The sequence below is a fragment of the Kutzneria sp. NPDC052558 genome (assembly GCF_044547355.1).
Taxonomy (GTDB): domain Bacteria; phylum Actinomycetota; class Actinomycetes; order Mycobacteriales; family Pseudonocardiaceae; genus Kutzneria.
This window is the reverse complement of record NZ_JBIUAG010000003.1, coordinates 404,088-460,995: the sequence shown is the minus strand read 5'-3', so window position 1 is coordinate 460,995 and position 56,908 is coordinate 404,088. Positions and strand designations below refer to the sequence as shown.

Annotated in this window: 60 protein-coding genes (1 of these 60 running past the window's edge); 10 read left to right on the top strand and 50 right to left on the bottom strand. The window is 69.0% G+C overall.

The genetic code is table 11. From position 1 onward, the window contains the following. The 7 genes in view from ACIG5F_RS08715 to ftsH are tightly spaced (at most 58 nt apart) and all read right to left on the bottom strand, a layout consistent with a single transcriptional unit that may run on beyond the window. A protein-coding gene (locus ACIG5F_RS08715; RefSeq protein ID WP_396516826.1) for a DUF6779 domain-containing protein crosses the window boundary here: on the bottom strand, positions 1-690 show its beginning. It extends 876 nt beyond the left edge of the window; the window shows 690 of its 1,566 coding nt (coding positions 1-690); it begins with the start codon at positions 688-690; the stop codon falls past the left edge of the window. Between the two features lie 58 nt (positions 691-748). Then, positions 749-1,216 (bottom strand): DUF3180 domain-containing protein, encoded by a 468-nt coding sequence (locus ACIG5F_RS08710; protein WP_396516825.1) that lies wholly within the window; start codon positions 1,214-1,216, stop codon positions 749-751. Further along, a complete protein-coding gene (gene folK / locus ACIG5F_RS08705) occupies positions 1,216-1,704 on the bottom strand; it encodes a 2-amino-4-hydroxy-6-hydroxymethyldihydropteridine diphosphokinase (protein ID WP_396516824.1) in 489 nt (162 codons plus the stop codon). Before folK ends, ACIG5F_RS08710 begins: the two co-directional genes overlap by 1 nt. Continuing rightward, complete coding sequence (gene folB, locus ACIG5F_RS08700) at positions 1,701-2,117, bottom strand: dihydroneopterin aldolase (RefSeq protein ID WP_396516823.1); 417 nt, start codon at positions 2,115-2,117, stop codon at positions 1,701-1,703. Before folB ends, folK begins: the two co-directional genes overlap by 4 nt. After that, positions 2,114-2,917, bottom strand: a complete 804-nt coding sequence (gene folP / locus ACIG5F_RS08695; protein ID WP_396516895.1) for a dihydropteroate synthase — start codon at positions 2,915-2,917, stop codon at positions 2,114-2,116. Before folP ends, folB begins: the two co-directional genes overlap by 4 nt. Positions 2,918-2,956: 39 nt before the next feature. Further along, positions 2,957-3,583, bottom strand: coding sequence for a GTP cyclohydrolase I FolE (gene folE / locus ACIG5F_RS08690; protein WP_396516822.1), 627 nt, complete (start codon positions 3,581-3,583; stop codon positions 2,957-2,959). 28 nt (positions 3,584-3,611) lie between these two features. Next, complete coding sequence (ftsH, locus tag ACIG5F_RS08685) at positions 3,612-5,831, bottom strand: ATP-dependent zinc metalloprotease FtsH (protein ID WP_396516821.1); 2,220 nt, start codon at positions 5,829-5,831, stop codon at positions 3,612-3,614. Between the two features lie 562 nt (positions 5,832-6,393). On the opposite strand from ftsH, the gene ACIG5F_RS08680 reads away from it, so the two are divergent. Together ACIG5F_RS08680 and ACIG5F_RS08675 are read left to right on the top strand one after the other, a co-directional pair. After that, positions 6,394-8,043: a substrate-binding domain-containing protein gene (locus ACIG5F_RS08680; protein WP_396516820.1), complete on the top strand. Its 1,650-nt coding sequence runs from the start codon at positions 6,394-6,396 to the stop codon at positions 8,041-8,043. 503 nt (positions 8,044-8,546) lie between these two features. Continuing rightward, positions 8,547-10,304, top strand: a complete 1,758-nt coding sequence (locus tag ACIG5F_RS08675; RefSeq protein ID WP_396516819.1) for a recombinase family protein — start codon at positions 8,547-8,549, stop codon at positions 10,302-10,304. A 91-nt stretch (positions 10,305-10,395) separates the two neighbouring features. On the opposite strand, the gene ACIG5F_RS08670 is transcribed toward ACIG5F_RS08675, so the two are convergent. The 19 genes from ACIG5F_RS08670 to ACIG5F_RS08580 all read right to left on the bottom strand — a co-directional run bounded on the left by ACIG5F_RS08670 (position 10,396) and on the right by ACIG5F_RS08580 (position 25,807). Next, positions 10,396-10,560, bottom strand: coding sequence for a hypothetical protein (locus ACIG5F_RS08670; RefSeq protein ID WP_396516818.1), 165 nt, complete (start codon positions 10,558-10,560; stop codon positions 10,396-10,398). Beyond that, complete coding sequence (locus tag ACIG5F_RS08665; RefSeq protein ID WP_396516817.1) at positions 10,557-10,898, bottom strand: hypothetical protein; 342 nt, start codon at positions 10,896-10,898, stop codon at positions 10,557-10,559. The genes ACIG5F_RS08670 and ACIG5F_RS08665 overlap by 4 nt, the downstream gene beginning before the upstream one ends. A gap of 158 nt (positions 10,899-11,056) precedes the next feature. Then, positions 11,057-12,034 carry a GH25 family lysozyme gene (locus tag ACIG5F_RS08660; protein ID WP_396516816.1) on the bottom strand — a complete coding sequence of 326 codons (978 nt, stop codon included), beginning with the start codon at positions 12,032-12,034 and terminating at the stop codon, positions 11,057-11,059. 66 nt (positions 12,035-12,100) lie between these two features. Continuing rightward, positions 12,101-12,430, bottom strand: coding sequence for a hypothetical protein (locus ACIG5F_RS08655; RefSeq protein ID WP_396516815.1), 330 nt, complete (start codon positions 12,428-12,430; stop codon positions 12,101-12,103). Positions 12,431-12,436: 6 nt separating this feature from the next. Next, a complete protein-coding gene (locus tag ACIG5F_RS08650; protein ID WP_396516814.1) occupies positions 12,437-14,704 on the bottom strand; it encodes a hypothetical protein in 2,268 nt (755 codons plus the stop codon). 4 nt (positions 14,705-14,708) lie between these two features. Continuing rightward, positions 14,709-15,542, bottom strand: a complete 834-nt coding sequence (locus tag ACIG5F_RS08645) for a hypothetical protein (protein ID WP_396516813.1) — start codon at positions 15,540-15,542, stop codon at positions 14,709-14,711. 9 nt (positions 15,543-15,551) lie between these two features. Next, the gene (locus tag ACIG5F_RS08640; RefSeq protein WP_396516811.1) at positions 15,552-18,548 is read right to left on the bottom strand and encodes a hypothetical protein; all 2,997 of its coding nucleotides are present in this window, start codon (positions 18,546-18,548) and stop codon (positions 15,552-15,554) included. 3 nt (positions 18,549-18,551) lie between these two features. Next, the gene (locus ACIG5F_RS08635) at positions 18,552-18,881 is read right to left on the bottom strand and encodes a hypothetical protein (protein WP_396516810.1); all 330 of its coding nucleotides are present in this window, start codon (positions 18,879-18,881) and stop codon (positions 18,552-18,554) included. A gap of 71 nt (positions 18,882-18,952) precedes the next feature. Continuing rightward, positions 18,953-19,234 (bottom strand): hypothetical protein, encoded by a 282-nt coding sequence (locus ACIG5F_RS08630; protein ID WP_396516809.1) that lies wholly within the window; start codon positions 19,232-19,234, stop codon positions 18,953-18,955. 1 nt (position 19,235) lies between these two features. Then, positions 19,236-19,472, bottom strand: coding sequence for a hypothetical protein (locus ACIG5F_RS08625; protein ID WP_396516808.1), 237 nt, complete (start codon positions 19,470-19,472; stop codon positions 19,236-19,238). Beyond that, on the bottom strand, positions 19,469-20,107 hold the full coding sequence (locus tag ACIG5F_RS08620; RefSeq protein ID WP_396516807.1) for a hypothetical protein: 639 nt from the start codon (positions 20,105-20,107) through the stop codon (positions 19,469-19,471). The genes ACIG5F_RS08625 and ACIG5F_RS08620 overlap by 4 nt, the downstream gene beginning before the upstream one ends. An 87-nt stretch (positions 20,108-20,194) precedes the next feature. Continuing rightward, entirely contained in the window at positions 20,195-20,623 is a 429-nt protein-coding gene (locus ACIG5F_RS08615; protein ID WP_396516806.1) for a hypothetical protein, read from the bottom strand. Further along, entirely contained in the window at positions 20,620-20,997 is a 378-nt protein-coding gene (locus tag ACIG5F_RS08610; protein WP_396516805.1) for a hypothetical protein, read from the bottom strand. Before ACIG5F_RS08610 ends, ACIG5F_RS08615 begins: the two co-directional genes overlap by 4 nt. A 2-nt stretch (positions 20,998-20,999) precedes the next feature. Next, complete coding sequence (locus ACIG5F_RS08605) at positions 21,000-21,338, bottom strand: hypothetical protein (RefSeq protein WP_396516804.1); 339 nt, start codon at positions 21,336-21,338, stop codon at positions 21,000-21,002. Beyond that, positions 21,335-21,814, bottom strand: a complete 480-nt coding sequence (locus ACIG5F_RS08600; protein WP_396516803.1) for a hypothetical protein — start codon at positions 21,812-21,814, stop codon at positions 21,335-21,337. Before ACIG5F_RS08600 ends, ACIG5F_RS08605 begins: the two co-directional genes overlap by 4 nt. Beyond that, entirely contained in the window at positions 21,811-22,704 is an 894-nt protein-coding gene (locus ACIG5F_RS08595; protein ID WP_396516802.1) for a P22 phage major capsid protein family protein, read from the bottom strand. The genes ACIG5F_RS08600 and ACIG5F_RS08595 overlap by 4 nt, the downstream gene beginning before the upstream one ends. Before the next feature lie 418 nt (positions 22,705-23,122). Then, positions 23,123-23,497, bottom strand: coding sequence for a hypothetical protein (locus ACIG5F_RS08590; RefSeq protein ID WP_396516801.1), 375 nt, complete (start codon positions 23,495-23,497; stop codon positions 23,123-23,125). Between the two features lie 185 nt (positions 23,498-23,682). Beyond that, a complete protein-coding gene (locus ACIG5F_RS08585) occupies positions 23,683-24,474 on the bottom strand; it encodes a hypothetical protein (RefSeq protein ID WP_396516800.1) in 792 nt (263 codons plus the stop codon). A gap of 7 nt (positions 24,475-24,481) precedes the next feature. Then, a complete protein-coding gene (locus ACIG5F_RS08580; protein WP_396516799.1) occupies positions 24,482-25,807 on the bottom strand; it encodes a phage portal protein in 1,326 nt (441 codons plus the stop codon). Between the two features lie 147 nt (positions 25,808-25,954). Between ACIG5F_RS08580 and ACIG5F_RS08575 the strand changes: the two genes are divergently transcribed. Further along, the gene (locus ACIG5F_RS08575) at positions 25,955-27,382 is read left to right on the top strand and encodes a hypothetical protein (protein ID WP_396516798.1); all 1,428 of its coding nucleotides are present in this window, start codon (positions 25,955-25,957) and stop codon (positions 27,380-27,382) included. Between the two features lie 33 nt (positions 27,383-27,415). Here ACIG5F_RS08575 and ACIG5F_RS08570 read toward each other — a convergent pair whose 3' ends face one another. The 12 genes from ACIG5F_RS08570 to ACIG5F_RS08515 form a co-directional block, all read right to left on the bottom strand. Beyond that, a complete protein-coding gene (locus tag ACIG5F_RS08570) occupies positions 27,416-29,092 on the bottom strand; it encodes a Terminase (RefSeq protein ID WP_396516797.1) in 1,677 nt (558 codons plus the stop codon). A gap of 1 nt (position 29,093) precedes the next feature. Then, positions 29,094-29,459 (bottom strand): hypothetical protein, encoded by a 366-nt coding sequence (locus ACIG5F_RS08565; RefSeq protein WP_396516796.1) that lies wholly within the window; start codon positions 29,457-29,459, stop codon positions 29,094-29,096. Between the two features lie 123 nt (positions 29,460-29,582). Next, the gene (locus ACIG5F_RS08560; RefSeq protein WP_396516795.1) at positions 29,583-30,917 is read right to left on the bottom strand and encodes a HEPN domain-containing protein; all 1,335 of its coding nucleotides are present in this window, start codon (positions 30,915-30,917) and stop codon (positions 29,583-29,585) included. Positions 30,918-31,076: 159 nt separating this feature from the next. Next, on the bottom strand, positions 31,077-31,295 hold the full coding sequence (locus ACIG5F_RS08555; protein WP_396516794.1) for a hypothetical protein: 219 nt from the start codon (positions 31,293-31,295) through the stop codon (positions 31,077-31,079). Positions 31,296-31,350: 55 nt separating this feature from the next. Then, on the bottom strand, positions 31,351-31,635 hold the full coding sequence (locus ACIG5F_RS08550) for an HNH endonuclease (protein WP_396516793.1): 285 nt from the start codon (positions 31,633-31,635) through the stop codon (positions 31,351-31,353). Positions 31,636-32,440: 805 nt separating this feature from the next. Next, a complete protein-coding gene (locus ACIG5F_RS08545; RefSeq protein ID WP_396516792.1) occupies positions 32,441-33,421 on the bottom strand; it encodes a hypothetical protein in 981 nt (326 codons plus the stop codon). After that, positions 33,418-33,810 (bottom strand): hypothetical protein, encoded by a 393-nt coding sequence (locus ACIG5F_RS08540; RefSeq protein ID WP_396516791.1) that lies wholly within the window; start codon positions 33,808-33,810, stop codon positions 33,418-33,420. The genes ACIG5F_RS08545 and ACIG5F_RS08540 overlap by 4 nt, the downstream gene beginning before the upstream one ends. Further along, on the bottom strand, positions 33,807-34,340 hold the full coding sequence (locus tag ACIG5F_RS08535) for a hypothetical protein (protein ID WP_396516790.1): 534 nt from the start codon (positions 34,338-34,340) through the stop codon (positions 33,807-33,809). Before ACIG5F_RS08535 ends, ACIG5F_RS08540 begins: the two co-directional genes overlap by 4 nt. Beyond that, positions 34,337-34,648: a hypothetical protein gene (locus tag ACIG5F_RS08530; protein WP_396516789.1), complete on the bottom strand. Its 312-nt coding sequence runs from the start codon at positions 34,646-34,648 to the stop codon at positions 34,337-34,339. The genes ACIG5F_RS08535 and ACIG5F_RS08530 overlap by 4 nt, the downstream gene beginning before the upstream one ends. Before the next feature lie 650 nt (positions 34,649-35,298). Beyond that, on the bottom strand, positions 35,299-35,940 hold the full coding sequence (locus ACIG5F_RS08525; protein ID WP_396516788.1) for a hypothetical protein: 642 nt from the start codon (positions 35,938-35,940) through the stop codon (positions 35,299-35,301). A 237-nt stretch (positions 35,941-36,177) separates the two neighbouring features. After that, the gene (locus ACIG5F_RS08520) at positions 36,178-36,777 is read right to left on the bottom strand and encodes a hypothetical protein (RefSeq protein ID WP_396516787.1); all 600 of its coding nucleotides are present in this window, start codon (positions 36,775-36,777) and stop codon (positions 36,178-36,180) included. After that, positions 36,717-37,013, bottom strand: coding sequence for a hypothetical protein (locus ACIG5F_RS08515; RefSeq protein ID WP_396516786.1), 297 nt, complete (start codon positions 37,011-37,013; stop codon positions 36,717-36,719). Before ACIG5F_RS08515 ends, ACIG5F_RS08520 begins: the two co-directional genes overlap by 61 nt. 548 nt (positions 37,014-37,561) lie before the next feature. Here ACIG5F_RS08515 and ACIG5F_RS08510 point away from each other — a divergent pair. Together ACIG5F_RS08510 and ACIG5F_RS08505 are read left to right on the top strand one after the other, a co-directional pair. Then, a complete protein-coding gene (locus tag ACIG5F_RS08510) occupies positions 37,562-37,948 on the top strand; it encodes a helix-turn-helix domain-containing protein (RefSeq protein ID WP_396516785.1) in 387 nt (128 codons plus the stop codon). A gap of 335 nt (positions 37,949-38,283) precedes the next feature. Then, a complete protein-coding gene (locus ACIG5F_RS08505; protein ID WP_396516784.1) occupies positions 38,284-38,943 on the top strand; it encodes a hypothetical protein in 660 nt (219 codons plus the stop codon). 235 nt (positions 38,944-39,178) lie between these two features. On the opposite strand, the gene ACIG5F_RS08500 is transcribed toward ACIG5F_RS08505, so the two are convergent. The 3 genes from ACIG5F_RS08500 to ACIG5F_RS08490 form a co-directional block, all read right to left on the bottom strand. Beyond that, a complete protein-coding gene (locus ACIG5F_RS08500) occupies positions 39,179-39,478 on the bottom strand; it encodes a hypothetical protein (RefSeq protein WP_396516783.1) in 300 nt (99 codons plus the stop codon). A 1-nt stretch (position 39,479) separates the two neighbouring features. Beyond that, on the bottom strand, positions 39,480-39,707 hold the full coding sequence (locus tag ACIG5F_RS08495) for a hypothetical protein (protein ID WP_396516782.1): 228 nt from the start codon (positions 39,705-39,707) through the stop codon (positions 39,480-39,482). Positions 39,708-39,886: 179 nt separating this feature from the next. After that, positions 39,887-40,246 carry a hypothetical protein gene (locus tag ACIG5F_RS08490; protein ID WP_396516781.1) on the bottom strand — a complete coding sequence of 120 codons (360 nt, stop codon included), beginning with the start codon at positions 40,244-40,246 and terminating at the stop codon, positions 39,887-39,889. 743 nt (positions 40,247-40,989) lie between these two features. On the opposite strand from ACIG5F_RS08490, the gene ACIG5F_RS08485 reads away from it, so the two are divergent. After that, positions 40,990-42,171 carry a multiprotein-bridging factor 1 family protein gene (locus ACIG5F_RS08485; RefSeq protein WP_396516780.1) on the top strand — a complete coding sequence of 394 codons (1,182 nt, stop codon included), beginning with the start codon at positions 40,990-40,992 and terminating at the stop codon, positions 42,169-42,171. 158 nt (positions 42,172-42,329) lie between these two features. Here the strand turns inward: ACIG5F_RS08485 and hpt are convergent, their stop codons facing one another. The 4 genes from hpt to dacB are packed head-to-tail and all read right to left on the bottom strand — an operon-like array spanning position 42,330 to position 46,709. Then, entirely contained in the window at positions 42,330-42,884 is a 555-nt protein-coding gene (gene hpt, locus ACIG5F_RS08480) for a hypoxanthine phosphoribosyltransferase (protein WP_396516779.1), read from the bottom strand. A gap of 40 nt (positions 42,885-42,924) precedes the next feature. Next, positions 42,925-43,881 (bottom strand): tRNA lysidine(34) synthetase TilS, encoded by a 957-nt coding sequence (tilS, locus tag ACIG5F_RS08475; RefSeq protein ID WP_396516778.1) that lies wholly within the window; start codon positions 43,879-43,881, stop codon positions 42,925-42,927. 20 nt (positions 43,882-43,901) lie between these two features. Beyond that, the gene (locus ACIG5F_RS08470; RefSeq protein ID WP_396516777.1) at positions 43,902-44,981 is read right to left on the bottom strand and encodes a zinc-dependent metalloprotease; all 1,080 of its coding nucleotides are present in this window, start codon (positions 44,979-44,981) and stop codon (positions 43,902-43,904) included. Positions 44,982-45,026: 45 nt separating this feature from the next. Beyond that, positions 45,027-46,709 carry a D-alanyl-D-alanine carboxypeptidase/D-alanyl-D-alanine-endopeptidase gene (gene dacB, locus ACIG5F_RS08465; RefSeq protein ID WP_396516776.1) on the bottom strand — a complete coding sequence of 561 codons (1,683 nt, stop codon included), beginning with the start codon at positions 46,707-46,709 and terminating at the stop codon, positions 45,027-45,029. Between the two features lie 553 nt (positions 46,710-47,262). Here dacB and ACIG5F_RS08460 point away from each other — a divergent pair. Continuing rightward, positions 47,263-47,436 carry a hypothetical protein gene (locus ACIG5F_RS08460; protein WP_396516775.1) on the top strand — a complete coding sequence of 58 codons (174 nt, stop codon included), beginning with the start codon at positions 47,263-47,265 and terminating at the stop codon, positions 47,434-47,436. A gap of 1,597 nt (positions 47,437-49,033) precedes the next feature. Beyond that, complete coding sequence (locus ACIG5F_RS08455) at positions 49,034-49,552, top strand: inorganic diphosphatase (RefSeq protein ID WP_396516774.1); 519 nt, start codon at positions 49,034-49,036, stop codon at positions 49,550-49,552. 60 nt (positions 49,553-49,612) lie between these two features. Here the strand turns inward: ACIG5F_RS08455 and ACIG5F_RS08450 are convergent, their stop codons facing one another. Both ACIG5F_RS08450 and ACIG5F_RS08445 read right to left on the bottom strand, forming a co-directional pair. After that, a complete protein-coding gene (locus tag ACIG5F_RS08450) occupies positions 49,613-51,310 on the bottom strand; it encodes an MDR family MFS transporter (protein ID WP_396516773.1) in 1,698 nt (565 codons plus the stop codon). Beyond that, on the bottom strand, positions 51,310-51,819 hold the full coding sequence (locus tag ACIG5F_RS08445; protein WP_396516772.1) for a MarR family winged helix-turn-helix transcriptional regulator: 510 nt from the start codon (positions 51,817-51,819) through the stop codon (positions 51,310-51,312). Before ACIG5F_RS08445 ends, ACIG5F_RS08450 begins: the two co-directional genes overlap by 1 nt. A gap of 142 nt (positions 51,820-51,961) precedes the next feature. Between ACIG5F_RS08445 and ACIG5F_RS08440 the strand changes: the two genes are divergently transcribed. Both ACIG5F_RS08440 and ACIG5F_RS08435 read left to right on the top strand, forming a co-directional pair. Beyond that, entirely contained in the window at positions 51,962-52,417 is a 456-nt protein-coding gene (locus tag ACIG5F_RS08440; protein WP_396516771.1) for a DUF4442 domain-containing protein, read from the top strand. 69 nt (positions 52,418-52,486) lie between these two features. Next, a complete protein-coding gene (locus ACIG5F_RS08435; RefSeq protein ID WP_396516770.1) occupies positions 52,487-53,170 on the top strand; it encodes a VC0807 family protein in 684 nt (227 codons plus the stop codon). 58 nt (positions 53,171-53,228) lie between these two features. Here ACIG5F_RS08435 and ACIG5F_RS08430 read toward each other — a convergent pair whose 3' ends face one another. The 3 genes from ACIG5F_RS08430 to ACIG5F_RS08420 all read right to left on the bottom strand — a co-directional run bounded on the left by ACIG5F_RS08430 (position 53,229) and on the right by ACIG5F_RS08420 (position 56,752). Continuing rightward, on the bottom strand, positions 53,229-54,038 hold the full coding sequence (locus ACIG5F_RS08430) for a C1 family peptidase (protein WP_396516769.1): 810 nt from the start codon (positions 54,036-54,038) through the stop codon (positions 53,229-53,231). A gap of 193 nt (positions 54,039-54,231) precedes the next feature. Then, positions 54,232-54,411, bottom strand: coding sequence for a hypothetical protein (locus tag ACIG5F_RS08425; protein ID WP_396516768.1), 180 nt, complete (start codon positions 54,409-54,411; stop codon positions 54,232-54,234). Positions 54,412-55,879: 1,468 nt separating this feature from the next. Continuing rightward, positions 55,880-56,752, bottom strand: coding sequence for a hypothetical protein (locus ACIG5F_RS08420; RefSeq protein ID WP_396516767.1), 873 nt, complete (start codon positions 56,750-56,752; stop codon positions 55,880-55,882). Between the last annotated feature and the right edge of the window lie 156 nt (positions 56,753-56,908).

The following is a 56,908-nucleotide window of genomic DNA, read 5'->3' as shown; positions in this document are numbered from 1 at the left end:
GCGGCTCGGTTCGGGCCGGCGCGGCGCCTGATCCTTGCGCTGCACCTCGTGGGCGATCCGCTCGATCATCTCGGTCGGCAGCGCCGTCTTGTCGGCCGGCGCCGGCACGGCCGCCGCCTCCTTGCGGACCGTGCCCACGGTGATCGGCTTGCGTTCTTCCTTGGCGCTGGCGATCAACCGGTCCTCGCCCACGGCCAGCAGCCGCGACTGGTCGGACAGGGACCGCATCCGCGTCGACTCCGCCCGCAGCGCCACCCGCTCGACCAGCACCTCGCCGCCGAGCAGGGCCTCCAGGTTCTCGCGCAGCGCCCGCAGTTCCCCGCGCAGCGCCTCCAGGTCCTCCCGGGACTCCTCCTCGACGCGGCGGCGCGTGTCGGCCTCGATCTCCAACTCGTACTCGCGCCGGGCGGCGACCTCACGCTCCAGCTCGAGCTCGTAGACGGCCTGGAGGTCAGCCACCTCGTCCTCGCTGGCGGCGGCCTCCCTGCGGTACTTGACGGCCAGGAACGCGCCCACGAGGGCAGCCCACAGCGCCGAGAGGACGCCGAGGCGCAAGAACCTCGCGTCGTTGCTCAGGACGAGGACGGCGGTCGCGGCGATGGCCAGGACGAGAACCGCTACCAGGAGTAGCCGACCGTATCCACGACTGTCACCGCGCTCGCCTTCGGTCAAGCCGCTGCGGCCGGTCATGGGCTCTACGGTACCGGTCAGTTACCCGAACGAGACCTACCCTCAGGCGAATGGCCCCTCAACGGAGGCCGACGTTGTCATTCGGCTGCGGGGGATCCGGCGTCTTGCAGCAGTGCTCCAACCACAACGCGGCCGCCACCAGGCCCACCGAGCCGACCAGTCCGATCAGACCGGTCGTGCGGTCCTCCGCCGCGGCCGGGGAGGTGGCGGCCAACGGGACCACGGTCAGCAGCACCCCGGCCCACACCCCGGCCATGAGCGCACCCACCAGCGAGGACGCCTTGGCCAACGCGACCGAGCGGGCCGCCGTCAGCGGCTGCACCGGCCGGGCGCCCGGCTTGCCGGCGATGCGGTTGCGCAGCTGCCAGGCCAACACCGCCTCGATCACGGCCAGCACGCCGAAGGTCACGCCGGCCAGCCGGGGCAGCGTCGGCAGCTCCGAGTAGGCGAATCGCAGCAGGATCGCGGTGACCAGACCGGCCACCAGCGCAACGCCGATGAGATCCCGGATTTTCGTGAACTTCATCACCACTCCAGCCGCAGATCGTCCCGGCGGCGCACCCCGTCGGCGCTCAGGCCGGCCAGCACCTCGGCGATCCGGCCGTGCCCGGGCAGCACCGCGTCCGGCTCGACGTCCAGCCACGGAATCAGCACCGTGGCGCGCTCCGGCGTGCCCGGATGCGGCAGCAGCAGATCAGGATGCTCAGACGTCACACCGTCCACAGTGACCACATCGACATCAAGCGTGCGCGGGCCCCAGTGTTTCGTTCGGACCCGGCCGGCCTCGTTCTCCAGCCGCTGCCCCTTGTCCAGCCAGCCCCACTCGTCGACCTCGTCGTCGGCGACGATCAGGACGGCGTTCAGGAAGTCGGGCTGATCCTCCACGCCCCAGGCCGCCGTCTCGTAGACCGGCGACACGGCGACCAGCTGGCCCTTGAAGCCCGTCACCGCGCCCTGGAGGAAGCCGAGACGGTCTCCGAGGTTGGACCCGAGCGACAGCACCGCCCGCGTCACGGGCGCACCCGGTGGACCGTCACGGCCACGTCCTGAAAGGACAGTGGAATCGGCGCCGACGGCTTGTGCACCGTGACCTCCACCTCGCGCACCCGGTCGTCGGTCAGCACCTCGTCGGCGATGTCGCCGGCCACCGTCTCGATGAGATCCCGGGGATCCCCGGCCACGATCGCCGCCACCCGCTCGGCCAGCTCGCCGTAGTGCACGGTCTGGGTCAGGTCGTCACTCGCCGCCGCGGCCGTCAGGTCCAGCCACACCGTCACGTCGATCAGGAAGTCCTGGCCGTCGCGCTTCTCGTGCTCGAAGACGCCGTGATAGCCGAACACCCGCAGCCCAGTCAGCGTGATCCGGTCACTCGGTTTCCGCGTTCGCGGACGCCCCGCGCTGAATGATTCGCCAGCAAGCTCGCTCATTCGTCGCCTCCCCGCTGCCAGGCCCGCACCACCAGCGCCGCGTCCAGCGACCGGCCAACGTCGTGCACCCGCACCCCCCATGCGCCCTTGGCCGCCGCCAGTGTGGTGACCGCCGCCGTCGCGTCCTCACGGCCGACCGGCGGCCTCGGGTTGCCGTCGGGGTCGGCCAGCAACGCGCCCAGGAAACGTTTGCGGGACGCCCCGACCAGCAGTGGGAAACCCAGGCCCAGCAACCGGTCCAGGCCGTGCAGCAGCGCCCAGTCGTGCTCGCGCCGCTTGGCGAAGCCCAAGCCCGGATCCAGCACCAGGGCGTCGGCCGCCACCCCCGCCTTGAGCGCCGCGTCGGCCCGGGCCGACAGCTCGTCGCACACCTCGGCCACCACGTCCCGATAGGTCGCCAGGTCGTTCATGTTCTTGCTGTGGCCGCGCCAGTGCATCAGGATCCACGGCACGCCGGCCGCCGCCACCACCTTGGCCATCTGCGGATCGGCCAGGCCGCCCGAGACGTCGTTGACCACCGCCGCGCCCGCGCCCAGCGCCGCGTCCGCCACCACCGCACGGGTCGTGTCCACGCTCACCCGGACGCCCTGGGCCGCCAGCCGCTCGATCACCGGCGCCACCCGGGCGATCTCCACGTCCGCGTCCACCCGGTCCGCACCCGGCCGCGTCGACTCGCCGCCCACGTCCACCAGGTCCGCGCCGCGCTCCCACAACTGGAGGCCGTGCCGGACCGCGTCCTCGGTGCGCAGGTATCGCCCGCCGTCGGAGAACGAATCGGCGGTCACGTTGAGAACGCCCATCACGACGCAGCGGTCGGGATTCGGCAGCCGGCTGTGCACCTAACGTCCCTTGATCAGTTCGATCGCCTCGGCCCTGGAAGTCGCCGAAGTCTTGAAAATCCCCCGCACGGCCGAGGTCGTCGTCCGCGCCCCCGGCTTGCGCACCCCGCGCATCGCCATGCACAAATGCTCAGCCTCGATCACCACGATCGCCCCGCGCGGCTCCAGTTTCGCCATCAACGAGTCCGCGACCTGGGAGGTGAGCCGCTCCTGCACCTGCGGCCTTCTCGCGTACAGATCGACCAGCCGGGCCAGTTTCGACAATCCAGTGACCCGCCCGTTGGCGTTCGGGATGTACCCGACGTGCGCCACCCCGTGAAATGGGACCAAATGATGTTCACAGGTCGAGTACATTGGAATGTCGGTGACGAGGACCAATTCTTCGTGGCTTTCGTCGAACGTCTTTTCCAGCACGGATTCCGGATCCGTGTAGAGGCCGGCGAACAGCTCGCGGTAGGAGCGGGCGACCCGGGCCGGGGTGTCGCGCAGGCCCTCGCGGTCCGGGTCCTCGCCGCAGGCGATCAGCAGTTCGCGGACCGCGGCCTCGGCGCGGGCGCGGTCGAACCGGCCGTGATCGGCCGAAGCGGCCCCACTCGGGGGGCCGCTTCGGTCAACAGTGCTGGTCATGCCCACCTCCGCGAGATCGCGGACCGTCTCAACGGCCGCTGTCCCGCTCAGTGTCACCTGAATTGCCGGACGGCGTGTTCCCGTCCTGCCCGGCGGGACGGCCGCCCTCCCAGTTCGGCGTCCAGGAGCCGTTGGGCTGGGTGGCCGGGGTCCATCCGGGCGGGGCGCCGTAGTTGGGCGGACCGCCGGCGCTGCCGCCGGGCCGGGCCGGCGGGTAGGCCGAGGAGCCGTTGGTGCCGGGCAGCTCGCCGCCGCCGGGCACGGTGGCCACCGGGGTGGGCTCGGGCTCCGGCTGCTCGTCGGTGACCGGGGGCCACGGCTCGCCGCGCTCCTTGGCCAGCTCGCCGGGGGTCTTGACCGGCGGCTTGTCCGACGGGGTGCGGTTGCCGAAGTTGTTGAACTCGGTGATCCGCGGCCGCTTCTGCACCCGGGCGAAGACCCGCTCCAGGTCCTTCTGGTGCAGCGTCTCCTTGTCCACCAGCTCCAGGACCAGGTCGTCGAGCACGTCGCGGTAGGTGTTGAGCACCTGCCACGCCTCATCGTGCGCGGCCTCGATGAGCTTGCGCACCTCTTCGTCGATCTCGTGCGCGACCTCGAGCGAGTAGTTCGGGGCGTGCGACATCTGCCGGCCGAGGAACGGCTCGCCGTCCTGCTCGCCGTACTTGACCGCGCCGAGGCGGGCGCTCATGCCGTAGTCGGCGACCATCGCGCGGGCGATCTTGGTGGCCTGCTCGATGTCGTTGGAGGCGCCGGTGGTGGGCTCGTGGAAGACCAGCTCCTCGGCGGCGCGGCCGCCGAGCGCGAACACCAGCCGGGCGATCATCTCGGACCTGGTCATCAGGTCCTTGTCCTCCTCGGGCACCGACAGCGTGTGGCCGCCGGTGCGGCCGCGGGCCAGGATGGTGACCTTGTAGACCGGGTCGATGTCCGGCATGGCCCACGCGGCCAGGGCGTGCCCGGCCTCGTGGTACGCGGTGATCTTCTTCTCCTTCTCGGAGATGATCTTGCTCTTGCGCGCGGGGCCGCCGATCACGCGGTCCACCGACTCCTCCAGCGCGGCGCCGGTGATGATGGTGCCGTTGTGCCGGGCGGTGAGCAGCGCGGCCTCGTTGATCACGTTGGCCAGGTCGGCGCCGGAGAAGCCGACGGTGCGCTTGGCCAGGCCGTCCAGGTCGGCGTCCTGGGCCAACGGCTTGCCCTTGGCGTGCACCCGCAGGATGGCCTTGCGGCCGCGCAGGTCGGGCGCGCCGACGGGGATCTGCCGGTCGAAGCGGCCGGGCCGCAGCAGCGCCGGGTCCAGGATGTCGGGCCGGTTGGTGGCCGCGATGAGGATGATGCCGCCGCGCGAGTCGAAGCCGTCCATCTCGACCAGCAGCTGGTTGAGGGTCTGCTCGCGCTCGTCGTGGCCGCCGCCCAGGCCGGCGCCGCGGTGCCGGCCGACGGCGTCGATCTCGTCGACGAAGATGATGCACGGGGCGTTCTGCTTGGCCTGCTCGAACAGGTCACGCACGCGGGAGGCGCCGACACCGACGAACATCTCCACGAAGTCCGAGCCGGAGATCGAGTAGAACGGCACGCCGGCTTCGCCGGCCACGGCCCGGGCCAGCAGGGTCTTGCCGGTGCCCGGCGGGCCGTAGAGCAGCACGCCCTTGGGGATCTTGGCGCCCAGCGCCTGGTAGCGGCCGGGGTTCTGGAGGAAGTCCTTGATCTCGTGGAGCTCCTCGACCGCCTCGTCCGCGCCGGCGACGTCGCCGAACGTGGTCTTGGGCATGTCCTTGGACAGCTGCTTGGCCCGGGACTTGCCGAAGTTGAGCACCCGGTTGCCGCCGCCCTGGACGTTGTTCATCATCCACATCAGCACCAGCAGCAACAGGCCGATGGGCACCAGGATGATGAGCATGTTGGTCAGCGGACTGTCACTGGTGACCTTGACGTCGTAGGTCCCGACCTTGTTGGCCGGATCCTGGAGCATCCTGAAGATCGCGTCCTCCGAGCCGTTGGCCGGAATGGAGGTGACGATCTGGGTGTGCCCCTCGTACGCCGTTTTCAGGTCGAGCAGGAGCCGCTGCTCCTTGTCCTGGAGCGTGGCCGTCTTGACATTGCCCGTCTGCACCTGACTAATAGCAGCCGAGGTCGTCACGGGGGAGTACCCGCGAGTGTCATCGGTCAGCGTGCTGATGGCAAACCAGACAACAACCGCTGCCACGATCCAGATCAGCGGGTTGCGGAGAACGCGCTTGCGGTCCATTCACCTACGGCCGTCACGCGGCCTCGACCCTCCCTGCGTTACGTCAAGCCCTGCCTCGCGACACTGCTCAACACGTCGTGCAGTGGCGTCACCGCACCGTGCGGGACAGCCCCGTCCAGCTAGCTTACCGCCCGCCGTGGACGGACCGCGGGCGGAAGTTCGGCGCTCGGCGAACGCCGGCTCCATGACGCTCCCAACGCACGGACCTGGGCCCTGAGTTCCCGACATGACCGCCGCCACTCCCACGCCGTCCGGGTTGAACCGGGACGGGAGCCCTCACGTACCACCCGGAGCCGCTCTGCACCGGAAGAGGGAGGGTCACGGGTGCCAATGTCATCGCCGGACTGACCCGTAGGACCCAGACGAATGCGCCGTTCGGCCCAATCCGTTCGGACCGGGCCTTCGGCGGCTACCAGCCGGGGCCGCCCCGTCGACGATCCGAGGAGAACACCGCGCCCACTGTGGACGCCGACCAGGAGGTTCGCGCACCACCATGTCTACGCCAGCAGGAGCCCACCGGCCGCCGTCCCAGCCCGAGCGGGGTCGAAAGTGGCACTTCTTCTTGCCCATTCTGGTCGCCGTGCTGGCCGTGGGCGGGGTGGTCGTGGCCAACGCGGCCAACTCGGTGCGGTGCGCGGGGCAGGTGCCGCTGCGGGTGGCGGTGACGCCGGCCGCGGCGCCGGCGGTGCAGTCGGTGGCCGACGCCTTCGAGCACGACCAGAGCTCGGTCAACGGGCAGTGTGTGAAGGTGTCGGTGGTCAGCGAGGGCTCCGCCGACGTGGTGCAGTCGCTGCCGACCAGACCCATCGACCCGCCGGCGCTGTGGATCCCCGACTCGTCGCTGTGGGTGTCGACGGCGCAGGGGCTGACCGGCAAGGACCCGGTGAACAGCCCCAAGCTGGCCGAACACCCGTCGCTGGCCTCGTCGCCGCTGGTGGTGGCGGCCAGCACTGCCCAGGCCAACAAGCTGGGCTGGCCCAAGCAGCCGGTGAGCTGGCAGCGGCTGGTCAACGGGCAGATCCCGATCGCCATCGCCGACCCGGTGACCAGCACCGAGGGCGTGGCGACGCTGGGCCTGGCCCAGGGCCTGCTGCCGGCCCAGGCCAACGGCGTGCCGCCGCAGGAGCTGATCGCCGTGCTGCTGCGGCTGCGCGGCACCACGCTGAACTCGGTGACCGACGGCTTCGACAACGTCCGCCAGGACCCCGGCAGCGCGCTGCTGTTCACCACCACCGAGCAGTCCGTGGTGTCGTACAACGTGGCGTCGGCGGCCCCGTCCAAGGCGGTGGCGATCTATCCGGCCGAGGGCACCGTGCTGTTCGACTACCCGGTGGTGCGGGTCACCACCAAGAACGAGGTCACCGGCACCGACCAGGCGGCCGCCGCGTTCGAGCAGGAGCTGCGGTCGGCGCGGTCCTCGGGCATCTTCAGCGCCGCCGGCTTCCGGGACCCTCGGGGCACCGCCTCGCCGGCCTGGGGCGGCAAGGACGGCGTGCAGGCCGCGACCCCGCCGCTGCTGCCCGCGCCGTCGGCGACGCAGGTCAACACCGTGCTGCGGGCGTGGAACGTGGTGCACCTGGACGGCCGGACGCTGGCGGTGATCGACGTGTCCGGGTCGATGGTGGAGAAGATGCCCGACGGGCAGAGCCGGGTCGAGGTGGCCCGGGACGGGGCGCTGGCGGCGATGGCGCTGATGCCCGACAGCACCTACGTCGGGCTGTGGGCGTTCTCGCAGCAGCAGGGGCCGCCCAACGACTGGAAGGAGCTGGTGCCGCTCGGGCCGCTCGGCGGGCAGATCAACGGCATCAGCCAGCGGTTCGCGCTCCAGCAGGCCGCGGTGACGCTGCCGGCGCGGGTGCGGGGCGGCACCGCCCTCTACGACACGGCGTTCGCCGCGTACGAGACGCTGCGTGACGACTTCGACCCGACCAAGGTCAACGCGGTCGTGCTGATCACCGACGGCAAGAACGACAAGACCGGCGGGCTGGACCTCAACGGGCTGTTGCAGATGCTGCGGGCGCAGGCCGACCCGTCCAAGCAGGTCGAGGTGATCGGCATCGGACTGGGGCCGGACGCCGACATGAACGCGCTGCAGCAGATCGCCGCCGTCACCGGCGGCAAGGCCTACCAGGCCATGGACGCCAACTCGTTCCGCGGCGTCCTGTTCGACGCCCTGAGCCGCCGCCCCTGCACCACCACCAGCTCCTGCTGAGATGTCATGAAGGGCCCCTTACTGACGTTGAACGTCAGTAATGCGGTCTTCGTTCTTAGGTTCTTAAGGCGTGACACCTCAGGAACCCGCAGGTAGCAGCCCTGCCAGCGTCCGTGAGGCGGCCCCAGACCAGGCCGCCTCACGGCCCGCAGGCGGCGGAGCGGTCCCGGTCGCCGGCACCATCGCCGGCCGCCTGACGACCCCGCCCGACACCACAGCAATTCGGGTCGTTTCTGATTCCACATCGCCTATTATGGAATACATGGAAACGACGTCTCAGCTTCCGGCCCACACCTTCCGTGTCATCGCGCGCATTGGTGGCGACGCGCCATCGCCCGCACACGGTGCAATCACCTATCGACGGTCAAAGGACAGTCCCGACGGACGAAGTATCGAGCGGCAGCAACTCGCCATTGAACAGTGGTTGCGCTCTACCGGAATGACATGCACTGGTGCCGTTTACGCGCGGGTCACCCCGCGCCACCTCGGGGGGAGATAGTCCAATGACCGCCATGCTCGAAAAGGTTGTCGACAAGACCGCGCGGCCGTCGCTCGCATCTCGCCGACCCCGCAGCAACGCCACCACTAAGCAGTGGGTGGGGGTGAAGTACCTCCGCGCGTCGCAGGATGCGCAGGGATACAGCATCTCCGTTCAGTCGCAGCTTGACGAAGGTGAGGAGTTTTTCGAGGAACACGGCATCGGTGATGGTGGCGTGTTCTGTGACAACGACATCAGCGCCAGCGTCTACGCGACCGAAGAGCGGCCCGACTACGAAGCGGCCCTGAATGAGATTCGGTCCGGCCGCGCGAACCTGCTGTGGTTCTTTGACGCGAGTCGCGGGCAGCGTGATCTTGAAGTCTTCGGGCGGGTGCGGCGCATCCTGATCGAGGTCGGCGGCGCGCTGGCGTACAACGGCCGCGTGTTCGACATGAACGACCCGAACGACCGTAAATCCACCTCTCGGGACGCGGTCGAGGCGGAGAACTTCATTGACACACTGGTTATCAACGTCCGGCGAGGTGTCCGCAAGCGCGCGAAGTCTGGCCAGCACGCGGGGCCGCTGGCCTACGGGTACACCAGGGTCTACAGCCCGGAGACGGGCAAGTCCCTGGGGTGGGTGATCAATTGGGAGCAGGCGAAGACCATCCGTCGGATCGTCCGCTGGTGTCTTGAGTTGAAGGCGCTTGGGTGGATCGCCCGCCGGTTGAATGAGGAGGGTGTGCCGTGCGCCCGGGACGGAAAGTGGACCAGGGCTACTGTGCACAAGCTGGCCGAGCTGTACCAGCACCCCAAGCAATGGCGGGCGTTCCTCGCCACGTTGGAGCCGGAAGCGCGGCCGGTCGCTCAACGGGCGGTGGCGTTGGTGGAAAGCGGCGAGAGTTTCAAGGGCGCGGCGAAGCTTCTCAACGCCGATGGTGTGCCGTATGTGGTGCCGAGCAAGTGGGACACGACGAAGGTGCGCAATATCGCGCTGAGCAAGGCGGCCGCCGGCATCCGCATTCACCACGGGCAAGAGCACATGGTCAAGGTGCCGGACGGCAACGGCGGCCTGAAGATGGTTGCGGTGAAAGCGGCGTGGTCGCCGATCATCCGCCGGTCCGAGCATGTCCAGTTGTCCGCGATTCTTCGTGCGCCGGAACGGCAGCGCAACGCCAACACCGAGCGGTTGGAACACCTGTGGTCGGGAAACGCCACGTGCGGCACGTGCGGGCGCGGTCTCGGCCGGGGTAGCTCAAAGGACGGGCCTCGGTATCGGTGCCCCAAGGGCCACGTGAGTCGCCAGTACGACGCGTTGCACGCCTACTTGTTGGAATTCGCGCTGCGCACGTTGGAGCGCCCCGACGCGGCGGAGATCTTCCGGTTGAAGACCAGCAAGGATGAGGCCGCCCAAGCGGAGAAGTACGCGGAGAAACTTCGGGCGGAACTGGCGATGTGGCAGGCGGACGCGGCGGCCGGCGAGGTGTCGCGGGAGTCCTTCCGCGCGATTGAGCCGGGCTTGTTGGAGCGGATCCGGCAGGCCGAGGCGGCGGCGCGGCGGGTCCGGGTGCCGGCCGTGTTGGAGAACATGACCGGCGTCAACGCCCGGGAGGCGTTCGCCCGGCTGGATATCGAGGGGCAGCGCGCCGTGGTCCGCACGATCATGCGGCCGGTGATCGGCCCCTCAGCGACCCGGGGCAAGAACGCGAAGGTGATGGACACCAGCACGATTGACCCGGGCCTGTTGTACGACCTGCCCGAGGACACGCCGGTAGCGGCGTGAGCAGACCGCCCGCCCCGGGACAAGGGGCGGGCGGAGAACGGCCCCTCAGCGGCCCCGCCCGGTTCGGGCGGGGCCGCTGGCATGTCCGGGGCTAGTCGCCGGCCGAGGCCGCCAGCTCGGCCACCGTGCGGCGGAACACCGCCCGCAGGCGGTCACGCTGGCGGGCGGTCAGTGGGGGTGCCGCGTCAACACGGGCGTGGATGGCGGCGCACTGTTGCGGGGTGAGGTGCCGGCGGTGGTCGGTGTGGGCGGTCACGGGGCCACGCTCCCGCCGGCCGCCGAGGTGTCGGCCGGGTCGCCGGCCTCGGCCGGCGGGGTCGCCTCGGCCGGCACCAGCGGGCGGCCGGCCTGGTCGACCGGATCCCGGACCGGCGTCACCTTGGATTCGGATGCGATGACGAAGCCGAACGCGGCCAGCACGGACACGGCGGCGGAGATCAGGCCGGCGACCGCGCCGCCCTGCCCGGAGGTGAGCAGGCCGGCACCGACCAGTCCGGACACCAGCGCCGAGAGGCCGCCGACGACCGAGGCGGCCACCCGCAGCGGGCGGGGACGGCCGGCGGACGCGGCGGTGACGGTCGTGGTGGTGGTCATGAGGGTGTTCCCTTCGTTCGAGGTTGCCCGCCGAGGTGCCCTCGGCGGGAGACTGTCCAAAAAGGCATAGGCGCGGACGAACGCGCGCCCGCCGAACCACGCGGCCCAGACGATCAGCACCAACACGGCAAGCTGACCGGCGGCCTGGTCGTCGCCGGCTACGGCCGCCGGATCCACGCGCCCGCCTGAATCCGGTTGGGATCGGCGATGCCGTTGGCCGAGGCGATGGCCGCGACCGTGGTCCCCCACCGCAGGGCCAGCGCCGAGAGGGTGTCCCCCGGCTGAATCTGGTACATCGCCCTGTTGCCGCTCCCGCCGTCGTTGCCGGGAACCTCGATGGTCTGCCCGGCGTAGATCACGTTCGGGTTGCTGATTCCGTTGTGGGAAGCCAGTTCCGCGACGCTGCTGCCGAACCTGGCGGCGATGCCGGACAGCGTGTCGCCGGCCCGGATGGTGTAGGGCACCCATGCCGGGCCAGCCGGCGGAGGCGTAGGGTTGTTGGGAGGCGAGGGAATCGTTCCGCCAATGACCACTGTGGACGCTTGGGCGCCAGGCACGGTTGCGTCCCGGTCGACCGGTCCGCCGAACCCGGGCACGGTGCCCTTGTCGGTGTGCTGGTGCACAACCAGCTTGGGATGGCTGAACCCGGTGACGTTGCCGGGGTCGCCGTTCCACTGTGCACACCACAAGGCCACGCCGTCGCCGGCCCAGCGGTCAGGGGTGAGGCGGTGCTGATACCAGTCAAGGTTGGCATACACCAGCACCCCGACCGCGCCGACGCGCGCCCGCAACGCGTCGATGAACCCGTCAATGAGCGAGTTGGCGTCGCCGATGCCCGGGTCTTCCATGTCCAGCATGGGCCACAGCGACCCCGGCGAGAGCAGCCCTCGGGCGGACAGCTGGTCGGCGAAGTGATTGGCCTGCGCCACGATGTCGCCGGGGCGGGCGAAGTGGTAGCCACCGACAGCGATGCCCTGCGCCCGCGCCCCGTCCACCTGCGACGGTGCCGCCGGGTTGACGTAGTCGCTGCCCTCGGTCAGCTTGACCGAGACGAACGAGATGTTGTTGGCCCGGGTGGCGGCCCAGTCAATGGCTGTGCCCTGGTAGGACGAGATGTCAATGCCGTAGTCAGTCAACGGTTCTCCCTGGTGCTCATGAAAAGCCCGCTCCGGCGCGGGGCGGGCGGTGGGGTGAGAGGTGGGCTAGGGACGGCGGCGGCGCGCGGCGGCGGCCTGGTCCTCGGCGGCGCGGCGGCGCTCTCGCTCGGCGTCCAGCGCGGACTCAAGCTCGGCGATGCGGGTTTCCAGCTCGGCCAGTCGCACCCGCAGCGGGGCTAGCTCGGCGTCGTGGTTGGCGCGGGTGGCGGCCAGCTCCGCCGAATAGGCCCTGTCCCGCGTGGACAGCGCGGCGAGGTAGTCGGCGCGGTCGTTTCTGTTGACCTCCAACAGCTTGCTCAGCGCGGTCAGCAGGTAGGCGACGACCAGCACGAGAGCGCCGGCGATGCCGAGGCCGCCGACGTCGGCGGGGTCCACGATGGATCACCCCCTGGTCGGTGGCTCCGCCCGCAGCGTGAGCGTGTCGGACAGTCCGTCGGTGTCGGACAGTGAGCGGCGGATGCCGATGACGTGCGCGCGGATCGGGCCGCCGAGGCCGTCCGGGTCGGACAGGGTGACGACGTCGGCCAGCTGTAGCCGGGGGTCGCCGACCACCGGCACGTCCGCCAGCACCGGCACCGGGGCGGCAAGGTCGGTCAGCAGTGAGCCGGCGATTGCCGCCGCCGAGTCGCCTTGCTGGCGGTAGTCGTTGCTGGGCAGGGAAAGCACGCGCTGCCCGTAGGTGTTGGCGGAGGTGGTGTTGGTCCAGGCTTGTTTGGTGGTGCTGCCGGAGGTGAACCCTGGGCCCCAGATCACCAGGGCGGGTGTGGAACTGTCCTTGGCGAACCGAACCCAGAACGAGTTGGGGTTGCTGATGGTCAGCGTGATGGTGGCGTCGCTGAACTGGTAGCGGGACACGGTGACGTTGGAGACGCGCGCCCCGGTGTCGCGGTTGAGCGAGACGAACGCGTCCGTGTCCGAGGTGCTCGGCCAACTCGTCGGGGGAAGGCTGGTCAACTGGTAGCGCGTGAGCGGCGTCCGGAACGGCAACGTGATTGTGATCGTGCTCGTGCCGGGCGGTGAGTCCAAGGCGGACACGGCCGGCGACTCCCAGACCTTGACCGGGTCACGGGTTTGCAGCCGGGGCGTGTAGTCGGAGGTGATCACGTTGCGGACGCTGTCGACCGCCGTGGACACGGACAGGTCCGACAGCGACACCGCCGAGGTGAGCGAGCGAACCGGGACCGCTGTGGCGCGGGCGCGGGCGGTGTCGCGGTTGACGAACGAGAACCGGCCCGACTCATCGAATCCCACGATGCCGTACTCGGCCGCGACCGCGTCGCGGATGACTTGCCAGCCGTCGCCGTTGGCGACGTCGGGTAGTCCGGCAAGCCAGTTCAGGCCGGTGTCCACATCGGCCTGTGACACGTGCGGGGTCTTCCCCCAGTTCGCCGGCGGCGCGGCGGCGAGGCTGACTTGCATGCATTGCACGGGAAGTGTGCTGGCCGCCCACACGACGCCGTTGCCGCCGCCGGTGTAGAGGCTGAACGAGGTGAGCGGCACGGTCACGGGCGGGGTGACGACGCCATCGGCCATCCATTGGTGTGTCAGGGTTCCCGCATGCACGTCGTATTTAACCCAGCAGCCGACCGAGTGCCACGCGGCCGCGCCGGAGAACTTGGGGCCGTTGACGGTCAGGGTCGCGGTCGACCCGTTGTAGGCGGTGAGGGTGAGTTGACCGGCGGTAGTGATGTCGATCTCGAACGTGCCGCCGTTGAACTGGCGTTGGTAGGTCGCTGCCGCGATCACCAACCCGTCGGCGTAGGGGTGGAAGGTGTTGCTGCCGCCCGCTTTGATGAGGAACTCGAACAGGTGCGCCGTGTCGCTGGTTTGGCCGGGGACGAACGGCGTGGTCATGCTGCTGTTCACGATGCCCACGACCGTCGGGCCGCCGTTGGCGGCCAGACCGTAGACGCCGGGAATGTAGTACTTGTCGGTGGCGATGTTGGTTCCCGCGCCGTTCCAATACTGGTGGTTGTACCCGACGTCGGGGATCAAGCCGCCGTGGCAGGTCATGGCCCACAGGCAGTTCGGACGGGGCGGTGGTGAGAAGTAGATTCCGTTGCGCCGCAACACGTAGTCCACGATCCACTGTGTGTTGATCAGCCAGCGATAGCCCCAGTACGCAGGGTCGGCATTGGTCGCGTCGGGTTCCGCGATCGGCGGGAGGGTGATCGGTGCGCGGAGCCTGCCGGCCTGGTCGAGAGCTTCCATGCTCACCGTGCGGTCCGCAGAGGACACCGCAAGCGAGCGGGTGGAACCGGTGAACTGGCGCAGCATCGCCGGCCCGGCGTCGGTGGCGAAACCGAGGTCGCATGTGATCGGCACGTCCACCTCCGGCAGGCCGTAGAGGGGGCTGTCCGATCGGAACGGTGAGAGCATCCGTGCGATGTCGCGCGGGTCGCTGGGCCGCTCCCCGCCGAGGCCGGCCGTGAGTTTGGCGGTGGCGTAGCCCTCCACCAACGTGCACTCCGGCGGCAGGTCCCCGGTCAGCGAGCGTTCCACCGTCACCTCCCGGGTGACGTCGGACAGGTCGGACAGGGCGTGGCTGTAGGTGCCGTCGCGGCCCCAGTCGGCCCTCAGCGACACCAGCGGGTGACGGGCCGGGGAGTCGACGGCGGCGGCCAGGGTGGGATCGTCGGGGCGTTGCATGGTGCTAGACCTCCAACAGGGTGAGCGCCACCTCGGCGGCGGTGGGGATCGGGTAGGTGGTGGACAGGGAGTCGACGACCACCACGGCCGCGCCGCCGCCGGCCTGCCACCCGCCCGGGAGTAGGCCGGCCTCGGCCTGCCAGCCGGACACCGTCAGCGGCCCGCCGGCCGAGCTGGCGGCGGCGGACACGCCAACCCGGATGTAGGCGGCCGTGGCGGGCAGGGTGGTGGTGAGGGCGGCGCGGGTGCCGGCGGTGCCGGGCGGTCCGGTGGTGCCCTGGTCGACCCGCAGCGCCGCCCCGGCGGCGGTGAACGAGGAGACGGACAGCGCCGCCGGCACGGTGCCGGCCAGCGTCGCCGAGGCGGTCACCGTCTCCCCGCCGGCCACGGGCACCACCGCATCGGCGGTGAGCGCGCCGCCGGAGGCCGGCACCGACCAGGACAGGCCGCCGGCCAACGGCACCTCGGCCACGGTGGGCACCCCGGCCGCCCACGCCACGGTGCCGGCGGTGACGGTGAACCCGGTCGTGGTGCGGGAGGCCGAGCCCGTGGCCGCGACGTGTCCCGGGAGGCGGTTGACCCGCATGGGGTCGACCAGCCACAGCGGGCCGGCGACCACGCCGAGGTACAGCGCGTCCAGATAGGCGCGGGTGGCGTCGTCCAGGTAGGGCCACGCCAGTGTCCACGTGCGACGCACCGCCAGGCGGTCGACGGTGACCCGTCCGGTCAGGGACCGGTGGACACCGCCGAGCCTGGCGGCCGACGCCACGGGCGCTGTGCCCAGCGTCGGGGACGGCAAGGCGCGCAGCGCGCCCAGCGGTCCGAGCAGGAACGGCACCAGCTCACCTCACCTTCGGGCGTTGCGGGCGTTGACGTCGTTGACCAGCCGGGCGACCCCCGCCCCGTCCACGCGCATCCGCGCGCCGTCCAGCGCGGCCAGCACTCCGGCGGTCACTGCCCCGGCTATGGCGCCCGAACCATCCACAGTGGATGACGTACCGAATCCCGTTGTGGCGGAAGGGGTTGAGGTAACCGCGGGGCGTCCTCTCTGCCCGGTCGTGACGTCAACCGGGATGGTCGCGGTCAGGTCCTGGAGGTAGTCCCGAACCTCGGGCAACCCCCTGTCGAACCCGTCCACCAGGCCGCGCATGATGAGTCTTCCATTGGCCTGCAACAGGATCGCGTCACGAGCGGGCGGCCCCTTCCACTGCGCTATCCAGTCGGTCAGTTGCTTCAGCTTGTCCTTGACCCACTGGAAACCGGCCTCGATTCCCTTCACGAGACCGTTGATGATGTCGCGTCCCGGTTGGACCAGCACGCCGAGGAAACCACTGGCCGCGTTGAGGATCAGCGGCCCGAGTCCCTTGATGATGTTGAGCACGATGTCCAGGCCGGCGGAGATGACGCCGGTCAATTGGCTGACGATGCCGTGCACGATCTCGCCGAGGGCCCGCCAGGCTCCCGACCAGTCGCCAGTCACCAGCGCGAGGAACAGGTGAATGACACCCTTGATGATCTCCAGCGCTCCGGAGATGATCGCGGACATGGCGCTGAACACGTCGGCCACGATCCGGCCCAGCGCCTCAAGGGTGGGGCTGAGCTCATCCGCGAGCACAGCGACGAACGGCGTGGCGGCCTGCACGAGCGCGGTCAGCACGCCGGCCGCCTGGACCACCACGGGGGCCAGGGCGGCGACCAGTTGGACGGCCCCGGGCAGCAGCGCGGACACCAGCTGTAGCAAGGGCGGCAGCAGGCCGAGCGTGGCGGTTACCAAGCCCAGCAAGGCATCCGCCAGTTGCGGCACGAGCGGCAGCAGCCCGGACAGGATGACCCCGGCCGCCGCTGCGAGCTGCTGTCCGACCTGGACCAGCGTCGGTGTGGCGGCGGCCAACGCGCCGCCGATCACGCCGGCCAACTGGCCCACGGCCGTGGTGATCACGGGCAGGGTGGGTTGCAGTGCCTGAAGAGTCGCCAGCAGCACGGTCCCCACCGCGCCGCCCAGCGCCGAGAACGCTTGCAGCGCCGAGGACAGCACCGACAGCAACGCGCCGCCGAAGGCCGGCAGCAGCCCGGCCACCTGACCCGCCAGCTGACCGAACCATTGCGCGGCAAGGGACAGCGCGTTGACCAGGATCGTCCCGAACTGGCCGATCAGCGGCGCGGCCGCCTGCGCCAACGCCAGCAGCCCGGGGCCGAGGCTGCCGGCGATGGCGTTGGCCAGCGTCGCGCCCAACAGCTCGGCGACCGCCTGAAGCGGCGGCACCAGCGCCGCCACAACAGGTTGCACAGCCGACAGGGCCGGCACCAGCACCGAGGCGGTAGCCTGCGCCGCCGTGCCCAACAGCGGCGCGACGGCCGCCAGGATCCCGCCCAACGGCGCGAAACCATTGGCCGCCAACGTCAGCGCGTCACGGATCTGCGGGCCGAGCGCGGAGATGGCCGGGGCGATGGTGGTCACCACCGTGCGGCCCAACGCGTCCAGGACCGGGCCGAGGCCGGCCGCCGCCGCGTTCAGGCCGCCGAAGATCTGCAACAGCGCGGTGTTGCCGGCGGCCGAGTCCAGGAACGCCCGCACGTTCCCCGTCAACGACACCAGCACGCCCAGCGACGTCGTGCCCGCCTGTTGCAGGGCGGAGAAGACGCTCCCGAGGATCCCGGCCAGATTCCGCACCAGGTCGATCAACTGTCCGATCACGCCCAGCGCGTTCCCGATCCACGTCGACAGCTGGCCGCTTTGCCTTGCCTGGTCGACGAAAGCGCCGAACCGTGTAGCCAGGTTCGTCGCCAGCTGCGCCAACTGCGGAAGGAACGTCGCGCCCACGGCCGCGACATCGCGCAGCGCGGTTCCGATCGGGACCACCGCGCCGCCGAGGATCCGCACCGCTGCGGCGGTGTTGGTGAACACCGTGGACAGGTCCCCGCTGGTGCGGGCCGAGGCCAGGAACCCGGCCAGCCCGGTCGCGGTGGTGTTGAGCGAGCCGGCGACACCGTCCAAACCGGAGCGCAGGACCGGCACGTACTGCCGGCCGAGGCTGGCGACCTCCGTGGACAGTCCCCGGAACAGAGTCTGTTGCACGTCAAGGCGAAGACCGACGAACGCCGGTTGCAGCTCTCGGACCGCGACCACTGTGGACCGTGCCGCAGGGGCCAGCGCGGCCAGGTCCGCGGCCAGCTTCGTTGGGTCGGATTCCGTTACGGCATCGGCAAAACCCTGCAATCCGACCTTGAGCGTGACGACCGCCGAGGCCGCCGCCAGGCCGGCGGCCGGCACCAGCAGCAGCGCGCCCGACGCGGTGCCGGCCGCCGCGCCAAGCCCGCCCAGAACCTGGATGGCCTGACCCACGGCGGCGACCATCGCCCCGTAGCGCAGCACTGACGCGCCAACGGACAACGTCATGGTGGCAAAGGAAATCCCCGTGCGGTCAGCGGCCCCGCTGACCTCCGAGAGCGCCCGCACGGCGGCAGCCAGGCCGCCGGCCACCGTGACGTCCAGCCGGACGGACTTCCCGTCCTCTTCTCGCCGCGTCCGTTCGATGTCCTCTTTGGCCTTGAGCGTGTCCGCCTCGACCGTGAGCGGCACCTCCAGGCCGCCGTTCTCCTTGGCGGCCTCGGCGACGCTGCGCCGCAGTTGGGCGGCGGACACCTTGGTGCCCACCGTGATGGGCGGCGCGCTGTCCTGCGCCTCGCGCAACGCGTTGTGGATCTCGGCGATGTCGACCCGGGCCGGCACGATCAGCGTCGGGGACTGGTCCTGTGCCTGCCGGATCTTGTTCCGCAGATCCTCCAGCAGCCCCTCAACCGAGGGCATCAGCTTGAGGTAGGCGTGTCCGACGGTGGCGGCCACGGATCACACCCCCTCACGCATCATGCGCGCGATGTCGCGCAACGGGGTGGTTGCCTGCTCTGTCTCACCTCCCGAAGGTGAGTCCGGTGTGGACGAATGCCACGGTGGGGCCAGTTGGGCGGGGTCGACGGTGCCGCCGAGGGCGGCGGTGACCGTGGCCCACAACGCGGTGACGCGGCGCTCTACTGCGGCGGTCAGCGCCTCGGCGCGGGACCAGCCGGCGGCCTCCGGGTTGAGCACCCGCCACACGGCCGCGTCGGGCGGCAGGTGCCGCACCAGCAGACAGACCCGCCGCAGGGTCAGGCCGCCACGGTAGAAGTCCAACAGGTCCACCCGGTACAGGCGAAGGAAGTCCGCTTCCAACGCCTCGGCGGTGCCCTGGTCGGACAGCAGCGCGGCGACCGCTAGCGGTTTCCCGGACCCAGCTCCCGCATGATCGTCTCGGAGAACTCCTCGACGTCACCGGCGGTCTTGACGTGCTTGCGCCACTCCGCGTACTGAGCCTGGCCGAGGATCAGCTTCAACGCTGTGATGGTTCTGCCTTCCTCGGAGGCTTCCATTGCCTCGAAAGGGAAATCGTCGGCGGTGGGCAGAGTGTAGGTGGTGTCGCGCCAGGTCACCGTCACTGCGGCGGTCTTCGTGGCGGGCGTGGTCTTCGTGGCTTCGGCGCGCTGACGGGCAGTCATGTCAGTAGTCCTTCGTCGGGTTGGCGTCGGTGTCGGGGTAGTCGTGGGCCAGCAGGTGACGTAGGCCCTTGGACGCGAATTCCAGGCGCACGGTCAACGGCGAGGGTTTGACCGGGCCGAGCGCCCGCGTGGCGGCCACGGTGTCGGCGGCGCGGTGGTGCTCCCACGCGGCCTCGATCGCCTCGGCGACGCGGAGAAGTTCCCGCCTCACGTCGGGGTTGGGGATGGCGGCGCTCACGACCGACCCCCACCGCTTGAGTTGCCGGTGGCGGCCAGCGACGCGGCGGCACTAGCGATCACGGCCGGGTCATCGGTCAGCCAGACAGCGAGCACAGTGGACGAACCGGCGGGCGCCAGAGCACTAAAAGTGAGGCCCCATTGGGCTTCCTGGGTTCGGCTCCATTGTGCATCCTCGGTCTCGGAGACCTCGGCGCGGGCGATGAACAGGCGGTGGTGGTAGGTCTCGGCGGCGCTGATCTGGTCGGTCCAGTCCACGCACAGCGCGCGAATGTCGCCCTTGGGCAGTGCGCTGATCTCCGCCCGGTACTTCTTGGACCCCGTGGTCGTCTCTGTGAAAGCCATGCCGCCGAAATACACCGACAGCACCTCGCCCTTGGTCTCCTGAAGCGTGGACTTCACTGTCAGCTCAAGGCTTTTGTAGACGAATCGGGCTGGGGTGAGGGTCTGCCAGGACGAGGTTCCCTCCCGCTCGACCTTGCGGGAGATGGTCACCCCGTCGTCAGTGGACAGTCCCAGCCCGACCCACGGCGCGGCCAGCGCGGTCGCGGGGTCGGTCGGTTCCGGGGTGCCCGGTGGGGCAACGGAGATCTCCCCGGTGCCGGGCACCCGGACCAGGGTTGAGTTGATCGTCATGACGGTGGGCCTCTCGCGTGAGTGGGCGAGGCGGCCCCGCGCGTCAACCTCCGGATGTCGGGGGCCGCGCGTCGCGGTGAAGGGTGGTCAGGAACTGGTGGGGGTGCGGATGGTCACCACGGCGGTGGCGAACGCCAGCGGCTCCCCGGTGTAGGGGTCCACATCGGACAAGGGGGCCGAGTCCGGTTCGGCCAGCAGCAGCCCCGGCGTGGCGGCGGCGGTGGCCCGGTCGCACAGCAGGCCCAACGCCAGGCCGGCCACGTGCTTGGCGTCGTGCTCGCTGCGGTGCCAGGCGGTCAGTCGGATGGTGGCTGACTGCACGGCCGGCCACCGCCAGGCGTGCGCGTCCTCGGCGACCAGCAGCCACGGCCGCGACGGTGGACCGCCGTCCCGGCCTCGGCCAACCTGGGTGGAGATCTTCAGGCCGGCGGCCACCGGATCGGCGATGCCGGCGGCGGCGGCCCGCAGCGCGCGGGCCACCAGCTCGGCCGCGTCGACCGGCACGGGGCCGGTCACCGCCGGCCCCGCTTGCGGCCCCTGCGGCTGCTGCGCCGCCGTGTGGTGTTGGCCTTCGTCTTGGCCTTGGCGTCCAGGCCGATCACCTCCAGGCCGGCGGCCTCGGCCGCGCGGCGCAGCACGCCGTGTCGGGCTTCCATGCCGACCCCGGCGGGGTGGGTGATCGCGACCGTGGCGGCGGCCCGGTCGGTCGGTGCCTCGGTGATCACCTCGACCGGCAGGGGCCGGCCGTCACGGACCCGGTAGCCCCGGGCCCGGACCAGGTTCGCCACCTCGCCGGCCTTGCCCGTGATCAGGGTCTGTATCTCCGGGCTGCGCAGCACCTCGGCCAGCGCCCCGGAGTCCAGCACCACACGAACGTCATTGCGTGCCACGGTCAGCCTTCCACGTGGGTGAGGGTGGTTTCGTAGTGGACGTGACCGGGCCGAGGTGCCCACCGCTGCGGAATGCCCTGCACGGCGTACACGCGCCCGTCGTACTCGATCCGGTCGCGGGGGCTGATCGGCTCGGTGGTGTAGAGCCACCACAGCCCCTCTACCGCGTGGCGGCCCGGTTCCGGGGTGTCGGTGCTGCGGGGGTCGCCCCGAGGCTGCAACGCCCCGTACAGCGCCCGCCTGGTGGCCGCCGGCCCGTAGTCGAGTACCGGGGTGGGGTTGTCGTAGGCGTCGGGGACCTCGGCCGGGGTGACGACGGTCAGCAGCTGCGGCAGCCTCACGGACCGGCCCCGCCCTCGGGCCACCAGGGGAACGGGTAGCCGGCCGTCCCGTCGCTGTAGACCACGGGCACCCGGTCCGGTCCGGGGTGGTCCCCTGCGCTGTAGGGGGTGCGGGTGCTCTGGAGTCCGCCACGGCCGGCGAAGTCGCGCAGTAGCTTGACCTCGGCGGCGGTGAGGTAGACCCCGCCGCCCCCGTCTGTGTCGTACCGGTAGGAGTACTCCCCGACCGATTCCGAGGCGTAGCCCTCGGGGTTGCGGACCACGCGGGCGGCGGCCTGGCAGACCACGGCGACCACCAGCGGCGGGACCGGCGGGCCGAGCGACGCGGCCGGCACCTTGGCGCGCACCAGCGCCGAGGCGTCGGCCAGCGCCGCCCACGCCCGCCCCTCATCCGGCGTCCCGGCAAGCGGGCGGGTGCGGGACTCCAGTTCGGACAGTTGCACCAGCGTCCCGCCGCCGCTGGGCGGGGTGGTCACGTGGTGGCCGTGGTCAGCCGCAGCGCGCGGGACACCACCCCGGCGTCCAACGTGGTGGACACACCGGCCAACGTGCTGACCACCGAGCGGTCCTGCTGGAACGCCGCGTCGTAGTCGCGGACCAGCCGCAGCGCGTACCCGTTGTAGGTCATGGACTGTCCGAACGTCGCGCCCGCCGGCACGACCAAAGCCCTTGTGGCCATGGGGAACGCTGTGGAGTGGTAGGCCACCGCCGACCCGGCCGCCAGGAAGTTCGTCGGCACCACCGTGAACCCGTACAGCCGGCCGATCACCGCCTCACGCAACGCCAGCGGCGAACCGGACACGTCGGCCGGCAGCAACTTCTTGGCGTTGTCGTTGAGCAGCATCGCCTCAACCTCGGTGCTGACCGCGAAGTACCGGCCATCAAACGGCACGCCAGCCTTGTTCAACCTGCGCCGCGCCTCCACCATCGCGGTGTGGATGTCGCTGCCGTCAGCCTTGACCGTGATCGCGCCGACAAGCGCGTTCATGTTGCCGGCAATCAAGTTCTCGACCCCACGCGAGACCGTCTTGGCCTGCGGGGTGGCCACCTGAAGCGTGTAGTCCTTCACTGCCAACGTGAGCTGTTCGTCCGGCAGCGCCACGCCCTTGTAGAGGTAGTTCGAGAGCTTGACGTCCACAGGGGTTTCCTGGAGATCGTCGATGACGATGGGCTGGCCCGACGACCTGGTGAAAGTCCTTGCCTCACCGGCGATTCCTTCGAGCCGAATCGTGACGGTGTCACCGACCTGCCCGCCGAAGTCCGCTTCAGCGTCGCGCCACACGGTCGCGCCGAGGACCTGCTGAGACTCCAGGGCCGCGATGCCAGCAGCCGCAACGGTCTTGGGTGTGAGGAATACATTGGCCACTGTGGGCCGCCTCCTTCTGGGATGGGCGAGGCGGCCCACCGACACGAAGCCTCCAGTCCGGGGCCGCGCGTCGCGGTGTGATCACATGTTCAGTTGTTTCGTGGGGGACGTGTCACGCGGCCGAACGCCTACGGCCTCGGCCGGGACGCCATCGCCGAGGTTCAGTCCTCGGCGTGGGCCTGGGTGTCCTCGGCGTCGCCGTCCGACTCGGCGGACTCGCTGTCCGTTCCGGTGCCGATGATGTGGCCCAGGACCGCGCTCATGTCGTCGAGATCCATTCCAGGACTGTCGGAACGCTGGTATTCGGTGGAAATGACAGACCTCCCTTGGCAGTGCAACCGTGGACCCCATTCTGTCGCACAGCCACGGCACGGTGAACCGTGGTCCCCCAGAGGTCGCAGCGGTTCGCGCCCGCGCGCTACTTGCCGCCGAACAACAGGCGGGAGATCTCCTCGGGGGTCTGTTCGGTGGTCGGGGTGCCGCTGGCCGAGCTGGGCCGCAGCGTCTCGACCGGCCGTCCCGGCGCTGGGATCGGCGGGGCCGAGGGCGGGATGGTCGACGCGGTGCCGCCGAGAAGGGCGGCCAGCTCGGCCGCGTCGGCGGCCAGCTCCTCGGCGGTGCCGCCGCGTAGCCGGTCGGCCAACTGGTCGGGCAGGCCGGCGGCGCGGGCGGCGGTCATCCTGGTCAGCGCCGCCTCGGCCTCGGCCACCTGGCGGCGCAGCCCTTCCGTGGTGGACTCCAGTTCCGTTGTGCGGGCGGCGGCGGTGCGGGCCTGGTCCAGCTCGGCTGTCACCGCCGCCAGTCGCGCGGACAGCTCGGCCGGGTCGCCGGCCCCTGCAACCGGGGCCGCCTGTGGGACGGGTGCCGGCTGTGGGACGGGTGCCGGCTGTGGGACGGGGGCCGGTTGTGGGACGGCGGGCGCAGTGGGGGCCGCGCCCTCAGCGGCCGGGGTCGGTTCAGTCACGGGAGGTTCCTCCATCACTCGGAAAGGGTCGGGGCCGCCGACTGCTGGGCGGCCTTCTGCTGGGCGTAGTAGGCGCGGCGGAACGCCCTCACGGACGCCTTGCCGGCGGTGCCCCTGGTGGACGCGCGCCACAACTGACCGAACGCTTGGGCCTGGTCCGGCAACGGCGTCCCGTGCCGGAACACGGGCACCGCGACACACAGGCACCCGGAGTGGTAGGCGTCCGGCCGACCGCCCAACGCGGTCTGTTTCGTGTCGTACAACACCGGCCTGGATGCCAGCATCGCGCACCAGAAACACGGGTTGGCGCTGGTCTGCCGCCGCCAGCCAACGGCGACGGGGTCGGCGCGGGCGGTGCGCTCCACCTCCGCGCGGCCCGCGTTGGACACCTGCCTGGCCGCCGCTGCGGCCACTTCGGACGCTGCCCGATCGGCCGCCACCTTCGGGGGAATTCCGTTGCCGCTCAATGACTTGATGGCCGACGGCCCGGTGGCGAGCACGCTGGCCACGGTGCGATTCGTCCACTTGGGATCCGTGGGCGCCGGGGGTCGCGGGCGCCCCGCGGCCCGTCCTACCTCGACAGTCCGCAGCTGCTGATAGTACTGCTGAGAAAGGGAAATCGAACGGTCGCGTTGGCGGTCGACGACGCCGAGCACCTGCCGAAGCCAATCGTCCACAGTGTCCCCGAGGCGGAACGGGTCCAGCAGCGGCCACAGCGCAAGCACGTTCGCGACCGTCACGGCGGCCACCTTGACCTGTGCCCGCCGGTAGTCCTCGGTGATCCGCTCCGCCGTCAGCACCGCCATGACCGCCTCACCCGCCCCTGGTGGCGCGGCCGAGGGCATCGGCCAACAGGGCGTTGCCGTCCGGCTCGGCGGGCATGTCCTCCCACCGCTTCACGTCGTTGTCGGTGACGCCGGGAAGCCGTTCCCACGTCGCCCGCTGCGGCACGCCCAACATCGTGACGGCCTTGCCCCAGGCGTCCACCACCGCCGCCAGCGAGCGGGAACCGGTGTCCCGCCACCGGACCTCGGCGGCGATGTCCGACCAGCCGGCGGTGTCGCCGGCCGCCAGCGAGCACAGCCGCAGCACCTGCCCCCAGGACTCCCCATAGGACGTTCGCCGCTCACCGACCCGCCGTTGTAGACCCTGCTCCGCTTCGTCCAAGGCGTCGGCGGACAGGTTGGTCAGGCTCCCGATCAGCGCGTGCGGCGGGGTCTGGGTGATCGCCGCGAGGTGGCGCAGGACCTGTTCGAGCGCGGCCACGTAGCCGCTCAAATCGGTGGCGTCGAAACTCCCGAACCGGGTTTCGGGACTGTCCGAGTGCAACAGTCGGTCCGGACCGATCGGCGGTTCCGTCCCGTCGTCCAACTCCAGGCCGGCGGCCCAGCGCTGGCGGTGCGCGCCGTGTTCCTGCGCCATCAGCAGGTGGAACACCGACAGGTTGAGGCGGTCCTGGACATCGATGATCGGGGCCACCACGCCGGGCCGTTCTCCGTCAAGATCCTCGCTGTCGCTGAACCGCACGACCGGGCAGACACCGAGGCCGTGTTCCCGTGTCTCCACGTAGGACAGTTCCCCGGTCCGTTCGTCCCCGGCGAGGAAGTAGACCGCCTGATCGTCGTACAGGCGGTAGACCTGCGCCGGGCCGCTCGGCCCCCACGACGTCCCGCGCGCCACGGCGTACACCGGCCACTCGTCGGTGGACTCATCGGCGTACACGGCGGTCATGGTGCGCGGGGACGCGCCTCGGACCAGCGGGACCGGGTCGCCCGGGGTGACGGCCGCGAAGGAATGGCCGTACTCCAGGGCGGCACGGTGGACGCCGGTTTGCCGACGCGCCAAACGGTTCGCGGTCCAGTAGGACCACCCCGCGCCCTCGGCGGCCTCTGGTGTGGACGACGTGCGGTAGCCGTCCACGAAGAGGTTCTGCGCCATCAGGTCCAGCAGCAACCGGCACCAGTTGGTTCGGGACTTCCGCAGCAGCCAGAGATAGTGCGCCTTGGATGTCTTGGGCGCATACGGCAAGTCGTGGTGCCCTTGCACGTAGCGGTGCACGTGCTCGTTGCGGTCCTGGTCGGGCCACATGGCGATGATGCGAGCGGCAACGTCGGTCGCATCCCGTTGGCTGAGAGGCACAGGAAGCTCCTCCTTGCTAGCACCGGGCAAGCGGGGCCGGCATCACGCGCGCCGGACGAGTTGAACGTGGCATACGACTGCGCACCGTTCATTCGAACGGAGTAGTCCGCGCGCACCGTTCGAATGACAACATGGACGGTCACCTAAGTGCGGGAGAACGAGATGGCCGACAGTGGCGAAGTTGCCGGATTCACTCAACCTTTGATTCAAAGCTTTAACCTTCCTCGTGAAATAGAGGGCATAGGCAAACTGTTCGCCAATCTCTCCAAGAGGACAACTATGCCAAGTCTGATCTATCGACAAGGGGGTGCTTATCGCAAGTTGTTGAACCTTGACTCTCTCGACCTCAGCGGCAAGGGTGCGTCGCAAATCTTTGCCGTCGACGTTAGTCGACACAACTTGAATGTAACCACAAGGGAGAGCCTCAATGGCTGGCCCTTGAGGCTTTTTGAGGTTAGCGCGACATGGAGAATCGCCGACCCGATCAAGGCGGCCGAGCTGGGTCCCATTCCGACCAAGGCTCTTGAGATGGACATCGTGCGAGCGGTCTTCGCAACGATCGTAAGCCTGAACATAGGCGATACTTGGCCGCTGAGAAGAATTAACAAGCTGTTCGACGAACACCTTCACGGTAGCGGGCGAGAAGAAATCAAGGAACGTCTCGACTTCCTGCGCGAGGTAATTGATGTTGAATCCGCACGCGTTAGAGTGCTCCCGCTCGACGCGGTGTCAAATTCAGACCTTACCATAGCGCCCGGCGAAATGGATGCAAATACCGACCTGCCCGCTATCGCCATAAGGAGGGACGAGACCGCTGATCAAAGAAGGACGAAGGCGGCGGGAGAGGAAGTCGAAGGACTGCTTGAGAACTTCAAGTTTCCTCCTCCGCTGATTCAAAATTTTTCAAACACCAAGAGCTTGAACGAAGACGCTCAAATCTCCTGGTACATGCGGGAAAAAGGGCGTAGTTTCAACAACTATATAGCTGTGCGTAGCGAGTTCGAGATTCTCTCCCACAAGGAGAGCGGCGAGGCCGAAGTGAGCGTATACACGTCCGCCAAAAATGGTGAGCGACTAAAGGAAGCGCTAGTCGAAGCGCTCAACGCATTCGGGATTTCCGCGATTGAAGAAGAGCCTCCCATACTTGGGTCATGGTTTCAGCGATTGAGAATCAAGCTCAGCCGCGCGGCCAATGGCGAGGCTATGGCCAACAAGAAGCGAGCGATTGGAGCGGCCGTGGAGCTCTATTCCGCAGGAAAGGTGGCGGCCGATATATCCAAATCGAGATCTGAAGCCGTAAAGAATCTCTTGGATGCAGTTCAGAATGAACCGGAAGCTGTAGTAAGGATTGACAATATAGTGATAGTAAAAACCGCCGGCAGGGTTGTTGTCAATACCATTGACGAAGCGCAGGCGCTTGAGCTAAACAGGCGTTTCGATATACTCAACAACCCTGCTCTTGTTTTTGAATTCTTAAGTCAGATGCGTGGGGATGCCAGTGTCATTGCCCGCTCGATTGACCAAGACATGAAATCGCACCTCGATGGCGGCACTGAACGTTATTCCATCGACTAATGCGCCGCCTTGGGCACGCCAGGAAGTGTCTACCTATACGAAGACGCGCAGCTTGCCAGCGCGCTTGCGGTTGCGTTTGGCCCATGCGGGCGAGGCGAGCACCAGGCGGCGGGCGTGACGCGCGCCGATCAGGCAAACGGCAAGGTCGATCTTGTGCGGTGACTCGCGGCCTTCCTTGGCCACCGACACGCCGTAGCGGTTCGGGGCGCGGCGGGCGTTGAGCACGTGCCGCCGTAGCCGGCGGTCCCCGTCGTGGGTCATGGACTGGTCGCGGATGTCCACCAAGGACCGCTGCGCCGCAGCGGTGAACTCCGCCGTGCGGGAACGCATGTCGAACGCGACCGCGTGATGGTTGCGGCCTTGGGTCGCCTCGATCAGTAGCCGGTCGGCGAACGCTGGCGCCCAAGCGTCCACATAGGACTCAAACTCGCGGACATCGGCGAAGAACGCCACCACGTCATACCGCTCGAACGCGTCCCGCACCGCGCGGTCCGCCTCGGCCCGGTCGACCTGCCATCCCTTGCCCGCCGGCCCCTCGGGCTTCTCCTGGACGTGCAACACGAGCGGGTGGCCGTCGGAGATCCGGACCGCGACAAGCCCCGTGGCGTCGTCCGACTTTGACCCGTCGAAGAACATGGCGATGGTGTCGCCGTGGGACACCGGTTCACGGTGGGACAGTCCACACGCGTCCCACTCCTGCGCTGCCACCCACGCCGAGGCCGACGCCCCGCGCTGATTGAAGAAGTACCGCCTTGACTCTTCAACGCTTTTGGTGACGTCCCAGAACTCGGCCTCGACGATGCCGGCCAGATCCATCCACTCGGCCGCCGGCCCGTATGCCTCGGCCAGCGCGGCGACCATCGCCGACATGCCGGTCAGGTCCACATCGGCCGGCGCTTCCCGGTGGTCCCACAGCAGCCGGGAGGCGCGGGAGCGTCCCTCCCGGATCGCTTGCGCCTGGCGGTCGACTTCCTCCAACGTGGACTCTTCGCCGGCCTGGTACATCGTGGACGTCAGCAGCGCCCACGGTTCGGCGTCCCGCCGCTTGCGCAGGTTGCGGTCCACCGTGCGAAACATCCGCCGCAACTCGGCCGTGGTGTAGAGGTGAGGTTCGTCGAACACCGCCAGGCTTTCGCGCCCGCCGTCCTTTGCGGACGAACTCGCGGTTGACGGGATGATCTCCCCGCCGCCGGGGATGATCACGCGAGTGAGGCCGGCGGCCCCGGTCGGCAACCCCTCGGCCAGCGGCCCCTCGGTCAGGTTGTAGTGAATGACGTCGAACGTATTGCCGGCCTGACTCTCCTCTGTTGCCAGGCAACGAATGTAGGGGTAGGTGACGGGCCGGCCCATGGGTTCGCCGGCCTGGTATTCGTAGGTGAAGTCTCGCCAGCGGAACACCTCCCCGCCCTCGGCGAACCCAGCGAAGCGGGCGGGGCCGAACGCCTCGAACAGGGCAAGCCAGCCGGCAAGTTCAGACTTGGCGCGGCCCTTCGGGCGGACCAGCGCGGCCCGGGAGTACAGCCGCCTCCCAGCGGTCCCCAGTGCGTAGGAGTCCACCAGGAACCCCGCGAACTCGTCATCCAAGGTGACGGGGTCGCCCTGGACGTCGCCAGGGCCGTGCACGCCGAAGTGTTCCACCCACGCCGAGGCCAGCCAGCCCAGCGAGCGCCGCCGGTCGTGAGCGGGCGCGTAGACCAGTTCGCGTGGCACGTCAGGTCTCCTCGGCCAGCCTGCGCCGCCGGTCGGACAACCGGGTGACCACCGCCGGGTCCACCACTGCAACAGGCTGGTCGGCGGCCGGGGCCACGTACCGAATGCGCAGCTTCAGCCGGTCCTCATAGGTCAGACCGAGGCGGGCCGACCGCAGCCGCATCTCTGCCGCGCGGGCCGACTCACCCCTCCAGAACTCATCCACCAACACGGCGGTCTCCGCCGCGAACCACCAATCCGTGTCCGTCCACAGCGACGCGTGTGGCATGTGCCGGACGGCCTCCCACCACGCCACGGTCTGTGGGTGCCAGCGCGCCCGGCCACGGCGCGGCAGGTCCGGCGAGGGACCGGTGTAGGGAACGGCCACCACTGTGATCCAGTCGTACACCTTCGGGTTGCGGTTCCGCGCATTCCCGCTTGGCGGCCTTCCAGTGAGCGCCATCGCCACCCCCGGTTCACTATTTAATTGTGCGTTTGATAAGTTGTTTAGCTAGATTGGCGTCAATATGTTTGTTCGCACAGCATCAGTGGCTCGATACAGTTCATGGTCAGTAAAACCCAGTTCCCGTAGAGCAACAAGCCGCATTAGCAAGTCAACGCCGACCTGTAGTCGGCGCATATCCCAGTCGGTCTGCGTAATAGGGTTCGCGTGTGCAATATCGTTGCGCAGCTCAACGACGTCCGCGCAAAACTGTTGAACATCACCGTTTGCAATCGCTTGGGCGGGTTGCCCGACGAACTCAAACAGTTCCCCAAGACGCTTCGAAAACGAGGGTTCGTGTGCTCGACCTACCGCGCCGTGCAACCATTGAACGTCACCGGACTCCGTATCTGTCGAACCCTTGACCGCCTTGGCGATACGCCGCACTCTTGCAGTGTCCGCAGCACTACGCTTCTTTGAGTCTGGAAACAATGCGCCATGCATCGCCTCGGCCGCAGATGCGACACTAAAGAACCTGCTCGTTAGGGCCGCAGTTTCGTCAACATCGGTCACAAAGAGCAAGTCTAGAACGGAGTCGTATTTGTCGACAAGCTCAAACCATTTCGTTAGCACGGCCGGAAAATGCAATTCATTGAAGGTGGCCGGGACGATTCCCACAGTGACATAGCTGGCCCGAACGGCCTCGTGTGTGACGCCATTTACGATCACGCACCTACGCGGATCCTCTCCAGCCTGTCCGGCGGTGACATGAACGGGCCGCGTTTCAGGCAACCAGAACGTCAGAAGTGACAGTAGGTAGCGCAAGCCTCGTTGATACTTGCGCCAAACAGTTTCCGGCGCGCATGGCTCAGCAAGCTCCACGTACAGCAGATTGCCATATGAGTAGGAATAGCTCAGTGTGCCAAAGCTCTCCGTCTTGGTGGTAACCAGTGAGACGGTGCCACCGTCAATATCTGCGACGATCGGATCGGGAATACTGTGCCGGATATTCAACACGTCGCCGTCCGTACTTCGGTCAGCAGCGCCTCGAATAGCCCACTTGTCGAGTATGTCAAATCGAAACGTCATGGATGCGACCAGAATGGGTGAGTTGTTTTCGTGATCAACGTCCGAAATATAAAGACCCAGTATCGCATGATCGAATCGAAATGTAGCTTCACCATGTTGCAGCTCGACTAGGTATCCGTCAAAAAGTACAGTTCGGGAGCCTCCCGCGGTCTCCGCATAGGGGATGTGATTCGTGATTGATGCCGGTATTTCGATCGAGCCCAGAATTATTTTTAGCAGGATCTGACCATCGAACGTTACGACGCCGTAGTATTTCATTGAAGTGAACGCGGGGAGAACCCACCTTGCAGTTACTTCGTTTTTTGTTTCAATCACGGCGGCTCCTACGTTCGCGACCCCGTATCGAAGTCACAGCTGAGACGGGACATCGTACCGGCCACTGGTCCCGAGTTTCATACAGACAGCGAGGCGCTATGACGTACCGGTACTGGTCGTTGCCGGACCGGGGTCACCCCCCACCCCGGTCACCGACCGTCACCGCCGACGGGACGACGGGGCTGGCCCGGTCTTGCTCTCCGCTGGTGGCGCTGCGGTTTCCCCGGTCGGCGTGGTCTCGGTGGCCGCCTGGTCGCTCTCACCGTCCGCGTAGCCGGCCTGCCCGGCGTCGTCCACCAGCTCGGGCACCGCGACCGCCAGGCCGGCGGACAGCAGCCACTCCGCCGCCGCGTCGTCCCGGTCGATCACCTCGCCCATGTCACATCCACCAAGGGCCTGATTCAGACGCACTCGCATTGCTATTCACTCCCATTCATCGGAGATATCCAGGGTGTTTCTCGGGCGGCCGGCGGGCCGGCACGCGGCGCGCTGCGGCGGCCTGCCCGCCCTCGCGGCCGGATTTGGACGCGTGGCACGGGGAGCACACCCCGCGTAGGTTCTCCGGGCGATGGTCGTCGCCCCGTTGAATGTGGTCCACCTCGGTTGCCGGCCGCCGCCGGCATACGCGGCACACGGGGTCGCGGGCGAGAATTTGGACGCGAACGCGGGACCAACCCGGCGGGAGGCGGGCGGCCCGGTCGCTGGTTTCCCAACCCATGTCCGACCACCCCTCACCCGGGAGACTGACGGAGCGTCCACTGCGGAAGGGCGCGTGCACGTGCAGACATCACAGCCCTGAAGCGGCGGAGCGCTTGGCGGCGTGACGGCGGTCACCGATCTACTCGTGATATGTCTCAGTATCAAACACAGAGTGATGATGGTGCGCACCATCAGGCGATCAAGTCCGCTGACTGCGCGGAGTGGCCGTGGTGGTGCGGTAGGTTCTGCTCCGCTGACGGCGGATCCCTTGCGCGGCCCGGTGTCCCTCTCTGGGGAAGGGGGAACAACGGAGAGGAGTGAGGTTGAGGCCAGTCAGTAAGTCCGTGAGGATCATCATCACGTTGGTGATGGAAGGCCTTCGCGGACTAGATGAGGCGAACGCGGTTCCCGTGTGGGTTTCCGCGCCCGCCCTCCGGGTACTTGCTGCGATCCTGCGCGACAGGAGCAAGTGACCCACGGGGCGGTCCGGTCCCTCAACCGGGCCGCCCTGCCTTTACTGGCGGCGTAAACCGTATCACGGTAGGCCGGTTGACCTTCCTGATGTCGCTCGATCGGCGACGGCGTCATGGTGTTGGAACGGGAGCACCCCGGCGCGGGGGGAAGTCAACGCCGGGGTGCTCAACCGTGGGCGGGTGGTTCCGTCCGGGGGGGTGGGACACAAACCACCAACGTGATCGACAGTACGTTCGGTGCTGGTCAGAGGCAAGCGACTTCACGGACTTTGTTGGCACAGCGCCACATCGGACAACATGCCGCACCTGACGAGTGAGATTTCCCTTGCCAGGTGCGGCATCTGCCGCGCCTCACGCGCTGGTGGCCGCCGCGTTCGCCCGCCGCCGGGACCACGACGCCAACGCCTCGGCCCGGTCATACAGCGGCCGCGCCTTGTCGCCGTGCCGCGTCCACTTGTCCTCACTGCGCCACCGCCGCAGCGTCCCCGCCGGCACGCCCAGCCACGCGGACAGCTCGGCCGTGTCGGACAACGGCGTGCCCTGCGCGACCGACAGCGTGTCCCACTTCGCACGCGGCCAACTGGTCCCGCACACACGGCACACGATCCGCGCGGCCCCCACCCGCACCCGCAGCGCCGCGCCACAGGTGCGACCGCGCCCCGTGTCCACAGGGCACTGTCCCACCGGAAGGAACTTGTCCAGCAGCCCCAAGGCGGCCCGCATCTGGCGATGCAGAGACGTCACCTCGGCCGCCAGATCCGCCACCCACGGCTGACGGGTGATCCAATCCAGCCAGTTCACCAACAACGACACCTCGCCGGACACGGTCCGCTGACCGAGGCCGAGGGTTCCGGACACCTCCGTGCGCAGCGCGCCCAGCTGCGAGAGCACCGCGCCCGCCCACGGCTGAGCGCCGACCCAGTCCAACCAGTTCACCAGCAACGCGCCATCGCGGCGCTCGGCCTCGGTCAGCGCCGGCCGCACGCCCGTGTCCGCCCGGACGGTGTCCGCCCACGTGCTCAGAACGCCCAGCACGCCAACGGGTTCGCCATCCTCGGTGGCGCTGCGCGGGTCGGTCAGCGCCACCACCGCGTCCACGGCCGGCGAACGCGGCCCGTATCCGGAGCTGGTTCTCACACCGACGTCAGCGGCACCGGGAACGGCCGCGTCCTCGGTCAGCGCGTACAGCTCCACCAACTCCCGCAGGGTGGCCCGCAGCTCCAGGGCGCACGGGTCGCACGTCAGGTAGCCGGCCTGTGCCGGGTACGGCCGGCCCGATGCCGCACGGCACCCCAGTACACAAGCGACGGTCGTCGAAGCGTTGTGGTTCAACGGGTTTGCTCCATTTCAGCTGTGGCGCCAGGCTCCGCGGACCAGCCCATGGCGGCCCTGACCTTGGCCATTCCACGATGGATGGTCGCCACGGCGCGGGCGTTCTCCTCGGCGTTCAACCTGTTGCGGCGCAACGCCTCCCGGTCGCCCTTGGTGCGGCGCGCGGCGCGAATGCGTGTGATCAGGTTGGCGGGGGTGAGCGTGTCGGGGCTGGTGTGGGCGTGGGCGATGACGGCGGCCTGGCACTCGCCGAGGCTGTAGCCGGCTAGCGCGTGCCGCCACGTGGTCACCGCCGCGTCGCTGGTGTCGGTCCGGCTGTCGTGGTGGGACACCAGGCCCAGCAACACCGCCACCTCGGCCGGGGACATCTCCCGGTCGGTGCCGCTCACGCTGTCCACCCCGAACCGGCCGAGGCAGAGGCTGAGGCGGTGGTCCGGCCGTGCGATCGGGACGGGTGCGGCGCGGCCAGCGGCACCAGCTCACCGCGTCGCCGGCCCCGGGCGATCTCCCGAGTGCAGGGGCGGCCCGGTCCGGCGTGGCAGTGCGGGCACGCCTGGTCCAGCACGCCCAGCGCGGCGGGGTCGACCGCAGCGCGGACCCAGCCCAACCGGCCCGCCACGGCGTCCACGATGGACCGGACCCGCTCCGGGGTAGTGGGTGCTGCGGCGGGCAGCGCCAGCAGCTCGGCCACCGCCGCCGGCCCGGACCGCGCCGCCCGTAGCCGCTGGGTGACGTGGGCGGGCATAAGCCACTCGGTCGACTCGGCGAAGTGCGCGTGCACCGCCTCCACCGCGTCATCGAACGCCCACCGCCCGCGCTGGGCGGCCTCCAGCCACGCGGCCACGCTGGCGTCTCCGGGCTTGCGGTTGTCGTAGGCCATCGCCACCGCCAACACGGCGCGAATCTCCTGCTCTGTCATGGTTTCCCCTCGGTCAGGGCTAGCGGCCCGGTCGCGGTGCCGCCGCCGAGAAACGCGGCGATGTTGGCATCCGTGGCACTGGCGTAGCCGCCGTGCGCAGGCCCGCCGGCCGCAGGGCGGGGACGCCTGGCCTGGGCCTGGGCGTCGCGTTCGGCGTCGCGCTGGGCCTTGCGCATCCAGGTGCGCCACGCTGCCGGCCAGTCCATTTTGGATGCTCGGCTGCCGCTAGCGGCGGTCCAGTAGTCCACGAACTGGTCCGTGTCGGTCCGGCCCACCAGCGGGGTGTTCTGCCGCGCCCAGCTGATCATGTCCTCGGTGACGGTGAAGTCCTCGGGGATGCGGCACGCTCGCTTTCTTGCACCAACAGACGACGAAGGAGTCTGTTGGTGTTCTTTATCTTGTATCTCTTGTCTTTTACTAAAGATCAAAGGGGTGTGACCGACAGGCGACTCTGCCGCGACTCGCGGCGGTGTCACGCGTGTGTCACGCCGTGACGGCGGTGGGGTTGACGTGCGCCGACGCTGTTGGCGGGTGCGGTCTGCGTCCCGTTTCGCTTCCACGTAGTCGCTGCTGGCCTGCCTCGGCCAGTCGGTGAAGCGGAAGCCTCCGCGTGCTCGCTTCCAGATGCCGCGCGCCACCAGCTCGGCCGGGGTCTGTTCGTCGTGGACTTGAAGCACGGCCAGAGCCGAGGTCGGCACCCATCCGTCAGTGAGATGGTGTGTGGACCAGGACACGGACCGCGTCCAGAGCGCGACGGCATCACCGGAGAGACCGAGGAACGCGGGATCGGCGTAAAGCCCGTCAGAGAGTGGGAAAGTAGCCATGTCAGCACCCCACCGGCCCGGCGGTGTGGGTTGTCATGCTGCTGTCCTCCTGTTGTGGGGAAGGGAAAAGGGCGTGCGAGACCGTCACCGGACCCGTAGCGGGCGCGGTGATGACCTCGGGGCAGACGGGCCGGCTAGGCGTCCAGCCGGCCGAGTAGTTCAGCGGCGCGGGCGAACGTGATGGCGTGCGCGTCAGCGATGCGGGCGCGCTGGGTCGTCCACCGCGTGTCGGTGGTGACGGCCTCCCACCGCGTCAACGCGGCGTCTAACGCGGCGGCGGCCTCGGCCGCCTGCACGGCCAGCGGCCGGCGACGCGGCGCGGCAGGGGCCGGCGACGCCTCGACCTCGGCCGGCCCTGTGGGCACGGCACGGGGCGTTTCAGGGGCGCTGTAGCCCTTGCCGTCCACACCGACCACCCGCCCGGCGACCACCCCGGCATCGGCGGGGAGATCACGTCGGACGGTCCGCTGATCCACGCCCAGCGCCGCGCCGATGGCGCGTGTGGACAGTCCCTCGCCGCGTAGCCGGGCCACGGCCTCCTGACGCTGCGCCCGAGGCAGCCGCACGTGGTGCCCGCCGAACTCGCCGGCCACGTACTCCTCCCACGCCCCGTAGCCCAGCCGCGCCCAGTCACGACGCTGATAGGCGGCGATGATGTCGGTTTCCAGCTGCGCCAACGTCTGAAGTCCCGACCGGATCCGCTCCGCTCGGGCCACCGCCTCATCCTGCGTGGACACCTCGGCGGCCTCGGCCGCCACCACCAACTCACCCGACATGACACATCCCCCCGGTAGAAACACGATTGGCCGCCAACCGCATCCGGGTGCGGATGCGGGCGGCGGTGTAGGTGGACATGCGGGTGCGGGCCGCCACCTCGGCGTCCGTCCACCCGCAGCGGTGTAACCAGCACACCGCCAACTCACGGGCGCGCGTGCTGACCTGTTCGGCCACCACCTCGCCCCGGACACAGCGCCGCGCCGCCTCTGAGTCCACTTGGGACGTTGCGGCGCCCATCACTCATCGCCCCCGAACATCATGCGTTCCAACAGGTCCGCGTTCAGAACGTAGACGCGCTGCGGCTTGCCGAAGTTGCCCGCGGTTCGGTCGTCGCACGGCACGAAGCGTTCGGTTGAGACGAGAAGTCCCTTCTGTACAAGGGTTCTCACCGTCGCGCCGACCATCGCCGGGTTCGTCGCGTGTGGAATGTAGGGGCGCATGGTGTTCGCGGTCGTGCGCCAGAAGATGTCATCGGCGGCGCTGCGGACGATCGCGTACACCACTTCCTCCAGGGACCGGCGGTTGGACGGGTCACCGACCAGCAGCGAGCACACCGCGTTCACGGCCGCGTTCGGCGGCTCGGCGGAGTCCTTGTCGGGTAGCGGCTTGCGCGGCTCGGCGCGGCGGGCGACCATCCGTGCCGCCGCGCCGATGTCGGCCGCCGTCCACCACAACTCACGTTCGTCCGCGCACAGCGGATGCACGCCACGCCCGACAACGTCCCACAGCTCACCGCCGCACAACCGGCAGACCGTGGCCCGGCGCGCGGCCTCGGTCATGACACCAGAAGGAACGTCGTCACCGGCCGCGTCTCCGAGCACGCCCGCGCGACCCACGGCCATAGCCGCTTGACGGCCTTGGCGGACAACGACGTGCGCAACGTCGTGCGGTTGGTCACCGCCGGCAGGCCGGCGATAAGCCCCACCTCGGCGTCCCCGAGGGCGCGCTTGATGTCGGCCTGGAGGTCTCCCCGCAGCTTGGACAGTCGCGTGATCTGCTCCTGTACCTGATGAAGCATGTCGACATGAGCGGCGTAGTGGTCGATGTCGACCGCAGCCGCCGGATCGTCCATTGTGGATGTTGTGACTCGGATAGGCATGGTTGGGCCGCCTCCCCGACGGCCGAGAATGGGTTGGACGGTTGGCGGCCTGGGATAAGGCAGCCAGCCATGCGGACAGCAGATGCAGAAACCCACGCTCGGCCGGTAATCGGCCACTGCGGACACGCGTCACCCACACTTCGCCCCCCTCCCCGGTGGCTAGTTCCCTTGCGGCGCAATGCCGCAGGCACGCGGACGGCCACTGTGCCGTCCACTTCTCCACAGTGATCACCTCACACGGTGTTGTCAAGCGAGGCGGCAAATGCCGCACCTGTGTTGCGCGGGGTGACACCGCGCCGCAGGGATGGGAGGATGCCAGGGGACGGCGTGGCCGTCCGGGGGTCAATCCGAGGTGCGGCGAATGCCGCACGTGCCGCCTATGGGGGGACGGCACCGGGCCGCCTACGGGGCTGGGCGGATGTGAAGGGGACGACATGAGGCGTGACAGCCAGCGCACGGACGCGCGTGTTCCGTGCGAGTCCTTAGGGGACGATGAGGTTGCGTTCGACACGTCAAAGCCGGTGGACGCGTTGGTGTTGGAGTGCGGCGGCGGGCGCAGTGTCCGCCAGATTGAGCGGGACGCGGGTGTGTCGCAGGGAAACCTGCACCGCTACATCGGGGGATCGGGAGCACGACGCGGGACGTATCCCACTCTGGACACCATCGAGACGATCGCGAAGGCGCTGGGTACCTCGGTCAACCGGGTGTCGCGGGCGCTGGCCGAGGAGGCCGGCATACCGGAGTTGCACGCGGGCGACCCGCCCCCGGCGGTAACAGACGACGAACGACAGCTGTTGGAGCACCTGCGGCGAATGCCGCAGCAGTACCAGTCCCTGATCCTGCACCAGGTCGCGGCGGCGGCGGAGTGGAGCGACGCCCAGTCAGAGGCCGGCCGAGGCGCTACGTAGCCGATCGTCCGGTGTACGTGCCCGGTCGCGTGCGTGTACGTGGTCGACGGCGGGCGGGTGCGTAGAACTACGCACGACCGTCTCAAGTGGACACACGCGGAGTCACGCGGCTGGCGCGTTCGGCATTGGCCGCTTGGGCCGTCCGGGTGACTTCCCTTGCCGTAGTTGATATTCCCGTGCTGCGCGGGTTGAGTGGGAGCGCATACACAGCGTTCACAGCGTGAACCGGCCCGACCGGCCACCGTCGGCGGGCACGGCAGACGGGGATGGACCCCCGCGCGACAGCCCGGGGTCCATGCAGAGGGGAAACAGTGGACTACGGCAGGTTTCGAATAGTGGACCGACTGGACAGACCGTGGGTCGCCCGGGTCAATCCAGACGGCACCCGGACGGTTCTGATTCGGCGCGGCGAGGTGCTGACGGTCGGGCTGGTGCGCCGGCTTCAGGCATGGGCCGCCCAGCCGGCCGCCAAGGCCGGCCCGGCGCTGCCCCTACCGAGTCCGCCTCGGCGGGCCGACCAGGCCGGCTACGACGTCGCTGGCGGCGCGGCGTGCGCGACCCTGCCCAGGATCGCCCTGCCGGCCGCGCTGCTGCGGCGGCACCACCGCGTGGTGCTGACCGTGATCACCGACCGGGGGCCGCTGGTGATCGGTGACCAGCTCACCGCAGCGACCACACTGGCGACGGCGGCCGGCGGTCCCCCGGTCATCGGTGCCGATGAGTCGCTGGCCCTGCCGGCCGCCACGCCGAGGCCGGCCCCAGCAGCCGCCAGCCCACGCCGTCCCGGCCGCCAGCTCCTGTACGCGGGCCGCCGGCAGGCGCACTGGTGGGCGGCGGTAGCGGTGCTGGCCGTGGGGAGTCTGTGGGTGGCTGACACGTTCGACGACGCGCCGACGGACGCCCGCTACGGCGTGGCGGAAGACGTCCGGTTGGAGGCCGTGGCGGTCGTGACGCACGCACCGCCGCAGACCTGGCCCCGCGTCACCGCCTACTGAGACTTGGGCGGCCTCGGCGGAACGCCAGCCGGACAGCCTACGCGGGTCCCGGAATACGAGCGTGCCCCCGGCCATTTCTGACCGGGGGCACGCTGGCCGTTATATCACTCGGCGGTCTTGCCTACGCCCGAGCACGTTTCACCACTCAAGTCCTGGTGCGAGTTGATCTCGTCACCGGGATTTGCTGCTGCGCGCTGCCCACAGTCGGGACACTTTCCGCCACCCGCCATAATGGCTACTCCCTTGCTTGCTCGTGATACGCACGGATAGAGGGTTCCTGCCACTCTCGATAGGAATCACCCATCGGGCGCGGCTCGTATCCGGGTTTCGTGACGATCTTCTCTGGCTTCTGCCAGGGGTCGCCACCACTGGGGGCGGAGCCCACCGCCATCAGTTCGATAGTGATTCCGTCCGTGCCCACCACACGGATGTTTCGTTGCCCGGCGGCATCGTAGGGTTCAACCTTGGCGATGCCCTGGTGGTTCGCCTGCTGAAGCAGGCCGAACAGGTAGTCATTGAATCGAGCGGGCCGCATCTCACAACACCCCCTTGGGGACGGTGTAGTTCGCGCCCGCCGGGACGCCAGGTCCGCTGGCCCGAAAAACCATCACAGTAGTGGATCCGCCATTTGCGTAATGAATTTTGAGACGACTGTGATCCAAATCGCCCGGTTCGGTTGTGCATCGGGTGACTGCCGAAATTTCCGGGTGGTCGTCCGCCTCTATCAGGTTGACGATCATGTCTTCCAACTCGGTCACGCGCATGGCGTTAGTATGCCACCTCCTTTGTTTGTGTTCATTCTGGGTCTGTGAGGGGGCCGCTCGGCCCGGCGAGTCCGAGCGGCCCCATGTGGCCGGGAGACGGTCCACGCCCCAGGTTGGCGGTCCGAGGCGTTGACCCTTGCTGACGGACGGCCGGCTGCAAGTGGGGGGCCGTCCGTCCGTCAGGGTGTCTCGACCGGCGTGGTCTGCTCGCTGGCCTGGTCACTCTGCGGCTGGTCGAACCACTCGGGGCACTCCTCCAGGAGTGCCACCAGCGCGGCAACACTGCCGTGCCTGGTTGCCGACTTGCCGCCCTCGACAACCCGCAGCAGGACGGCCCGCATGTGGTCGTGAACGACAACCGTTTCGGTCACCTTCCCGGACTGTCGAAAGTAGAGCAACGCTTTTCGCCCCTGAATATCATCGGGGTTACTGAGGCGAAACCCAAGGTTCTTGGTCAGCAGAATCAGTGCGTTTGTTGCTTCATTCTGCCCTGCGGCCTCGCTGAAAGAAATCCGCGCGGCGCCATCTTCATTGTTCACGGTCAATCACCTGTTCCCCGATGAACTTCTTTACCAGTACCTCTATATGCGCAATTCTCACCCGTTCTGCGGACCGTCGGGCACGCCGAATGAGTATGACAATAAGCAGAGAGAGGCATATCAATGACGCAATGAACAGTGGCAGGGTTGGCATTGCATCCTGAAAGGCTTCGCTCTGTGTCGGGTGAATCATTCGTTCACCACCGTGTGCTGATGCGGAATTGCCATTGGGTGCACCGCGACGTCGACAAAGTCGCACACACACCATAGGCACTCACACTTTCGGCGAATGATCAGCGCCGACCTGAGGTCTTCAACAGTGCCGGAACGGAACACGTGACGCTCGGAATTGCACCCCGGGCACACGTTCTCGGACCGATTGAAGTCGTATATGTGTTGTGTTTTTTCACTTTCGGTCAATGTGAGAGGGTTCGCCATGCTGACTCATCCCCAGGATTTGTGGGTCGACAAGTTCGGCACCATTCGCCAAATGGGTGCCGAATTGCAGTCTTTTGGAGCGGGGCGGCCCGCCGGGTCAGTGCCACTCTTAGTCACCGCCCGGAGAGTCACTCGGACCGCCCCGCTGTAACCGAACCTACGGCAGATCAAGAAGCTGGAGGGACAGTAAAGGGACAGTCCAAACGGGTGACGCCCAAGTGAACGACGGACCTGGAGGGGCAGTTTCCGCTAGGGGGCGCGGGTACCCTGGAGGTGTAGGCCAAGCAACCTCGGAGGAGGCAGTGTTGGACCTGACGTCACAGGTGTCGCTCGGCAAGGCCGTCGCCCGCGAACGGAAGTTGGCCGGCCAGACGCAGGCACAACTCGCCATCGGTATTAACTACTCCGAGAGTCACGTCAAGAAGGTGGAGCAGGAGAAAGAGCCCGCTTCGCCCGCCTTCGTTGCGGCCGTAGCTCGGTATCTGAAGATCGAGCCAGGGGTTATTACGTCTGTGCCACTGCGACACGACGATGAACCGCCACTGCAAGGCGTTGCAGAGTTGCAGGCCATCCTTGCTGAAGGAAAATATGTGCGCCCCGACCCGCCGGGCACCCTAGCCGAACTCTCGAAGGCGGTTGAGGATGCTCACGCAAATTACTACGGCGACAAGGGGAAGGAAGCGCTCGCCGCGCTTCCTCGCATTCTTCGGCAGCTCTACGGGGCGATTGTCGCCGAGTCTGGCGCAAACAGGCTCCGTGCAAGCTTTCTGCTCAACAGGTCTTGGTATCTTGCGGAGCGGATCTCTCGCCGCTTCGGATATCGCTCCATGGTAACCGCGATCATCGATCGCATGGAGTCGTCCGCTGACCAGGCGGAAGACCCGCTGTGTGTAGCGCAGGCACTCACTCAACGGGCGCACGCATTGATGTACTACGGCGATAATGACGCCGGCCTTGGAATGGTGGACCGCGCGACTGGCTTGGTTACCGATCGCACAGAGAGCGGCCTTTGCGTGCTGGGTGCGGCAACCTTGTCTGGCGCAATCATATCCGCCCGAAAGGGGCAGCTAGACACGGCCCTTGAATACATTAAAGACGCGCGCCTCCTTGCGGCGCGCGTGAAGGGTGAGAGCCCGCTATATGGAACGCTATTTGGTTCGGGCAACGTTGATATTCACTATTTTGGGGCCCTTATGGAAGGTGGGGACCCGGACAGGGCGGCACGAGAGGGAGCTTCCCTAGTTTTCCCGCCTGGCGTTTCGGCCCCCAGAAAGGGGCGACACTATCAGGACCAGGCGCGCGCGTGGGTGCTCGCTGGAAAACCTCAAGAGGCGTTGAGGGCGCTCAATCTTGCGCGAAAAATCGCCCCGGAGCAGACCCGGGCACATCCGCAAGTGTTGGAGACCGCCCGTGCCATCGCCCGACTGGAGAAGCGGAGGACTGACTCCCTGGCCAACTTCTCCGGCTGGCTGGGCGTGAAGCTCTAGCAGCGTCAGGCGGCCACATGCCGACTGCCCTAGGGGAGGGTTGGCGCAGGCACCGAGGCAAGGCAGTGGTGCCGCCTCCAACAGGCTTGACCTGCGGAAACAGCGCCACTGCCTTTGGGTGCGTCAGTCGGAACTTGACTAAGGGGCCCTTCATGACATCAGTTGGAGTAGACCGCCGGGTCCAGGGTGCCGATGTAGGGCAGGTCCCGGTAGCGCTCGGCGTAGTCGAGGCCGTAGCCGACGACGAACTCGTTGGGAATGTCGAAGCCGACGTACTTGACCGGCACGTCCACCTTGACCGCGTCGGGCTTGCGCAGCAGGGCGCACACCTCCAGCGAGGCCGGCTTGCGCGAGGCCAGGTTCTTCAGCAGCCACGACAGCGTCAGGCCCGAGTCGACGATGTCCTCGACGATGAGCACGTTCCGGCCGGCGATGTCCCGGTCGAGGTCCTTGAGGATGCGCACCACGCCCGACGAGGACGTGGAGGACCCGTAGGAACTGACGGCCATGAACTCCAGCTGGACGGGCACCGGCAGGGCCCGCGCCATGTCGGTCATGAACATCACCGCGCCCTTGAGCACGCCGATGAGCAACAGGTCCGAGCCGCCATCGGTCGCGGGGTGGTCCGCGGCGACCTGCTTGGCGAGTTCCTGGATCTTGTCGCTGATCTGCTGCTCGGTGATGAGCACGGAGGCGATTTCGCCCTCGTACACGGGCAGCTTCCCCTCTTTCGGCCTGGTAACGCGCACCCGGTCAGGGCCGCGCTCGGTCTAGTTGCAGCCTGCCATGTGCGCGCTGTGCCACCAAGCCACCTCGGAGCAACACGCCCCCCTGACCTCGCCATTCACCGATCAGGGCGTCGATGTCACGCAGCTGGGCGTCGGTGAGCTCGGTCACACCGCGTTGCCGCAGCCAGCTCCTCAGCACCCGCCTCCGGATCGCCGCCGGCCTTGGCGCGAGCTCCGCCACCACCAGCTCCTCGGGCGCGCCGACCAGCAGTTCCGCCGCCAGCGCGTCCAGCGCGTCGATGTCCTCCCGCAGCTGCGCCGCCGTCCGCGCCAGCGCGTCCGCCACTCCGCCCTGCAACACCTCCTCCAGCAGCGGCAACACCTCGTGCCGCAGCCGGACCCGCGTGAACGACGGGTCGACGTTGTGCGGATCACTCCAGAAGGCCAGGCCCTGGGCCGTGCAGGCCCGCTCCGTCTGGGCCCTCGTCACCCCCAGCAGCGGCCGTCCCCAGGGCGCGTCCAGCGGCCTCATGCCCGCGATCGAGCGGGGGCCCGAACCCCGGCCCAGGCCCAGCAACACCGTTTCCGCCTGGTCGTCCCGGGTGTGGCCCAGCAGCACGATCGCGTCCTGCGCCGGCAACGCCTTTCGCAACGCCTCGTACCGGGCTCTCCTGGCCGCCGCCTCCACGCCGCCCGGGCCTTCCACCCTTGTCGTCAGCACCGTCACATGCGGCATCCCCAGCTCTTTGAGCTGGTCCGCCGCAGTCTCCGCGATCTTGTCCGCCCCCGGCTGGAGGCCGTGGTCGACGATCAGTCCGTGCACCGTCAGGTTCAGCCTCCGGGCCTGGTGCTGCGCGGCGGCCGCCAACGCCAGCGAGTCCGCTCCCCCGGACACCGCCACCCCCAGCTGGCCGCTGGTCAGATGCCCGGCCTTTCGAGCCGCGATCACCAGGCGGCGCACCGCGGTCCGGACCGCGGACACCGCTTCGTCAGGTCGCGCGGTCAGGGGTGCACTCGGCGGAGCCAGGCGTCGGGTTCGGCGATCTCGGCGCGGGTGGGCAGGGTCTCGGGGGAGGTCCACACCGCGTTGAAGCCGGGCATGCCGACGGCGTCGACCACGTGGCGGGTGAAGGCGGCGCCCTCGGCGTACTGGCGGATCTTGGCCTCGACGCCGAGCACGGCCCGCAGCACCCGGTCGAGCACGCCGCCGCCCTTGCGGCGAGCGGTGAAGCGGCTGCGGAGGGTGGTCACGGAGGGCACGACCACGGGGCCGACGGCGTCCATGACGTGATCGGCATGCCCCTCGAGCAGGGTGGACAGGGCGACGAGCCGGTCGAGCACGGCCCGCTGCTCGGGGGACTGGATGAGCTCCATCAGCGCGGTCGGCCCGACCTCGGTCGGCCGGACGGTCCTGAGGCGGTCACGGGCGGAGCGGACCATCTCGGGGATGCGGTTGAACGCCCCGACGGCGGTGTCGTCCATGACCGACACGAGCTGCCCGACCTGCCCGGAGAAGTAGTCCCGCAGCCACGGCACGGCGGTGAACTGCAGCCGGTGGGTGACCTCGTGCAGGCACACCCACATGCTGAAATCGCTGGCGGGCACGTCCATGGCCTGCCGGGCGGAGACGATGTTGGGGGCGACGAGCAGCAGCCGGCCGCCGGCGCCGAACGGGTCGTACTGGCCGAGCACCCGTGAGCTCAGGAACGCGAGCACCATGCCGGCCTGCACGCCGGCGGTCCCGGCGAGCACGCCGGCCAACGGCCCGGGCAGGGTCGCGGGCATCGCGCCCTCGGTGAGCAGGGCCAGGCCCTCGCTGGCGGCCCGGACCCAGCCGTGCCGGTCGACGACGACGCCCTCGCGCAGCGGCAGGTTGTGGCCGAGGCCGGTCAGCTCGCGCACGTGGAGCTCGGCCGGGCCGGTCATCTCCCGCAGCTCGCGCACCACGGCGTCGGCCTCGGCCCGGGGCACGCTCGGCCCGGACCGGATCAACCGCTGGGCGGTCGACGCGGCGACCGACCAGTCCACTGGTGACGGAGGGCCACCGGCGGGCAGGGACCTGGCTGCGTTTCCGGCGTTCACAATCTCGACGCTACCTTGCGTGACGCCCTGATGGCAGCAGCCGACTCAGCGGCATCCGCAGCCACGCAGCGCGGCGGCGACGGCGTCGAGCGCGGCCCGCCCCTGGTCGATCTCGGATCCGTTGGACATCAGGGCGAACGCCAGCACCTTGCCGTCGGCGTCCTGAACGATGCCGGCCAGCGTGTTCACCTTGTCCAGGGTGCCGGTCTTGGCCCGCACGTATCCCTTGCCCGCACTGGAGGCGGCGTCGTTGTACCTATCGGACAGGGTGCCGCTGCCGCCGGCGACCGGCAGCCCGTTCAGCAGCGGCCGCAGCTTGGCCACCCGCGGGTCGCCGCCGCCGTCCGGCCCGGCGGCCACGGTCATGATCGAGCCGAGCAGCTTGGCCGTCACCCTGTCCTGAGTGGACAGTCCACTGCCGTCGGACATGGTCACGCCGGTCAGGTCGAAGTTGTTGCCACGCAGGATGTTCAGCACGCTGCTGGTGGCGCCGGCGAAACTCGCCGGGGCGCCGGCCTGCTTGGCGACCTCGCGGCCGACGGCCTCGGCGAGCACGTTGTCGGAGATCTGCAGCAGGGTGCTGACCATGTCGGTCAGCGGCGGGGACTGCACGCTGCCGAGCACCTTGGCCCCGGCCGGCGCGGTGCCGGCCTTGACCGAGTTCGGGTCCGCCCCGAGCCGCTTGGCGAACTCCTTGGCCGCGTCGACGTCCGGCGAGCCGGTGCGGGGCGGGTCGGTCTGGGTGGGCTTGCTGCGGCCGCCGTCGAGCATGAGCGGCGTCATCGGGGCGACCGAGCCGCCGGCGATGTCGCTGCCCTCCCAGCCCGGCGCCATGGGATCCCCGGTGTAGCGGCTGCTGTCGAACAGCACCTTGGTCACGGGGCCGCCCGCGGCCTGCTTGACCTGCTTGACGAGGTCGTCGAGGTGCGCGGCGCCGGGGTAGACGCTCTCCTTGCCGTCCGGCAGGGAGGACAGTGTCGGGTCGCCGCCGCCGACCAGGATCACCGAGCCCGGCTCGGGCCCGGCGACCACGGTGGTGGTGAACCGGAACTGCGGGTCCAGCGACAGCAGCGCGGCCGTCATGGTCAGCAGCTTGCCGGACGAGGCGGGCGTCAGCGGCGTGGTCGAGCCGTGGTCCCACAGCGTCGTGCCGGTCACCGGGTCGACGATCGTGCCGCTCAGCGTGCCCAACGCCGGCGACGAGGCCGGGCCGGCCAGCGCGGCGGCGAGGCCGGCGGCGGACGGCGTCGGCGGATTGCTCAACGGCTTGATCAGCAGGTTCGGGGCCGACGGGGAGGGCGGCGGCGAGGTGGGGGTGGTCGTCGCGCCGCCGAAGCCGAGGGCCTGCACCACGCCGGGCGCGCCGAACCAGATGCCGGCGCCGAGCACGAGCACCAGCACGATGGCGAGGCCCACCAGCGCCGGCTTGCGGGACCGACGCGTCGCGACCGGCTCGTCCTCCTCGGACGTCCGCGGCGGCGGTGGCAGCTGCGGCGCCGGCTGCGGGACGTCGTCGCCCAGCTCCGGCCGGCCGGCGGCGGGCGGGCGCGGCACTTGCACGCGCACGGTCGGCGTGTTGTCGCCGAGGGGCATGTCGGCCGGGTTCGGCAGCTGCACCGTCGGCGGGTCGAGCCGGGCCCGGTCGTTGTCCACCGGCATCGAGACCGTGTCCTCGAGCGGGGACACCGGCGGCTCGGCCTTGGTGTGGACGTCGGCCAGCCTGATCACGAGCGTGTCAGGTTCCTTCTCCCGCGGCGGCGGCTTCGGGAACTGCGTGGTCGGCGGGACCGGCGGCCGCTGCCGGGTCGGTGGCTGCTGGTTCGATGGCCGCTGGTTCGGCCGTGGCGGCTGGCCGCCCAGCCTGGGTGGCGGTCCGGCCGGCTTCGGCGGTTGGGAAAGCGGCGGCTTCGGGGGTGCGACCGATCGCGGCGGTCCGACCGGCGGCTTGGGCGGCGCTGGCGGCGAAACCGGCAGCGCGCCCGGCGGCCTCGGCGGCTTGGGCGGTTGCGCGGACGGTTGTTTGGGCGGCTGTTGGGGCGGCTGTTGAGGTGGAGGTCCGGCCGGCGGCTTGACCGGCAGCGCGGTCGTCGCTTCCGCCGGCCGCACGATCGGCTTCGGCGGCTGACCAGGGGAAACCGGTGGCCGACCGGTCGGCTTCGGCGGCTGGCCAGGCGGAATCGGGGGGTGAGCGGTCGGCTGTGGCGATTGCGGCGGTCGAGCTGGCGGCGCCGCCAGCTTCGATGTCGGCGGCTCCACCGGCCTCGTCGGCTGAACCGGCCGCGTGGTCGGCGGCTCCACCGACGTCGAGGACTCCGGCGACGTGGCCGGCGGCACCGGCCTGGTGACCGGCGGCTCCGCTGCCTTCGGGGGCTCGACCGGCGTGGCCGACGGTACCGGCCTCGTGATCGGAGGCTCGGACGGCTTCGCCGACTGGAGCGGAGGCTCGGCCGGCTGAACGGGCGCCGAGGCCGGCGGGTCGGCCGGTTCAGCGGACTCCACCGGCCGGTCCGGCGACGCGGTCACCGGCTCCGCTGTCGCCGCCGGCGGGACCACGGCTTCGGGCTCCGGCTCGGCGGGCTCCTCGGCCTCCGAGGCCGAAACCGTCGCCGAGGGCGTCGGGAGCGACACCGGCACGACCGGCTCAAACGCCCACGAGGGCTTCGCGGTCGTCTCGGCGGGCTCAACGGGCGCCGAGGACTCCACAGAATCGGCGGCCGGAGCCGCCGGCAGCGGGACCGGTTTCGTGGGATCCACGGTCAGCTCGGCGACCGGCGTGGGCGCTGGGGATTCGGCCGGTTCATCGGCGGCCAGGTCCACAGGCGGCGCGGCCGGTGTCACGGATTCCGCGGCCGGCTTGGGAGACTCGGCCTCCCCATCGGCCGCAAGGTCCGCCTCGACAGCGTCCGCGGTCGACGAGACCGAAGACTTGGACTCGGCGGCCTCAGGAGACTCGGCCCCCTCATCGGCCGCAAAGTCCGCCTCGACGGCGTCCGCAGGCAACGAGACCGAAGACTTGTCCTCAGCGGTCCCAGGAGATTCAGCCGCGAGGTCCGCCTCGACGGCATCGGCGGGCGGCGAGACCGAAGACTTGGACTCGGCGGGCTCGGGAGATTCGGCCGGAGGTTCCGCCTCCGCCGGGGCCGGTTCCACCGGACTCGGGGCCGGCTCCGCCGATTCGGCGGCCGGCGAGGGCTGCGGGGACTCGGCGACCGGAGGCTCCTCCCCCGCTGCCACGGGTTCCGCGACCGACTCGGCCGATTCCGCGGAATCAGCCGACTCAGCGGCCGGAGGCTCCTGCTCCGAGTCCGATGCCGGGTCCGATGCCGCGAGCTCCGGTTCCGGCTCCGAGGGCGGCGCGGCCGAGTCGGCCGGCGACGCCGTCTCGGTCGAGGACTCCGCGACCGGCTCGTCCGGAACCGGTTGCGGCTGCGCGGCCTCCTCCTCGGATTCCGCTGCTCGGGCTTCCGATTCGCCGGAAGGCGCTTCCGATTCGTCGGACGGCGATGCCGGCCCCGAGGCCCCCTCGACCACCTCAGGCTCCGAGGACTCCGCAGCGGACGCCGCCGGCTCGGCCGCCGGCGTCACGGCCTCAGCGGACTGCTCGGCCGGCTCATCCGATTCCGCCGGCTCCGTGGACTCCGCCAAGGCCTGCGACGCGGGCTCCTCCGGCGTCGGCTCCGGGTCACCCTCCGCGACTTTCACCCCATCGAGTGACACCGAATCGGCGTCCGGCCACTGCGGCGCCGCGGTGTCGTCGTCGGCGTCCGGCCAGCCGGGCTGGTCGGCCCCACCTGCGGCGACGGCCTCCTCCGGGGCGCCGTCCGCCGGCTGGCTCGGCCACTCGGGCGCCGATGGGCCGGATTCGGGCACAAAGTCCTCCTCGACGGGGTCCGTGGCCGACACGGACCAAACTCACACAGCTCACCGGCCACACGGATGCCGGAGACGCACGACTTGTGGTCCACACTAGTGGCGTAACCGGAGTGCCAACCCCGACGCCGGGCGCCGCCGCTGGAGCGGGCCCGCGTTAAGAGGCGAAACGAGCGAGGACAGTGGAGTTCGACGTCACCATCGAGATCCCCAAGGGTGTTCGGAACAAGTACGAGGTCGACCACAAGACCGGCCGCATCCGGCTGGACCGGACGCTGTTCACGGCGACCCAGTACCCGGCCGACTACGGCTTCGTCGACGACACGCTCGGCGAGGACGGGGACCCGTTGGACGCCCTCGTGCTGGTCCAGGAGCCGACGTTCCCGGGCTGCCTGATCCGGGCCCGCACGATCGGCATGTTCCGGATGACCGACGAGAAGGGCGGCGACGACAAGCTGCTCTGCGTGCCGGCCGACGACGTGCGGTCCGAGCACCTGCGCGACATCCACCACCTCAACGAGTTCCACAAGCTGGAGATCCAGCACTTCTTCGAGGTGTACAAGGACCTGGAGCCGGGCAAGAGCGTCGAGGGCGCGACCTGGGTCGGCCGCACCGAGGCCGAGGCCGAGGTCAAGCGCTCCTACCAGCGCTACAAGGACGCCGTCGCCAGCGGCGAGATGGAGCCCTTCGCCAAGCACTGAGTTGACATCGAAGAAGGGGCCTTCCGCGTGCGGAAGGCCCCTTCTTTCCGTCGGCCCAGCTCACTCCATGACTGGCATCAGCGGGCGCTCGTCGGCGTCCTCGCCCTCGGCGGCGCGCTGCAGGCCGGACTTGGTCGACAGCGGCACCTCCCGCAGGAACCAGACCAGCACGAACGCGATCACCGTGGTGATCCCGCCGACCACGAACACCGTGTCCATGGCGGACGAGAAGCCCTCCAGCAGCGGCCGCGCCAGCCGGGCGTCCAGCAGCTGGATGAACGAGGTGTTCTCCAGGTCGATGGTGCTGCCCCCACCGGCCAGCCCCTTGAGGAAGCCGGCGTTGGCCGGGTTGGCCAGCACCTTCGGGTCCTGCGTGGCGGCGATGAAGGCCGGGTCGGTCCGCGCGCTCTGGAACGCGCTGCCGATCCGGTCGCCGACCACCCCGAACAGGATGGACAGCGAGATCGCCGTGCCGGCGGTGCCGCCGATGCCGCGGAAGAAGGTAGCGGACGCGGTGGCCACGCCCATGTCCTGCGGGGCGGCGACGTTCTGGATGGCCAGCACCAGGGTCTGCATGCACAGGCCCAGGCCGACGCCCATCAGCGCCATCACGAAGCCGGCGTACACCAGGCTGGTGTCCGGGGTGAGCCCGCTGAACAGGAACAGCGCGGTCGCCATGGCGGCGGTGCCGATGATCGGCAGCACCTTGTAGCGGCCGGTCCGGGCGATCACCTGGCCCGAGCTCAGCGACGAGACCGTGATGCCGACCATCAGCGGCAGCGTGAGCAGGCCGGCGTTGGTCGGCGTCTCACCCTTGACGATCTGCAGGTACAGCGGCAGCGCGGCCAGGCCGCCGAACATGCCCATGCCGACGATGAAGTTGAGGATGTTGGCCAGGCTGAACACCGTGTTGCGGAACAGCCGGATCGGCAGCAGCGCGGAGTCGCCCATGCGCCGCTCGACCAGGATGAACGCGACGATGCCGATGGCCCCGATGGCGAACATCGTCAGCGACCCGAGTGAGCCCCAGCCCCACTCCTGGCCCTGCTCGGCCACGATCAGCAGCGGCACGACACCCAGGGCCAGCGTCACCGCGCCCCAGTAGTCGACCTTCTGCTCGACGCGGCGGTGCGGCAGGTTGAGCACCCGGCTGACCACGACCAGCGCGATCACGCCGATCGGGATGTTGACCAGGAACACCCAGCGCCAGCCGTCCACGCCCAGCAGCGTCGGCAGGCCGGCGAAGAAGCCGCCGACCACCGGGCCGGCCACGCTGGACAGGCCGAACACGGCCAGGAAGTAGCCCTGGTACTTGCCCCGCTCGCGGGCCGGGATCATGTCGCCGACGATGGCGAAGGCCAGCGACATCAGGCCGCCGGCGCCGACGCCCTGCAACGCGCGGAACGCCGCCAGCTCGTACATCGACGTGGAGATGCCGGACAGCACGGAGCCGACCAGGAAGATGGAGATCGCGGCCAGGTACATCGGCTTGCGGCCGTAGATGTCGGACAGCTTGCCGTAGAGCGGCGTCGCGATGGTCGAGGTGATCAGGTATGCGGTGGTGGCCCACGCCTGCAGCGTCTGGCCGTGCAGCTGGTCGGCGATGGTGCGCATGGCCGACGAGACGATCGTCTGGTCCAGGGCGGCCAACAGCATGCCCAGCATCAGGCCCGAGATCACCGTCAGGATCTGGCGCTGGGTGAACCCCCCACCGCTGACGCCGGCGCTCGGCGCCGCTGTCGAAGCGGTCTGTGACATTACTTCTCCCCTCCCACGCCCGCCTTGTCGGCGAACGCGGCGATGAACGCCGGCAGATGGCTCTCGTAGTCGGTGATGAACCGCTCGAACAGCTCGGCGAACCGAGCCCGGTCGCCATCGGGCCAGTGTTTGATCATTTGTGCGATCTGCGCGTTGCGCCGACCGCGCATGTCCGCGAGCAGGGACAGGCCCTGCTCAGTCGCGGCCAGGACGGTCGCCCGCCCGTCCTGCTTGTCCACCTGGCGCTCCACCAGACCCGCCTTGACCAGCTGCGCCACCTGGCGGCTGATCGTGGACGGGTCGGAGCGCACCATCTCGGCCAACGCCCCCGACCTGCGCGGACCGTGCTCCGCCAGCGTTGCCAGCAGCATGAACGTGGGCCGGTCCATGCCGGCCTTGCTGCCGGAGGACGTCACGCAGGCCAGCAGCTTGTGCAGGCGGGCGATCGACATCCCGATGCCGTCGGCCACCGCCAGCTCGTCCGGCGCGATCTCGTCCAGCGGAACCACGGGGCTCCCCCCTGTTGCTTGCGTCATCCAAGTAGTTGCCGAGTACAAGCATGCATCTCGCGCCGATGTCTTAGCAAATGAAATAATCTGTGAGCTCGGTCATGGGGTCCGGGCTAAGTTACTGTCGAGTAGCATCGGTCCCATGAGCACTGACTACGCACTCATCGGCGAGGGCATGAAGACGGCCGTGCCCTGGGTCGGCAGCAACGGCGTGGAGTTCGAGCACGTGGGACCGGACAAGGTCGTGGCGACCATCGCCGACGACGCCCGTCAACACAACCACGTCGGCGGCCTGCACGCCGCCATGATTTTCGGCATCGGCGAGACCGCCTCCGGCGCGCTGCTGCTGGCCGCGTTCGCCGAGCAACTGGGCCGGGCCACCCCGCTCGTGGTCACCGCCGAGATCTCCTATCGCAAGGTGGCGCTAGGGCCGCTGCGAGCGCAGGCCGTGCTCGGCCGGGACACCGCCGAGGTGATCGCCGAGCTCGACGCGGGCGAGCGCCCCGAGTTCCCGGTGCACGTGACCATCACCAACGCCGACGGCGTGCTCACCACCGAGCTCACCGTGCTGTGGACCCTGCGGCCCAACCGGTCGTGACAACTGTCATGGCCGAGCTCGATCGTCCGGCACCCGTGCGGGCGGCCCGGCGTTCGTAGCGTTTCGGCCATGACGACGACGCAGCAGATCGCAGCCGGCCGGACGCCCGAGTCGGGCCGGGTGCAGAGCCCGCTGAGCAGCCTGCTGTCCCTGGTCCTGGACATCGGCCTGCCCCTGGGCGCCTACTACCTGGCCAAGGGCGTCTTCGGCCTGGACGTGATCACCTCGCTGATCGTCAGCGGCCTGGCGCCGGCGGCGCGCACCATCTGGACCACGGTGCGGTCCGGCCGGCCCGACCAGTTCGCGCTCGCGGTGCTGATCGTGACGCTGGTCAGCATCCCGATCACGCTGCTGACCGGGTCGCCCACCTTCATGCTGGCCAAGGAGGGGCTCGGCACCGCCACGCTGGGCATCTACATCGGCGTGATGGCGCTGCGCCGGCAGCCGGTGATGAGCGCCGCCTTCAAGCCGTTCATGGCCAACAGCGCCAAGAAGGCGGCGGCCTGGGATTCGCTGGTCGCCGGCTCGCCCGAGTTCCGCGCCCACCTGGTGCGGGCGAACCTGGTGTGGGCCGTCGGTTTTGTGCTCGAGGTGGCGCTGCGGCTGACCATCGTGTTCACGCTGCCGTTCGACACCGCGGTGTGGGCCACCAACTTCCCGCTGTTCATCGCCATCGTCGGCTGCTCCGTCGTGCAGCGCCGCTGGCTGGTCCCGGCGGCCATCATGGTCCACCTCGCCGCCGGCGAGAAGTGAGCTCCCTCAACGGAAAACGGCCCGGCCGCCGATGGCCGGGCCGTTTCGCGTCAGCGGCTCAGGTCACGACCCGGATGGTCCAGAAGTCCGAGGAGAGCGACCGCTCGGTCAGGTAGGCGTACGGCATCGTGAAGTGGCCCTGCTGACCCCAGCCGCTGCCCCACGAGTTGCGCACCAGGAAGCGCCGGCTGGCGTCGTCGTAGCCGACCGCGAGCACCGCGTGGCCGCCGAGCAGCTGCTCCGACGGGCCGGGCATCGGGACCACGCCGTTGTCGGCGACCTGCTGGCTCTCGAAGCTCTCGTAGACGCTGAAGCCGAAGACGAACGGGTAGCCCGCGGCCAGGCAGCCGCGCAGCTGGTCCAGGGTCGTCACCACCCGCTGGTAGGTGGTCACCCGGTTCTTCAACGCGTCCTGGTAGCAGGCGTCGGTCGGCTTGGTCGCCTCGCGGGAGCCGGCCGGGAAGTGGCCGTTGGCGTCGGCCGGGATCGCCTCGTAGGGCCACTCGGTCTCCGGGCAGACGCCCTGCTTGGCCACGCTCTTCACGCCGTCGCGGATCTGCGCCCCGGAGTCCGTGCCGATGCTGCCCTCCATGGCCCGCTCGTTGTAGTAGATGAACAGGCGTGACGGCATGAAGTCGGCGAGGCCCTGCTTGCGCAGCGCGAACTCGAAGGCGCCGGCGATGGCGTTGGCGGTGCAGCTGCCGATCTGGCCCTGGTCGTAGCAGGCGGGCAGGCCGGCCCGCAGGTCGGTCTTGGCCGGCAGGTTGGCGACCGCGGCGCGGGGCGCGGCGTACACGTGGTCCCTGGCGTCAGGAAGGTCAGGAATCCATCCGTAGCGGGCGACGCTCCTCGGTGTCGGACTGGTCATGGTGATGTCCCTCCTAGGGCCCGCCGATATCCGGCGGGGTACCGCTGACAGGAGCATCGGCGCCGGTCGTCGATACGAAACTCGGCCGTTGGAGTGGAGGGGAGGGAAATCACCCGAACACACCAAGGGGCGCCCAACGGAATGCGATCTCCGTGGGCGCCCCTCGTCGTTTATCCCGTTTATTCCGGCACTCTCACGCCGGCGGCAGCCACCCCGCGAAGACCCGCCGGACCAGCGTCGGCAGCAGCCCTGAGCTGGCCCGACGGTGCGCGCCGACGCGGCCCCGGTGCGAGGTCGCCGGCTGCTGCGGCGCGTTCGGCGGCCGGTTCGCCGACCGGGTGCGATCCGGGAACGCGTGCACGATGATCTGCACTCGGTCGTGTGACCCGTCACGCTGCGGTGGCGGTTCTACACTCAAAGTCGGTCCTCTCTCGGCGACGACATGGGGAAGGGCTGATCCGCCGCGGTTCCTGCTGCCACAGGACCGCGGCCTTTTTCGGTGCGGGAATCATGCTCCCGTCACCGCCCCCTGACACGAGAGGTTGATCCTCGACCGCCCGATCATCGACGACCGGTCGCCCCCGATCGACGAACGGCACCCAGGTATCGTCCCTCATGATCGTCGAAACGCTTTGTTTCACACTATCGAGTGACTCAAGAGTTACGCGCAGATGCACGTGCGCGCGAAACTCCACAAGTCCCGCACGTCACGACACTAACGAGTGTCCCTCAAATGAGGGCTTCCGTGACCCCGCCGCCAGCGCCCCCTTTGCCCACCGCCTCGCCCCGCCGGCCGGCCCGGACGCACCCCGCAGTCCTCTCCGGACACCCCTACCCCCACCTCTCGCGACCGGCCAGCCCCACCCCGCCATAGAAAACCTTTGCCGCAGACCGGGCCTGGCCCACCCGGCGCCCGACCCTCATCGCCCCACCACCCGAGTCGACACATACCCCTTGATCGCCATCCCATGGGTGCAGCCCACCGTCGATACCGAGCATGGAAACCCACTCCGCCATTGACACCTCGCCCCCAACGACCTCACACAATTTGCCCAATAGCAAGGACCCGCTCGCCACCGACAGCCGCCGGCCACCACCCCGCCAGCTCCGCCCCCGAAGCCACCCGAACAGGATTTCGCCGACCTTCGACGGTTAAGGGGGTAACAGAACCGCGTCACTCCGAGCCATGACGGCTCCCGCGGCCGGCAGCCCTGGTTAACTTCACCCGGCCGGTCGTCGAACGTTCATTTCAGCGCGGGCGTACCTAGCCCATAACCGCGCTGACTTGGCGTCCCGCCGCCGCCACGTCAAGCATCACCCTGCAGGAGTCGCGATGCCAGGCAGTCGACCCACCTCCCACGGAGTCCGCTGTCAGCACACCGCAGAGAATACGTGTTTTTCGCGCCGGGCCAACGCGCTCCCACGTCCGCCCACAAAGTGTGGCGCCACGCCCAAAGACGGCCGGCAACCTCGACACAATCTCGCCCTAAATACGACGCTGGTCGTACGAGCCAACCGATCGCTCACCAGAGTTCGACAGTCCGTGACCAGTCGACTCTTCCGGGCGATGGCCACGCTCCCGCCGCCAACTGTCCACTATGGTCAGAAAGGCGACCGAAGCCCAGGTCATGACCGCTCTCGCCAGTACGGCGAGCCGAGCTGACCGGCCCCACCCGGCAACGGTAAGTTGTCCACCCGCCACGTTCCCGCATCATGACCTGGAGAACCACATGTCTGCTTTCCTGACCGCCCCCCAGTCCACCCGCTCCGGCGGCGAGGGTGGCAGCAACGGCGGGAAGTGAGCCGATCTCGTGCGGCTGGCCACCGTCCCCGGCGGCCAGCTACACGAGGTCCAGCCTCACTCCCGCCCGAACATCAGCAGGCACGTTGCGGGCCATGAGCGAGATCTCCATCTGCCCCGCGTTGTTCTCCGTGCACTTCAGCTCGTAGTCGTCAACCCCACGACGCAGCCCCACCACCTCATACCGCGGCCGATACCCAGCCGGCAAGACAATCACGTATCGCATCACCGGCAGTACCTTCACAAACTTGCGCACAAACTCGTCAGCCTCAACCCTCTTCATGAACGGCGCAGACTTCTGCGGCCACCGCATCTCGAATAACATACTAATCTCACTACCCCGCACCGCCGGCTCGCTAAAATGCACAAGGACTTCAATCGACCCATCCGGCATCCATGAGCTCGTGACATCAGAACGAGTTCCGCCCTCGTGTCCAACCTCGGCACTTCTCACGTCGATAGTGACCTTTCGACGGAGCCGCTCCGGCCAGCCACGCCAACTCACCCTCTCCCAGAAGCTGAAGAAATCCAGCAGATTGCAGGCGACGATCGCGGTGCAGGCCACACGTTCGTAGCTGTCGCCGTTCTCCGACAGAACCACCAGGTGGTCCCACTCGGTGATCGTCCAGGCGTGCCGGTGTCGCTTCTTCAACTGGTCGCAGTAGTGCTGGAGGAGGCGACGGTCCTGCTCCGACACGCGGTGGGCCTCCGCCTTGGCCGCGACCAGCAGGATGAACAGCCCGAGGATGCCCAGCAGCACCGCGACCACCGCCGCTGCCTTGATCATCGGGGAGCCGAGCAGGCCGCTCAGCAATCCGCCCAGCGACAGGATCCCGAGCACGCCCTCGACCACGCCGATCACACCGGCCGACAGAACGTGATCCTGCAACCAGGTGAGAAATCCGTTGAGCATGGACGTCCGCTGACGTCGTCCAGTGTGCCTATGGGGCCGTGCCGCCCCGGTTTCGATCTTGGGGGTAGCCATTGTGTTGCCCCCTCTTCCACTCAGCGCTCCAGTCCGCCGCCTTCCCCAGACGACGCCCCGGCAGCGGCACCCAGGTGGACCGCA

Coding starts and splice junctions, on each gene's coding strand:
- ACIG5F_RS08710 (WP_396516825.1), bottom strand. CDS start 1,216: ATGAAGTTCACGAAAATCCGGGATCTCATCGGCGTTGCGCTGGTGGCC.
- folB (WP_396516823.1), bottom strand. CDS start 2,117: ATGAGCGAGCTTGCTGGCGAATCATTCAGCGCGGGGCGTCCGCGAACG.
- folP (WP_396516895.1), bottom strand. CDS start 2,917: ATGGGCGTTCTCAACGTGACCGCCGATTCGTTCTCCGACGGCGGGCGA.
- folE (WP_396516822.1), bottom strand. CDS start 3,583: ATGACCAGCACTGTTGACCGAAGCGGCCCCCCGAGTGGGGCCGCTTCG.
- ftsH (WP_396516821.1), bottom strand. CDS start 5,831: ATGGACCGCAAGCGCGTTCTCCGCAACCCGCTGATCTGGATCGTGGCA.
- ACIG5F_RS08675 (WP_396516819.1), top strand. CDS start 8,547: ATGACCGCCATGCTCGAAAAGGTTGTCGACAAGACCGCGCGGCCGTCG.
- ACIG5F_RS08665 (WP_396516817.1), bottom strand. CDS start 10,898: ATGACCACCACCACGACCGTCACCGCCGCGTCCGCCGGCCGTCCCCGC.
- ACIG5F_RS08650 (WP_396516814.1), bottom strand. CDS start 14,704: ATGCAACGCCCCGACGATCCCACCCTGGCCGCCGCCGTCGACTCCCCG.
- ACIG5F_RS08630 (WP_396516809.1), bottom strand. CDS start 19,234: ATGACTGCCCGTCAGCGCGCCGAAGCCACGAAGACCACGCCCGCCACG.
- ACIG5F_RS08620 (WP_396516807.1), bottom strand. CDS start 20,107: ATGACGATCAACTCAACCCTGGTCCGGGTGCCCGGCACCGGGGAGATC.
- ACIG5F_RS08585 (WP_396516800.1), bottom strand. CDS start 24,474: ATGGCGGTGCTGACGGCGGAGCGGATCACCGAGGACTACCGGCGGGCA.
- ACIG5F_RS08555 (WP_396516794.1), bottom strand. CDS start 31,295: ATGGGCGAGGTGATCGACCGGGACGACGCGGCGGCGGAGTGGCTGCTG.
- ACIG5F_RS08550 (WP_396516793.1), bottom strand. CDS start 31,635: ATGGGTTGGGAAACCAGCGACCGGGCCGCCCGCCTCCCGCCGGGTTGG.
- ACIG5F_RS08535 (WP_396516790.1), bottom strand. CDS start 34,340: ATGACAGAGCAGGAGATTCGCGCCGTGTTGGCGGTGGCGATGGCCTAC.
- ACIG5F_RS08530 (WP_396516789.1), bottom strand. CDS start 34,648: ATGATCAGCTGGGCGCGGCAGAACACCCCGCTGGTGGGCCGGACCGAC.
- ACIG5F_RS08525 (WP_396516788.1), bottom strand. CDS start 35,940: ATGTCGGGTGAGTTGGTGGTGGCGGCCGAGGCCGCCGAGGTGTCCACG.
- ACIG5F_RS08515 (WP_396516786.1), bottom strand. CDS start 37,013: ATGGACGATCCGGCGGCTGCGGTCGACATCGACCACTACGCCGCTCAT.
- ACIG5F_RS08500 (WP_396516783.1), bottom strand. CDS start 39,478: ATGCGGCCCGCTCGATTCAATGACTACCTGTTCGGCCTGCTTCAGCAG.
- ACIG5F_RS08495 (WP_396516782.1), bottom strand. CDS start 39,707: ATGCGCGTGACCGAGTTGGAAGACATGATCGTCAACCTGATAGAGGCG.
- ACIG5F_RS08450 (WP_396516773.1), bottom strand. CDS start 51,310: ATGTCACAGACCGCTTCGACAGCGGCGCCGAGCGCCGGCGTCAGCGGT.
- ACIG5F_RS08440 (WP_396516771.1), top strand. CDS start 51,962: ATGAGCACTGACTACGCACTCATCGGCGAGGGCATGAAGACGGCCGTG.
- ACIG5F_RS08435 (WP_396516770.1), top strand. CDS start 52,487: ATGACGACGACGCAGCAGATCGCAGCCGGCCGGACGCCCGAGTCGGGC.
- ACIG5F_RS08430 (WP_396516769.1), bottom strand. CDS start 54,038: ATGACCAGTCCGACACCGAGGAGCGTCGCCCGCTACGGATGGATTCCT.
- ACIG5F_RS08420 (WP_396516767.1), bottom strand. CDS start 56,752: ATGCTCAACGGATTTCTCACCTGGTTGCAGGATCACGTTCTGTCGGCC.